Consider the following 55,986-nt stretch of genomic DNA (forward strand, 5'->3'; position numbering starts at 1 on the left):
TGTAGGCCTGCGTGGCGCTGGCTGCTGCGGTGTTGGCATTGTTGGCGGCGTCGGCAAACTTGCCAGCCGCCACGCTCACATCCAAGGTGCCGGCGTTGTTGGCCGTGGGCGTGACGACCAAGGTGGCTTGAGTGGTGCTGACCGTCGTGAAGGTGCCTTTGGTGCCACCGGTGACCACCACATCGTCGGCGGTGAAGCTGGTGCCCACGCTTTCGCTGAAGGTGAAGGTGAAGGTCACAGGGCCAGTAGCCGTAGCATCGCTCACATTGTCGGTAATGGCCACGGTAGGCGCCGTGGAGTCGGCCGGGGGCGTGGGCGTGGGTGGCGCTTCAGCGTCGCCGCCGCCGCAAGCGGACAGCAACAGGGCAGCCGCCAAAGCGGTGGCGGTCGGGGCAAAGCGGTGCAGGGTCTTGTTCATGCTTGTCTCTCTCTCACTGGGTCGTGGTGGTCCCATCGGCCAAGCCCGCGGCTTGGTGGTGGGGGTGGTGGAGCCCGCAATGGGGCAGGTTCGGACAGATCAAACTTTCGGTGCAACGAATTGAAATATTGAAAGCGCTTTCAGCTTCATCGTCAAGAGCCTCCGTAGGTGTCCTCGTTCTCGCGGGTTCAGTGCCTCGGGTGTCCCTGGGGCCTCAGGGCTGGGACGCCGATTGCGCCAAGCTGCCCGGTGCCACGCTCAGGGTCTTGCCGTCACTGAACTTCACGTTGAGCGGGGCCTTGCCCGGATTGAAAGCCATATAGGTTTTGCGGCCATCGGCTTGCTTGAAGACGGCATACAGCGGTGTGTCAGCCTTGACGCTCAGGTCGGGTGCGCCCCACTGGCGCAGGCCCAGCAGCATGTGCAGCGCATGGCTGCGGCTGTCGCCCAGCTCGACCGCGCCCCAGCGGTTCCACTGGGCCAAGCCAGCGGCGGGGTCGGCCAAGCCCATGTACTTGGCAAAGATGTCTTGCCAGATGTCCGGCGGGTCGGCCCGCTTGCCGCGTGAGGCATGCAGGTCCATTTCGCCTTTGAGCGCGCCGAGGTTCTTCTTGACATAGCTGGGGCTGCTGGCCAGGTAGGCCGACGCGGTGGTGATGGGCAGCAAGTTGATGCCCTTGATCTGGCGGGGCTCATCCGTCCACCAGGTGTTGTGGGCCAGGCGGCCGCCAAACACCATGCTGACTTCGACGTTTTTGTAGTCCTTGGGCAAGGTCAGGCCGTGGATGTCGAACCAATAGTGGTTGATGGCCTGCACTTCGGTGCTGTAGAGAAAGGCACCCAGGTCACGCAAGGCGGTGTTGCCAGTGACCTCACCCCAGAGGATCAGGCCGATCCAGGCGTTGATGGCCTCAGAGGAAGACTCTTGGTTGTTGCCATGCGGCCCCAGGCCCACGCCCGAGGCCCACGAGTGGCCCTCGTACACATCGAAATTGCGCACAAAAGGAAAGCGCGAGCCGCCGCGCTCCATCGTGGCAATGTCGGCCACCAGCATCTCGACCATGCCGCCCCAGCGCTCTTTGGCCGCCCAGGCTGGGTCGCGCAGGGCCACCTCGGCGGCGGCACGGATCCAGTAGCCATAGTGGAAGTGGTGGTCGTTCATTTGTTCGACCGCAAAGTACTCGTCCGGATAAGCCACCACGGTGCCCAGGCGGGTGTCATAGTGGAAGTAGGTCTTGCTGTCATTCCCGGACAGCCACTCTTCAAAGCGGCCTTGCACCAGCTTGAGCAGCTTGTCGCGGCCCTCGGTGTCCCCTTGTTGTTCAACGACGTCCATCAATTTCACGACGCGCTGCAGGCCCTTGCCCTGCCAGTACGCGCCCTTGCCGATTTCCAGCATCATGCGGCGGGCATTGCGCTGGTCGGTCTTCATCACGTCCGCCAATTCAGCGGCCTTGTCGCCCGCATCCACCTTGGGCCAAAAGGGCACAAAGCCGTGATAGGGCTTGCGGGTGCTGAACTGGCCACCCGGCAACAGCTTGAGCGGGCCACGGATGGTGGTGTAGGCAGGGCCCAGCTTGCCCGCCAAGCTGGCGTTGTTGAACCAGTGGTGGGGATAGAGCGCGAGCAGTGGGCCGTGGTCCGGCCCTTCCATGACTTCGGCACGGCTGCGGTAGTCGGCCTGTACCTCGCTGGCCGCTGGGTCGTAGCGCCACTGCACCTCGGTATGGGTCAGAAAGGCATAGGCATGGCGGGCCACCAAGCTCAGGCTGGCGGCCGTGTCATCGGGCAGCGCGGCGGCGGCCAGATAGCCCTTGCCGGCCGGCAAGCGAGCCACCCACTGGCCGGGGCCAGAGGACTCCCAGCGCACGCCCGTCGGGCCAAAGGCCGCATAGCGCTTGACGCCCACCGTGATGTGCAGTTGGCGGGCATCGTCGGCCGCCACTTGGGCGGTGGCGCCTGTGGGCAAAGCCAGGCCTAAGTCACCGCGGCTCAGGCGCATCTGCACATAGGGGCTGCCGTGCGCCAAGGTGGCGGTGAATTGATCGGGGCCCTGCCCCATCGCAATGTCAATGGCCCAGTCGCTGGCACGCGCCAGCTTGGGGCGGTCAGCCTTGAAGCCAAGCGCACTGAAGCGCAGGGGCTCGGTGTGCGGATAGTGGATCTCGGTGTCTTTGCGCTCGGTGGGCACCACCACTTGGCTGGGGTAGGCCATTTCCAGGCCGTCGGTGGTGGCTTTGACCGTCAAGGGCTGGGCATAGAGCACCTCAGGCTCTTTGGCGAACACCAGGGCCGAATACCACTGGTTGGTCGGTGCAGCCTGTTTGGCCATGGCGTCAGTGCGCCACAGCGCGGCCGGAGGCGGCGCATCACTGCCACGCGGCTTGGCTTGATAAGCGCCTGCCCCCACCTTCACGGCCTGAGCCTGGGCCGCAGGCGTGGCCCACAGGAGCAAGGCAGCCCCGATGGCGACACTGCAGGCCATGAGCGGGCTGAATGAGCAAGCACGGCGCATGGGCTCAGCAGCCGAGCGGGAGGAGGCGAGGTGAATGTGCATGAGCGCATCATATTGAAAGCGCTTTCAAAACGCATACGATGGTTTTCCCTAGCCCGCGCGAACGCAAGCGTTTTCATCGGTAAAGCTGTGGCGATTTTGCTGCGCAGCGGCTGAACTCCCGGGAAAACCCGAGGCCGTTTGGATTGACCCTGAGCGGCGTTTCTTCATAATGATGTGAAAGCGCTTTCAACATTTCGTGTTTTCCTTGAAAGCATCCGCCCCTGCGGGCCCTCCACACCAGGCTCACACCATGTCCTCCACCGTGCCCTACCCTTTGCGCCGCCAACCCGCCCCGCAGCGGCGCGCCTCTGGCTTCACACCTCAGCTCAGCCACCTGACGATGGCCGTCTTGCTGCTGAGCAGCCCCTTGGCGCAAGCCGTGGACTGGGGCCCGTTCACGCTGACGGGCTTTGCCAAGGTGGAGTTCCAACGCGGCTCCAACAACTGCGAAGACTGCCAACGCTTCCCCGAAGAAAACCGCCAGCGTTTGTGGGCAGACGAAGTGGTGCCCGGCGCCCACTACGGCACCCGGGAAACCCATGTCACGCTGATGCAGCCTTACCTCGCCAGCAAGTTCGACCTGGGCCAGGGCTTCAAGCTGCAAACCCTGCTGAGCCAGCGCTGGCGCGATGGCAAGTCCGACATCAAGGGCTTTTGGTACGAGAAAAACATTGCGCTCAGCCATGAAGACTGGGGCAGCGTGCGCTTTGGCGCCATGCCGACCCGCGCGTGGAGCATGGCCGACTACCCCTACGGCACCCAAATCGGTGTCAGCGATTCCTGGGCCTCCAGCGGCGCGGGCTATGGCTTGCTGATGCGGGCCTTGCGCGTCAGCAGCCGCCCCTTGGATGTGGCCGGCGGCGACTTGGTGCTGGAAGCCACTTATGACGAAGGCAACGGCGGCTTCAAGATCAACAAGCCGCGTTTTGTGGAGTTGTATGCGCAGTACGTGAAGGGAGATTTGGTGCTGGACGCCATGGTGCAAGACACCCGCAACGGCACGCCCTCGGCCTGGGGCCATGGCCCCTTCACCGGCCTGACGCCCTTCTCCGCCGATGACGCCAAGCTGGGCGGCTCTGGCCAAAGCATTGCCATGCTGATGGCGCGCTATCAAGTGGACAGCAAATGGGAAGTGCTGGGCGGTGTGCGCCGCAACCGCTGGAGCGGCGCCTACGCGGTGATCACCCAGCCTGGCCCACCCGCGCAGTGGAACGAGATGTTCAACGTGCACTGGAACGGCACGCTCAACGGCGTGGCCAACCCCGGTTATGCCGCGACCTCCACCGACTTCAGTGGCGGCGTGCGCTACCGCCTGGGCGACTGGACGGCCTCCACCGGCATGGTCTATCTGGGCAAGGCCAGCACGAACAACCCCAGCGAGCGCGGCCAAAGCAATAGCGCGCTCATCAACACCGTGGGTCTGAACTACGACTTCCGCAATGGCCTGCAGGTCTACGGCATGGCGGGCATGGTGAAGTACGGCCGCCTGGGTTTGGCGCCGCTGTCCATGCCCAGCAACTCGGCCTTCACCGGCGTGGACCCTCGAGTGACCACCTCGGGCAACTGGTTCGGCGCTGGCGCCGTCTACACCTTCTGAGACACACCATCATGAGCACCCCTTCCCTCTTCTTTACGGGCCTGGCCGGGCGCACCCGTGCGCTGGCTGCCGGCTTGCTGGCGATGCTGATGGCCGCCTTGTTGGTGGCCTGCGGTGGCGGCGGCCAAGTGCCGGCGCAAACCGTGCAGGCGCGCACGTTGAGCCCTGAGTTCTTCAGCCGCAAAGCCGTCAATTACTCGCCCTACCGCACCAGCAACCGCGACACCGAAGTGGTCACCTCGGCCAACATCCAGCAAGACCTGGAGTTGCTGGCTCAAGGTGGCTTCACGCTGATCCGCTTGTTTGACAGCTCAGACGCCGTCGCCCGGGCCACCTTGCAAGTCATCAAAGACCGCAAGCTGGACATGAAGGTGATGCTGGGCGTGTATGTGGCCAGTGGCGACGACGCTTTCTCCAAGGCCGAGATGGCCCGGGGCGTGGCCTTGGCCAACGCGTACCCAGACATCGTGCTGGCGGTCAGCGTGGGCAATGAAACCATGGTGAGCTGGTCCTTCAACAAGATCGCCCCCGAGACCATGGCCGGCTACATCAGCACCGTGCGCAACCAGATCACCCAGCCGGTCACCACCGACGACAACTGGGCCTTCTGGGCCTCGGCGCCCAAGATCATCACCGACGTGGTGGACTTTGCGGCCGTGCACACCTACCCGCTGCTGGACACCATCTTCTCGCCCGACCTGTGGGACTGGCAGCAGACCAGCGTGCCAGCCGCCAGCCGTGCTGCTGCGATGATGGACGCCGCCATTGCCTCGGCCAAGAAGGAATACAGCGCAGTGCGCACCTATCTGGATGGCCGCGCCCTGACCAATATGCCCATCGTGATTGGCGAGACGGGCTGGAAGGCCATTCCGGCCGGCGGCGAGACCTCGCGCGCCCACCCCGTCAACCAAAAGATGTACTTCGACCGCCTGACCGCCTGGAAGGCCGAAGCTGGCGCGCCCAAGAACATCTTCTACTTCGAGGCCTTTGACGAGCCCTGGAAGCAAGGCGACGACAAGTGGGGCCTGTTCAATGTGAACCGCCAAGCCCGCTATGTGGTGCAAGGCCTCTACCCGCAAAACCTGTGGGAGCCGGGCAGCTACACCGCCGCCGACGCGCTTTACTACATCCCGCCGGTGAACAACGGCCCCGTCACCGCCAACCGCTACACCCTGTATGCCGAGGTGGCCGCTGCGGGTGAAGCCAAGCCTTCTGAGAACGGTGTCTTCAATGCGTGGGAGAACGGCAGCACCGCCGCCTACCCGGAGGTGTCCTCGACCGCCGCCCCCGGCGACGGCAGCAAGAGCATCGAGATCACACCCACGCCGCTGGTGTGGGGCTGGGGCTTGGCCTTGGGCCTGCCCACCACGGCTGAAGACCTGAGCAACTTTGGCAGCACAGGCCGCCTGAACTTCAGCATCAAGACCACCTATCCCGGCAAGCTGGAAGTGGGCTTCCTGACGGGCACCACGGCCGGTGGCAGCGCCTATGACGTCTACCTGCCCTTGAGCAGCGGCGAGTACGGCTATGTCAACGATGGCCAATGGCATGAGGTGTCGATTCCCATCAGCGCCATCACCCCGTTTGGCGCCATGGCCTTCGGCATGACCGACCCCGCCAAGTCCAAGCTGGACCTGACCAAGGTGACCAACCCCTTTGTGATCGCCGACCGCTACGGCGTCACCGGCAAGGCCCAAGGCAGCGCCATCAACACCAAGATCTATATCGACAAGATCTATTGGTCCAAGTGAGCGCAAGCCCACTCCACCATCCAGGGGCTTCGGCCCCTTTTTCTTTGACGCTCATGATCCACCCTACCCTCACCGCTCAACACAGCACGGCCTTCCTCAGCCCCCAGGCGGCGCTGAGCTGGCAAAGCGCGGTGCCCCATGGCCTGCCCACCGTTTGGGTCGACAGCAGCCGCCGCTTCCAAACCGTGTTGGGCTTTGGCGCCGCCTTCACCGAGGCTGCCGCCGTGACCTGGCAAGCCCTGCCCGCGCAGCAGCAGCGGGAGTTCATGCAGGCCTGCTTCAGCCGCGACGACGGCCACGGCTACACCTTGTGCCGCGTGCACATGAACAGTTGTGACTTTGCGCTGGGCAACTACGCGCATGTGGAACGCGAGGACGACTTCGCGCTGGAGAGCTTCAGCATGGCCCGCGACGAGCAAGCCCTGTTGCCCATGATCAAAGCCGCACAGGAAGTGGCCCGCGCCAGCGGGCAGGAGATCAGGCTGCTGGCCTCGCCCTGGAGCCCACCGGCCTGGATGAAGACCACCGGCGTGATGAACCACGGCGGCGAGCTGCGTGAAGACTGCCGTGCCGCCTGGGCCCAGTGCTATGTGCGCTTCATCCAAGCCTATGCCGCGCATGGCGTGCCGATTTGGGGCGTGACGGTGCAAAACGAGCCCGAAGCGCTGCAGCGCTGGGACTCCTGCCTCTACAGCGCCGAACAAGAGCGCGACTTTGTGCGGGACCACCTCGGCCCGGCGCTGCAAGCGGCGGGCCTTGGGCATGTGCGCATCATTGTGTGGGACCACAACCGAGACCGCATGGTGGAGCGCGTCAGCGTGGTGTTGAGTGATGCCGCCGCGGCCCGTTATGTGTGGGGCTGCGGCTTTCATTGGTACGGCGAAGACCATTTCAACCACGTTCAGTTGGTGCATGACGCCTGGCCGGACAAGCACCTGCTGTTCACCGAGGGCTGCCAAGAAGGCGGGCCCCACCATGGCTCCTGGGCGCTGGGCGAGCGCTATGCCAAGTCCATGATCGAAGACATGAACCGCTGGACCGAGGGCTGGATCGACTGGAACCTGCTGCTCAATGAAGAAGGCGGGCCCAACCATGTGGGCAACCTCTGCAGTGCACCGCTGATGGCCGACCGCGCCACGGGCCAACTCATCCGCCAGAACTCCTATGCCTACATCGGCCACTTCAGCCGCTTTGTGCGGCCCGGGGCTCAGCGCGTTCTGTGCGCAGCTTCGCGCGAGCGCCTGGAGGTCATCGCCTTTCGCCACCCCGACGGCAGCGTGGCCTTGATCGCCCTGAACCGCAGCGAGGACGCCCTGCCCTTTGCCATTGGCAGCGCGCAGGGCTGGGCCAGCACCGAGCTGCCCGCGCGCTCTATCGCCACTTACTGCTGGTGAGCCGCACGCCCCAGACGTGAAAAAGCCGACCACAGGGGTCGGCTCTTCATCGACAGGCCAGAGGTCGCAAGACCTCAGACGCTGGGATCAGTAACGGGGGCGATAGCCACCGCCGCCGCCGCCAGTGCCGCGGTCTTCCTTGGGGCGGGCCACGTTGACGACCAGGGCGCGGCCGTCCACGGTGTGGCCATGCAGGCCGTTGATGGCGGCTTGCGCCTCAGCGGGCGAGCCCATTTCCACAAAGCCGAAGCCCTTGGAGCGGCCGTCGTCGCGGTCGGTCATCACGCGTGCGGAAGTGACGGTGCCGTACTCAGAAAAATTCTGGTGCAGGCTGGCGTCATTGACGGAGTAGGGCAAGTTGCCCACATAAAGTTTGCTGCTCATGGTGGAGCCTTTCAAAGCGCAGCGCAGCCGCCAGAGTTGATCGGCTGCGCTGAAGAAAACGGATTAGGAGTCATCAACCCGCAGAGATGGAGACTCAAAGCAGCGTGAACGGTGCTGAGCCTCACAGACATCCCGAGGTGAGAGTTCGGAGACGGCTACCGGGGCGGTAGCGCGCGCGGCACAGGGCCACGGCTTGTTGCGGCCCAGTTTATTGCCAAACGGAATATTTAGCTATTCTTTTATTACGAACAGTATGAAAGACACCACCACCGAGGGGGCCGCTCAGCTCGGCAGGCCAAACAAGCCCTGCATCACCAGCTTGGGGCGACGATCCACGGTGAACAAGCCCCAGTGCTTCTCGGGCTCCATTGGGTCGGGAGAGCCCTTCCACGGCTCGTCAAAGGCTTCAAACACAAAGGTCAGGATGCCGGCCTCTTGGGACCAACTCATCAAGGCGCGGTAATAGACCTCTTGCAAGGACTCTGACACCAGCTCCAGCGGCATGCCGCGGCCATTGCTGTGGGTGGCCCAACCGGCCTCGGTGATGATCACCGGCTTGTCGGGGTAGCACCGCGCCACGCTCTCTACGTTGTCGCGGGTGTAGCTGATGGCTTCCTCAATGCGCTTGTATTCCCAGACCGGGTAGGTGTGGACGGAGATGAAGTCCAGCACTTCCACCAGCGGGGCCAGCTTGGTGATCCAGGGCACATAGTTTTCGCAGAAGGTCACGGGCTGCCGCAGCGCTTGCTTGACGTGCTGCACATAGGCCACCATTTGCGGCACCGCCACGATATGGTCGGACCACTCCACCGTGCACTCGTTGCCCACGGCCACTGCAAACACCAAAGCCTCGTAGCGCTGGGCCAAGCGGATCAGGCGCTCCAGCTCGGCGGCGTTCTCGGCGCGGTTCAGGGCCAGTTGTTCCTCGGTGTAGGTGCCGCCCCACGGGCAGCCAAAGTTGTTCAACTCGGCAGCCAGATAAGCGCCGAGCAAGACCTTGAAGGGCAGGCCTTCGGTCTCGATGACTTCCAGCACCCGCTCGGCATGCAGGCTGCAGTCATAGAGGCGCAGCAGCGTCCAGTTTTTCTGCAAGATCAGCAGGTCTTCGAGGATCTCTTCTCGGCTCGGGAAGATCTGCTCGCCAGGGCTTTGGCCCTCACGGTAGCCCGAGTAGCAAATCGCATTGCCCTGCGGCAAGTTCAAAGGGGTGCGCTCAGTCAAACTTCGCCCTCCCGTCTTTGTCCCAGAGGCCCCAGTAGGCCCCAACATCGCCTTCGGCACCGACCTTCCAGGCCTCGTCGTAGGCGGAGAAGTAAAACACCTGGATGCCCGCCTCGGCCGCCCAGTGCATGGTGTCGACAAAGTAGGCCATCGCCCCTTCGGTCGAGGGCTGCGCGCCCCAAAAAGCCGTGCCTTGGTCCGGCCAGCCGGTCTCGCTGATGATCACTGGCTTGGCACCGGCAGCCGCCTGGGTGCGCTGGAACATGCTTTGCATGTAAGCCAGTGCGCCTTCGCGGGGCACGCCTTCCCAGAAGGGATAGCAGTTGGCCAGCACCACGTCGCAGGCGGCCGTGATGCGGGGGTGCAATTCAAACAAATAGTAGGCGTCGACATAGCCCACGGGCACGCCCGGCACCGCCTGCTTGACACGCTCAATGGCCGCCAGCAGCACGTCCTCCGGCAGGTCTTCGCGCAGCAACACCTCATTGCCCACCGCCAAGATGTCGGCATGGCCCGCACGGGCCACCTCAATGACGGCCTGGATCTCACGCTCGTTGATCTCGGCATCGGTGCCCAGCCAAGCACCGACCAAGGTCTTCAGGCCCAGCTCGTGGGCGATGCGTGGCGTGTGCTGGTGCCCTTCGGTGCACGAGAAAGAGCGCACCCAGCGGCAGCGCCCCACCAGAGGCTGCAGGCGCGCACGGATCTGCGCCTCGCTCACCTCAGTGCCCGGCGCTTGGCCCTCCAGGTAAGGGCTGAAGCACAGGCCATGCACACCGCTGTTCAACAGCTCCGCAAACTGGGCGGACAGGGCCGAGCGCGCCGCTGGCAACCACACTTCGGGCGTGGCCTCGGCGTGTGTGGCCACAAGCTGGGCGCCGCTGTGCCGCTCGGACAGGCGCAGGCCCGCCTCCAGCCGATCTGCTCGGCTGTGATTCATGGGTCTAGACATCAAAGGTTCCGGATTAGGGTTTGGTTTGCCAAGGCATGCGGCCTCGGCCGCGCGGCAGGGTCTCGCCCCAGCCGCCGATCTTTTCGTAGACGCGGACATAGTCCACCACCAGCTCGGCCGGGAAGACCGTGTCCGGGCTGGGCACACCGGGGAAGATGCCGCCCACCGCCACGTTCATCACGAGGTAGAACGGTTGGTCAAAAGGGGCCGGCCACGGGTTCAGCTCGCTGGCGCGCTTGGGCTCGCGCCCGCCTTCAGCATCGGTCTTGCTGCAGCTCCACCAGTGGTCATAGGTGGACACGCACACATCGTCCACATAAAAGCGAATCTCCCCCGGCTGCCACTCGACGGCATAGGTGTGCCATTCGGCCACGGTGCTGCCGCCGGGCAAGGTGTAGGCCTTGGTGATGAGTGAACGCTTGGGGAAGCTGGAGCCAAAGTGCAGGCTGTTGAGCACCTCGTGCGGCTTGTCACCCACGATCTCCATCAGGTCGATCTCGCCCGACGCCGCCCAGCCGCCGTAACGGTCGTCTTGAGGCAGCATCCACAGCGCGGGCCACAGGCCCTTGCCCCAGGGCACTTTGGCTTTGAACTCCACCCTGCCGTAGAGCGTGTTGAACAGGGGCGACCCATCGCGCCGCCGTGTCTTGAGGCGGCCGGAGGTGTAGCCGCAGCCATGCAGGGGCTCTTTGCGGGCGCTGATGGTCACGCAACTGTGGGCCACACGCACATTGCGCGGGCTGTCGGTGTAGTACTGCAGCTCCTCGTTGCCCCAGCCGGGCACCCATTGGTGCACCCGGTAGTCAAAAAAGCCATTGCCCAGGTCGTAGTCCCACTTGCTGAGGTCGAGCTGGTCGCCCTCAAACTCATCGGCCCAAACCAGTCGCCAGCCCTTGCGCCGCTTGCCGCTCACGTCAGGCCACCCGGCGCGCGTTGGCGTCAAAGCGCAAGGCCCAGCGCGCATCCGGGCGCAGGCCCACCACATGGCCGGTGTCGATCTGGCTGTGCCCTGCGGCCACCTTGGCGCTGAGCAGCTGATCCGCGCCCTCGACCCGCAGGTGCAAGATGGAAACATCCCCGAGGTGCTCCGCCAGCTCGACCTTGGCGGGAATGCCTTCGCCCGCGCCCAGCACGTGCAGGTGCTCCGGGCGCAAGCCAACCCGCTGAACAGTGGGGGCCGCATCATGGGCCAGTGCGCCCCACAGCGCTTGGTGCGCGGCGGCGCCCGATGCGCTCGGCCTGTCCACCATGTTCACACGCGGCGCCCCGAGGAAGCCGGCCACAAACTCGTTGGCGGGCTGGTTATAAAGCTCCAGTGGCGCGCCCAACTGCTCGATGTGCCCCTTGTTGAACACGGCAATGCGGTCGCCCATGGTCATGGCTTCGACCTGGTCATGGGTCACGTAAATCATGGTCGTGCCCAGCTCTTTGTGCAGGCGGCTCAACTCAATGCGCATGTTCACGCGCAGGGCGGCATCCAGGTTGGACAGCGGCTCGTCAAACAAAAAGACTTTGGGCTTGCGCACAATGGCCCGGCCAATCGCCACGCGTTGGCGCTGGCCCCCTGAAAGCTCTTTGGGCAAGCGCTTGAGCAGGTCGGTGATGCGCAGCACCTCGGCCGCACGGCCCACCTGCTGAGCACGCTCGGCCTTGCCGACGCCCGCCATCTTCAGCGCAAAGCCCATGTTCTCTTCCACGGTCATGTGCGGGTAGAGGGCATAGCTCTGGAACACCATGGCCGCGCCACGGTCGGCCGGGCGCAAGTCGTTGGCGCGCTGGCCGTCGATCAGCAAGTCCCCGCCGGTGATGTCTTCCAAGCCGGCAATCATGCGCAAAGTGGTGGACTTGCCGCAGCCCGACGGCCCCACAAAGACCATGAACTCACCGTCGCGCACTTCCAGGTCTATGCCCTTGATGACGGCCACATCGCCATAGCTCTTGCGAATGCCTTTGAGTTGAACCTGTCCCACATCAGTCTCCTGTGCTCACAGCCACCAGGCTGGATGCTTTTTGTCGCTGCAAGAAATTGCGATACCAGAGCGCACTGTCTTTCAGTGTTCTTTGCTGAGAGGCATAGTCCACATAGACGATGCCAAAGCGCTTTTCATAGCCCGAGGCCCACTCGAAGTTGTCGAGCAAGCTCCACACCATATAGCCGCCCATCTTGACGCCTTGACGCATGGCCTCGGCCACTGCGCCAATATGCTCTTTGATGTACTTGACGCGCGGCAGGTCATGCACTCGGCCGTTGTCCAGCTGGTCTTTGAACGCCCCACCGTTTTCGGTGACGAACATGGGGGGCAACTCATAGTCTTGATGCAAGCGCACCAAGAGCTGGGTCAGGCCCTCGGGATAGATCTCCCAGCCCATGTCGCTGAGCTCCAAGCCACTTTGCTTGACATCCCAAGGCCCGGCTGCACTGATCACCGAGCGGGTGTAGTAGTTGACGCCCAAGAAGTCGAGCGGGGTTTGGATGGCGGCCAGGTCACCCGCTTGGATCTGCGGCGCGTCGTCACCCAAAAACGCCATCACGTCGCTGGGGTAGCTGCCCTTGAACAGCGGGTCCATGTACCAACGCACCAAGCGGCCGTCTTCCAGCACCGTGCGGGCCTGGTCTTCAGCGGAGTCGGTGGCCGCTTGGGTGGGCGAGAGGTTCAGCACAATGCCCAGGTCGGCCTTGCAGCCCTCAGCCCGGAGGGCCTGCACGGCCAAGCCGTGGCTGAGCAAGAGGTGGTGAGAGACCTGTGCCGCCACTGCCCGGCTCTTGAGGCCCGGCGCGAAATTGCCAATCTCATGGCCCAGCATGGCCATCACCCAGGGCTCGTTATGCGTGGCAATCGAAACCACGCGGTCGCCCAAGCGCTGGTGCAAGCCCACCGCATACTCGACGAAGCGGTGCACGGTGTCGCGGTTGGCCCAGCCGCCTTGGTCTTGCAATTCCTGCGGCAGGTCCCAGTGGTTCAGGGTGATGTAGGGGGCCACACCGCGCTGCAGCAGGCCATCGACCAAGCGCTCATAGAAGTCCAGCCCTTTGGGGTTCCATTCGCCACGGCCACCGGGGCGCACGCGAGGCCAGCTCACACTGAAGCGATAGGCGCTGACCCCTAAATTGGCCACGATGTCCAGGTCACTCTCCCAGCGCTGATAGTGCTCGCAAGCGATGTCACCGTTGGAGGCGTCAGCAATCGCTCCAGGCACCTGGCAAAAGGTGTCCCAGATGGACAAGCCCTTGCCGTCGGTGCGTGCAGCGCCCTCAATTTGAAAGGCGCTGGTGGCCACACCCCACACAAACTCCTGGGGGAAGTGGTGGGCTTGATCGAGGTAAAGGGCAGTGTTCATGGGCGGACGAGGGCCGTGAAAGCGTCGAGTGGGGCAGATGATGGGCAGCGGTTCACTTGACCGCGCCCGACGTCAAACCAGAAATCAATTGGCGCGAAGACAGGGCAAACAAAATCAGCAACGGAATGGTGGCAATGGCCGAGCCGGTCATCAGCGCACCCCACTCGGTGTCCACCGGGCTTTGCAGGCTGCGCAGCGCCAGCGGCAAGGTGAACATCTCCGGCGATCGCATCACGATCAGGGGGCCAATGAAGTTGTTCCAGGAGGCAATGAAGGTGATCAGCCCCAGCGTGCCCATGGCAGGCTTGAGCAAGGGCAGGACGATGCGCGCGTAAATGCCCAGCTCGCTGCAGCCGTCCATGCGCGCGGCTTCCACCAAGTCTTTGGGAATGGAGCTGGCCACAAACTGCCGCATCAAAAAGATGCCGAAGGCACTGGCCGCGCCGGGCAGGTAGAGCGCACGGGGTTGGTCGATCCAGCCCAGCACATCCATGATCATGAAGGTGGGGATCATGTTCATGAAGGACGGCAGCAGCATGGTGGCCATCACCAAGCCAAACAAAGCCTCCTTGAAGCGGAACTCAAACATGGCAAAGGCATAGCCGGCCATGGAGCAGAACAGCAGCGTCAAGGCGGTGTTGGCCAAGGCCACATACAGGCTCCAGCCCAGATTGCGCCAGAACGGGATGCGCTCGGTCAGGATCTTCAGGTTGAGCAAGAAGTCGTCACCAAAGAACACCGGCGGCGGCAGGCTGAAGATCTCTTCGCGCGAGTGGGTGGCGAAGACAAACATGAAATAGAACGGCGCCAGCATGATGAGCGCGCCCACGCCCACCAGGGCATAGGCCATCAAAGGCGCGGTGCGCAGCGGAGCAGAAGTCGTGTGCATGACAGGGGCCCTCACTCGGCAGAGCCACGAGGGCGGAAGGCGCGGTTGGTAGCCCAGGTGAGCGCCACCACCACGATGAAGAGCAACCAGCTCATGGCGCTGGCCGCACCGAAGTCGTTGAAGTCAAAGGCCATGCGGTAGAGGTAGATGGCGGTGGTCATGCCGGCTTGGTCGGAGCCGCCCCGGCCTTGGGTGAGGATGAAGGGCTCTTCAAACAACTGCAGGCCGCCAATGACGCTGAGCGTGACGCCAAAGAAGATCATGGGCCGCAGGCTGGGCAAGGTGATGCACCAGAACTGCTGCCACTTGCTGGCGCCGTCCATGGTGGCGGCTTCGTAAAGATCGGCCGGAATGGTCTGCAAGGCGGCCAAGTACAGCACGACGTTGAAGCCCACATAGCGCCAGAACACGATCATCGAGACCGCCGGCTTGATGTTCTGGGCCCGCCCCATCCAGTCAATCGGTGCGTCGGGCATGAGCCAGCCCAAGCCTGGCACCTGGCCCAAGGACAGCAGGGCCTGGTTGATCAGGCCGTAGTCGGTGGAGAACAGCGAGCTGAACAAGATGGCAATGGCCACGGTGGAGGTGATGTAGGGCAAAAAGTAGGCCCCGACCACCGCATTGCGGCTGCGATTGAAGGCGTTATGGATGAACACCGCCAAAGGAATGGCCACCAAGTGCTGAGGCACGCCCGAGGCCACGGCCAGCCAACCGGTGTTGCGCAGCGACTTCCAGAACCACTCGTCTTGCAGCGCAAAGATGAAGTTGTCAAAGCCCACAAACTCCATGGCCGCCAAGCCACTGGTCGGCTCCCAGGTCTGGAAGGCCAAGGCCAAGGAAAACAAGAGCGGGAACAGGCCAAAAACGCCGAACAGGATCAGGAACGGGCTGATCAACACATAGGGCGTCCAGCGCGGCGAGAGGCGAAGTGCAGCAGGAAATTTCATGGCGTCAGCGGTGCTCTCAGCGGTTGGCGCGGCGTTGCAGCAGGCGCTCGGCGTCGGCCAAGGCCGTGGCAATGTCTTTGCCTTGGTCCAGCACCTTGTCGAGTTCGGTATTGATCACTTCGTCGGCAAAAGCATCTTGCTTGTGCACGCTGACGGCTGTGATGCGCTGGGTGGCGTCGCGCCACTGCAGGCGCGCCTTCTGGCCACCCAAAAATGGCAGCGGCTCCTCAAAGAAGGGGTCATTCAAGGCTTCGGTCAGGGCCGGAAAGGCGTCATGCGCCTTGAAGGCGGCCAACTGTTGATCGCGCTGGAGCGTCAGGTGTTGAATCAAGTCCCAGGCCAAAGCCTTGTTGGCAGCCGGTGCGCCCCGGGCGATGGCAAAGAAGGTGCCCCCATAGGCCGCGAATGCGCCTTGCGGCAGAGGGGCGGCGCGCCACAAGCCCTTGGTGGCCGGGGCCAGCCAGTTGTTGAGGTGGCCGGCCAGCCAGGCGCCGGAGATCTGGGTTGCCAAGCTGCCGCGCTTGAAGCCCTCGGACCACTCGTTGGACCAAGTCCCCACGCGGGCATCCAGCTTGTTTTGGCGCACCTTGCGGGCCAGCTCAAACGCCCGCACAAAGCGCGGCGAATTGACCAGCACTTTGTTGTTGGCATCGAAGTAGAGGCCATCGCCCTGCGCAATGCCCACCCGGATCAAGATGTCCTTGAGGTCCCGCGCATGGGCCATCAAATAGGCCCCTGTGCGCGCCTTGATCTGCACGCCGGATTGCACATAACCCTCCCATGTCGCCGTCAAGTCCGCTTCGGTCAAACCGGCTTTGCTGAGGATGTCTTGGCGATACAGCATGGTGCCCGGGCCAATGTCCGAGGGCACCGCCACGATACGGCCCTTGCGAGACGTGGCTTGGGCCAGGGCATAGGGCACCCAGCGCTGCTGGAAGCGCTGGATGTCATAGGGCTGTTCACGCAGGTCTTCCAGACCGCCCCCCTGGGCAAAGCGCCCCACATAGCCGACCTCCAGGGCCATCACATCGGGCAGATAGAAGGCGGTGGACAGCGCCGTGGTCATGGCGGTGTGGTGGTCGGCAAAGGCCCGGCTGACCACTTTGACATCCACCGTGGGGTGGCGTCGCTGCCAAGCGGGCAGCGCCTTGCGCACGATTTCATCGACGGCGGGGTATGCGGCCACCACCAAGGTCGTGCGCGCCGGAGGTGCAGCCTGTGCCCAGGCCCCGGTGGCGCCGAACAAAACGCCCAAACCCACAGCGCCGCACAGCCCAGCGGCCAGCCGCCGTCGGCCAGCCTTTCTGGCAGGGACTTGCCCTGACTTGCCCACATTCATACCTGTCTCCGTTGCTGTGCGTTGTCGTTTTTGAAAGCGCTTTCAAAACTATAGTCGCAGGCACTCTGAGATGTCAATCAGGGTTGTGGAGGCTGCGCCAATTTCCAGGCCGACGGGATGCGCGGCCGGGTGCAAACACCACGCTACGCCTAACTGGGGCCTCAGCCAGGGCGGCGCCGGCTGGACTCGCGCACGATCAGGCGCGGCGCGGGCAAGACCAGCGTGGGCACCTGCCCTGCCAGCAATTGCAGCACGGCCTGAGAGGCCATGCGGCCCAGCTCATAGGCCGGCTGATGCACCGTGCTGAGCGGCGGGATGGTGTACATGGAGCTGGCCAAGTCATCAAAGCCGACCAGCGAGACATCGTCGGGCACACGCAGCGAGCGGCGGTGCAGGGCCAGAGCCGCGCCCAGCGCCATCTGGTCGTTGGCGCAAAAAATAGCGGTGAACTGCTGGCGCGAGGCGAGCAACTGCTCGACGGCCAACACACCGCTGACCTCGTGGTACTCACCGGGCACCACCAATGCGGGGTCAAACGCAATGCCCGCCGCCTGCAAGCCCGCCTTGTAGCCCTTGAAGCGGTCTTGCGCATCCGGGTGCTCGGGGTGGCCGGAGATGAAGGCAATGCGGCGATGGCCCAAATCAGTCAGGTGCTGCGTGGCCAGGCGGCCGCCTTCGAAGTTGTCAAAGTGCATGCAGAACAAATTGGGCGCCTTGAGCTGCCGCCCCACCACCACCAGCGGCAATTGCTTGGCCGTGGCTTTGAGCGCGCTGTCGGCAATGCGGCCGGTCAAGACGATGATGCCGTCCACCCGGCGTGAGCGCAGCACCTCGATGCACCGCGCTTCGGCCTTGGCGTCCCAGTGGCCGCTGACGAACAGTGGGCTGTAGCCCACGCTGTCGAGCTCATCCTCAATACCCCGCAGGGCCGCTCCATAAAAGGGGCTGTCCATGGCCTGGGTCACGACGCCAATGCTCAGGGTGCGCCCACCGGCCAGGCCGCGCGCCATGGGGTTGGGCACAAAGCCCAGGGCGGCTATGGCTTCGTCCACCGCCTGCTTCTTGGCCGCACTGACCACGGCCGTGCCGTTCAGGATGCGCGAGACGGTGCTGAGCGACACCCCTGCCGCCTCGGCCACCATCTCAATAGTGACGGGGCCAGCCTTGCTTTTGGTCTTGGGGGGGGCGCTGCTCATGACATCGGTTTCCGGGGATCAGCGGCAAGTGTAAAGCGCGCAGAGAGCGCTTTCATCCTGGGGCCTGCCCTCGGGTACAGTGTCCGCCTCTTCCAAACAGCCCATTGCATGAGCGCCGCTTTTCTCTGCCCACCAGCCACGGCCATCCTCCCGCCGAAGCCACGTCACCCGGCCGGGTGGCGGCCCTGGCCTGTCCCAGCCCTGGGTGTGGGCCTGCTGCTGGCCGCCTTCACGGCCAGCACGGCCTGGGCGGCGGGCCAAAACATCGTGGACGATGCGTGGGCCAGCGCCCAGGGCTATCGCTTCTCAGGCCGCTTAACGGAAGACAAGCACCAGCCCGCAGCCCCTGATGCCGGCCGCTTAAGCACGCTGTATCGCAGCGCCCGCGTGCTGGCGGCTGACCCTGCCGAGGGTGAAGTGAGCTGGAAGGTGGGCGAGCTGAGCTGGGCCACCCGCAGTGACAGCAAGGGCTATTGGCTGCTGCAAAGCAACCAAGCGCTGGGCTTGAAGCCCGGCTGGCATGAGATCAGCAGCCCAAGCGCCAGCAGCCCAGCCGGCCTCTTGGTGCATGAGCCGCGCAACCGTGTGGGCATCATCTCGGACATTGACGACACCATTTTGGTCAGCCAAGTCCCCAGCACCACCAAGCTGCTGAAGAACAGCCTGACCGTGCCGCCCGAAGCCCGCCAAGCCGTGCCCGGTATGGCCGCTTTGTATGGCCGCCTGACCCACCAGAACCCCAGCCCGGCAGCGACACCGCTGTTCTATGTCTCCGGCTCACCCAAGCAGCTCACCGACAGCGTGCGGCGCTTCTTGGCCAAGCAACAGTTCCCACGCGGCGTGCTGATGCTCAAGGAGGTCAGCAGCGACAGCCCCGACCCGCTGACCGACCAGCAGGCCTACAAAGTGGCCCGCATCCAGCAAATCATGAAGAGCCTGCCCGAGGTCAAGTTCATCTTGGTGGGCGACGACGGCGAGCGCGACCCCGAGGTCTATGCCGAGATCCAGAAGCAATTCCCCCAGCAAGTGGCCAGCATCTGGATCCGCCGTGTCAGCCCCGACCCCAAGCGCGAGCGCCTGGGCGGGCAGCAGGATGTGGCGGAGTTGTTGAAGCAGTAAGGCGGCTTACTTCAGCAGGTCCTTGACCTTGTCCAAGGCCGCCACTGCGCACTGCTCGTCCAAGTGGCCGCCGGGCGCACCGCCCACGCCCACCGCGCCGATCACTTCGTTACCCACGCGCACCGGCACGCCGCCACCCAGCAGCAAGAAGCCGGGGATGTGGACCAGGTTGGCGGCGGCGGGGTTCTTTTGCGCGCCGTCCATCATGGCCAGGGTGTTGTTCTTGGCCGAGGCCGAGGTGAAGGCTTTGTCGTGGCTGGCGCCCAAGGTGTGGGGGCCGGCGTTATCGGCCCGGTGCACCGCGCGCACGCCGCCTGCGCGGTCAACCACCGTGGCGGTGACGGCATAGCCATTGGCGGCGCAGGCGGCCACGGCGTGGCTGGCGATTTGGCTGGCCAGATCCAGCGACATATTGCGCTCGGTGCGCACGCTTTGGGCTTGGGTGGCTGAAGCAGCCAACAGGGCCAGAGTGAGGGTGGCAAGGGCTTTGTTCATGGTCTTCTCCGAAGTGAATGAGGGGGGTGAATCACACCGGTCTTCACTGTAGAAACCATGCAGCGCGGCCGCCATCCGGGCGGTGACGCGTGGGCCTCCGTAAACATACGGATCAACCCACCGCGCTGTGCCCACGCAGCGCGCTCATGCCGCCCCAGCCCCCTCTTCTACCAGCACCGCATAGTGGCGGATCAACTGCGCCAGCGAAGAGGCCTCCAGCTTGGCGCAGAGGTTGGCGCGGTGGGTCTCGACGGTGCGCGGTGAGAGGCCCAGCGCGCGGCCCATTTCTTTGTTGGTCAGGCCCGCCACGATCAGGCCCAGCACCTCGCGCTCGCGCTCGGAGAGCTGGGCGTATCGGGCGCGGGCCAGGCGGTCGCCTTGCAGGCGCTCGCGCGAGCGCACATGCTGGCGCACGGCGTTGTGCAAGGCTTCGAGCAGGGCCTCGTCGTTCACCGGCTTTTCCAGGAACTCGGCCGCGCCGGCTTTGAAGGCGCGGCGGCACATCTCCACCGTGCCGTGGCCGGTGAGCATGATGATGGGCTGATCCACACCTTGGGCAATGAGCTGGTCGAGCACGGTCAGGCCGCTCAGGCCGGGCATGCGCACGTCCAGCACGATGGCACCGATGGCCTCGCGCTCAAACTGGCTCAAGAAAGCCAAGGGCTCGGCCCAGGTTTGCACGCGCAGCCCTACGGTGGAGATGAGCAAGGCCAAGCTGTCGCGCACGGCGTGGTCATCGTCGATGAGGTGGATCAGCGGGGACAGGGGCGCGGTCATGCGGGGGCGAGCGGCAGGTGGATGGTGAACACGGCGCCTCGCGGCGCGTGATGGCTGGCCTCGATGCGGCCGTCCAGCCGGGTCAGCAGGGTTTCGCACAAGCTCAAGCCCAGGCCCATGCCCTCGGGCTTGGTGCTGAAGAAGGGCTCGAAGAGGCGGCGGCGGGTGTCTTCGCTGAAGCCGGGGCCGCTGTCGGCGATGCGCAGCACGGCCCAGGGGCCTTCGGCGTGCAACTGGATGTCTAAGCGGCGCTCAGGCACGGGCACCTGGGCCAAGGCCTGCACCGCATTCATCAGCAGGTTGTGGATGACCTGCTCCAGCGCCACGGGCTCGGCCAGCGCCTGCAGCGCCGGCAGGTCTGGCTGCACCTGAACCTCTGCGCGCGCCAACTCGGGCGCCAGCAGATGCAGGGTGCGCTGCACGGCCTGGGCCACATCCAGCGCCATGCGGTCGCTGGCCTCGGGCCGGGCCACGGTGCGGCGCAGGCGGGCCACCACATCGGCAGCCCGGTGGGCTTGGTCCACGGCCTGGCTCATGGCTTGGCGCGCAGCGCTGGCGTCTTCTTCTGCCTCGCCCTCGTCCAGCAAGCGCCGGGCCGCCTGGGTGTTGGCCACGATGGCGGTGAGCGGCTGATTCAGCTCATGGGCCAGGCCTGCGGCCAGCTCACCCAGCGCGTTGAGACGGGACACCTGACCCAGGCGCAGCAGCTCCTCGGCCCGGGACTTTTGCTCGCGCTGGCGGCGCCAGGTGCGCCACAGCGCCAGCAGGCCGCCCCAGGCCAATGCGGCCGCTAGCATGGCCGCCCAAGGCAGTTCAGCCCAGCCCACCTGGCGCTGCAGTTGCAGGCCAAAGGCTTGGCTCTCTGACGCCAAGGGCTTGCGCACTTCAAAGGCCCAAGCCCCCTGCCCGCCCTGGCCCGGCTGCAGCAGCCAAGCCTGGCCGCCTTGCCAGACGGTGACTTGCACTGGGCTGGTGTCACGGGGCAGCGGCCATTCGGCCCAGGGCACCGCCGCCGAGAGCTCAATCAACAAAGCCACCGTGCCTTGGGGCCCGGCCCGCAGCAGGCCATAGCGCCCTGGTGAGGCCGGCAAGGGCAGCACCTGAGCCTGGGCCGTTTGGCGAGAGCGTGCCTCGGCGGAAGCCCATTGAGCCGCAGGCCACAGGCCTTCGGACGGCTGGCGCAGCACCTGCAAGAACTGCGGGTAGAGCTGGCGCAAGGTGGCGTCGGCGGCCGCCGCGTCTGCCGGGGCCGAGTAAAGCGTTAAGGTGACCAACACCGCATCGTGCTGGGCCAAGCGCTGGCTGAGCAAGCGGTGGGCGATGCGCGCGTCGAGGTCAAAGGCCTCCCGCAACGTGCCCAGGCGCCATTGCGCCAAAACAGTGGCGGCCAGCAGCGCGCCAAGCGCCCACGCCAGCAGCCACCATCTCTCCGGTTTGCGCGCCCAAGGTTTCATGCGCGCATGGTAGCGGCAGGCTTACTCGATGTTCGCACCACTGAGCTTGACTAGGCGGTCCCAATTCACCATCCCAGGCTTCACGACCTCAAGTCCTCGGGGCAAGCTCCGAAAAGGTCGGAACAAGCCCTCACCGTGGCGACAGGCCGTCAATCTTTCAAATGTTCATCCGGGAAACACCGCCGCATTCGCTTCGCATCCCTACCCGACAACGCGGCTTCACGTTGATTGAGTTGATTTGCGTGATCGTGATTCTGGGTGCCCTGTCTGCCACGGCATTGCCCAAGTTCAGCGACTTCCAGCGCGACGCTCGCATCGCTGTGGTCACACGAACGGCCGCCGAAATCACGGGAGCAGCCAGAATGGCTTACTACAAGTGCTTGCTAGTTTCCGGCTGCTATGTCGCCTTACATGGCACGAAGTTTGACGCGCCCTCTGGGCTCAATGGCGCAGCCTGGAACGGCTGGCCGACAGGCCAGTCTCGCAGCGGCTATGCCCAAGGTATCAAAGACTGGATTACGATCTCAGGCTACACCGTTCACGAACTGAACACAGCAGTCACCGAGTTCAGGCTCATCAATTCACTGACTCCAACGGCTTGCCTCGCTCGGTACACAGAGACCTCTACCCTCGGAGTACCCCCGCAAGTTGTCACCGTGACGACAGGTTGCTGAGCCACGATCGGGCCGCCTTCTGCCAAGCGATGGCAGCTGCTACGGCCTGCGGCCTGCCGCCTGCGGCTCAGCGTGGGTCTTACTCGATGGTCGCACCACTGAGCTTGACCAGGCGGTCCCACTTCACCGCTTCTGCCTTGACGAACTGAGCAAAGTTGGCGGGAGTGTCGCCCACGTAGTCAGAGCCCGTGTCGGCCAGCACCTTTTGGAACTCTGGGGCCTTCATGACCTTGATGGCGGCGGCGTTGAGCTGCTCCACCACCGCCGGTGGGGTGCCGGCCTTCACAAAGCAGCCGTACCAGGCATAGGACTCCACGCCCTGCACGCCGGCCTCGGCCATGGTGGGCACGTTGGGCATCAAGGGGGAGCGCTTAGAAGCCGTGACGGCCAAGGGCTTGACGCGGCCCGACTTGATGTGGGGCATGATGGCCGCGAGGCTGTCGAACATCATGGGCACATGGCCGGCCAGCAGGTCGGCAATCGCCGGGGCCGAGCCCTTGTACGGCACGTGGCTGAGCTTGAGCTTGGCCGCGTCCATGAACAGCTCGGCCGTCAGATGCTGAGGCGTGCCATTGCCCGAGTTGGCAATCACCATGCCATCGGGTTTGCTGCGGATCTGGGCCATCAGGGCGGCCACATCGTTAACGCCCAGGCCTGGGTGGGTCACCAGCACCAAGGGCATGCGCAACACATTGGTGACGGGAATCAGATCCTTGGCCGGATCGAAGGCCATCTTCTTGTAGAGGCTGGGATTGATGACGATGGGCGCGCTGGAGGTGACCAGCAGTGTGTGGCCGTCAGCCGCTGCCTGCACCACACCGGCCGTGCCCAGATTGCCCCCGGCACCGGCCTTGTTTTCAACGATCACGGTTTGCCCCAGCACCTCTTGCAGCCCCTTGGCCAAGGGCCGAGCCGCAATGTCTGAGGGGCCGCCCGGAGGCCAGGGCACGACCATGGTGAGCGGCTTGGCAGGCCAGCCTTGAGCGCGAACGCTGGCGGCCGGGAGCAGGGCCATGGCGGCCCCCAATGCGAGAAGCTGACGGCGCTGCGTGGCGCCCGATTGTTGTTTGGACACAGAGGTCTCCTTCAACACGACCAAGAAGGAGCAGAGTCATCCCAACCGCAGGCACGGATGATGGTTCCGTTTTGCCACGACACTGCCTGATTCGCCGCCGATAAGCGGATCGACGGACTTTAGGAATTTGTCAGCTTGGCGTCATCCGTAATCCCCACACGATGTGGGGTACTCGGCCCACGCTCCCGCGCAGGCCGAGGGCGGCTGCTCAAGCGCTCTTGAGTGCTGCCGTGTCAAAGGGCAGGCTGCGCAAGCGCTTGCCCGTGGCCGCAAAGAGGGCATTGGCCACGGCCGGGGCAATGGGCGGCGTGCCCGGCTCGCCGATGCCGCCCGGTGCCTCGGTGCTGGGCACGATATGCACATCCACCTTGGGCATTTCATTGAAACGCATCAAGGGGTAGTTGTGGAAGTTGCCCTGCTCGACCTGACCGTCTTTGTAGGTGATCTGGCCATAGAGCGCGGCCGTGAGGCCAAACACCACGCTGCCTTCGATCTGGCGGTGAATGATCTCCGGGTTGACCACCTGCCCGCAGTCGACCGCCGCCACCACGCGGTGCACGGTGGGCGTGCCGTCTTTGGCGACCGAGACCTCGGCCACCTCGGCCACGACGGTGCCAAAGCTGGACACCACCGCAATGCCACGATGGCGGCCTGCGGGCAGCGGCTTGCCCCAGCCCGCCTTTTGTGCAGCCAGCTCCAGCACCTTGAGGTGGCGCGGGCTCTTGCCCAGCAAACCACGGCGGAACTCGAACGGGTCTTTGCCCGCCGCATGGGCCAGCTCGTCGATATAGCCTTCCATGAAGAAGCTGTTCTGCGAGTGCCCCACTGAACGCCAGAACCAGACCTGCGGCCCCGGCTCGGCGCGCGCATAGCTGATGCGCTGATGCGGGATGTCGTAGGGGTGGTCCGCAATGCCTTCCACCGCAAAGCTGTCTACACCACTCTCAGGAATCTTCATGAAGCCCGAGGCCGCCATGATGGACGGCGAGGCCACGCTGGCGGTAAACAACACCGGCTTGCCTGCCGCATCCACGCCACCGTTGAAACGAGTGACGGCAGCAGGGCGGAAGTAACCGGCCGCCATGTCGTCCTCACGGGTGTAGATCAGCTTGACGGGCTGGCCCGAGATCTTAGAGAGCAGGGTCGCGTCGATCACAAAGTCGGGTGCAAAGCGGCGGCCGAAGCCCCCGCCCAGCATCATGGTGTTGACCTTGACCTTGCCGGGCTGCACCGACGCCACTTGCGACAGGATGCCCTGCAGCGGGCCTTGGCTTTGGGTGCCGGCCCAGATCTCGACCTCGTCTGCCTTGACCCAGGCCGTGCAGTTCATGGGCTCCATGCAGGCATGGGCCAAGTAAGGCGCCTCATACACCGCCTCGACGCGCTTAGCGGGCTGCTGGGCCGCAGCATCGCCCTCGGTTTTGGCCACCGCGCCCGGCGTGGCCGCTGCCTCGCGCAACTGGGTGCTGATCTTGGCGCTGGAGAGGCCGGCCTTGTCGCCCCAATCCCAGCTCACTTTCAGGGCATCGCGGCCCTTTTTGGCGGCCCAGTAGCCCGTGGCCAGCACCGCCACACCAGAGGGCAAGCTGATGACTTGCTTGACGCCCTTCACGGCCTTGGCTCCAGCGTCGTCCACCGTGCCGGGCTTCACGCCGGGCAGGGGCGAGCGCAGCATCACGGCCACCAGCATGCCGGGTAAGTTCACATCGATGCCGAACTTGGCGCTGCCATCCGTCTTGCCCGGCGTGTCCAGGCGCAGCAGGGGCTGGCCGATCAGCTTGAAGTCTTTGGCGGCCTTGAGCGGCGGGTTGGCGGGCGCGGTTTGCTTGGCAGCCAAGGCCACCAAGTCGCCGTAGCGGGCCGTGCGGCCATCGGTCGCATGGATCACCCGGCCAACCTGGGTGCGGCACTTGTCCGGTGTGGTCTTCCATTGCTCAGCCGCGGCGGCCACCAGCATGGCGCGCGCCGCAGCGCCGGCCTTGCGCACGACTTCCCAATGGCCGCGCACCGTGGTGGAGCCGCCGGTGGCCTGCATCTGAAACGCCGGGTTGGCATAGGCCTTGTCGACGGGGGCTTGCTGCACCCGCACGCGGCGCCAGTCGGCATCCAATTCCTCGGCAATCATCATCGGGATGGCCGTCAGCACGCCCTGGCCCATCTCAGCCGAGCCGCACAGGATGGTGATCTCGCCATCGGGCGTGATGCGCAGCCAGGCGTTGGGGACGAAGTCACTGGCGGCAGTGGCCGCCGCACGGCTGGTGCTGGGCAACGCAAAACTCAAGGTCAGCGCGGTAGCGCCAGAGCCCGCCAAAAAGCCACGGCGCGTGGTGGACAAGGTGTCCTCGGTGGGAGTGGTCTTGCTCATGGTGCTCAGGCTCCTGCCGTCAAGATCACCGACGCGCCTTTGACAGCGTCGCGGATGCGGTTGTAGGTGCCGCAGCGGCACAGATTGCCACTCATGGCCTGGGTGATGTCGGCATCCGTGGGCTTGGCCTTCTTGGCCAACAGCGCGCAAGCACTCATGATCTGGCCCGACTGGCAGTAGCCACACTGCGGCACATCTTGCGCCACCCAAGCGGCCTGCACGGCCTTGCCCACCTTGCTGGCGCCTACCCCTTCAATGGTGGTGACCCGCTTGCCCGCTGCTGCCGACAGCGGGGTCTGGCAAGCGCGCACGGGCTGGCCGTCCAGATGCACCGTACATGCCCCGCACAGGGCCATGCCGCAGCCAAATTTGGTGCCTGTCAGCTGCAAATCCTCTCGCAAGGCCCACAGCAGCGGCATCTCGGGGTCGGCATCCAGGGTCACGGCTTTGCCGTTGACGGTGAGTTTCATCGGGTTCTCCACAAGGGTGACAGAGATGCCGCCTATGTTGCCTCAAACCGAGAAGCCCGTGGATTGAGCGGCCGATGCCCTACCCGCAGGGTGACGCGACCACTGACACCTGCACTTCGCGCTGAAGAAGACAAACCCCGTTAACTTCCAGCGCAACTCCGTTGCAAGCAGACGACGCCCATGCGGTGGATTCACCGCCAGGCACCCGCCTGTCACCGCACGGCCATGACGTGGGGTTACAAAGACGTTTGCCACACCACAGGCTCATGAGGCCAGGGTTGTGTGTCTAGCTGTAACGCAAGTCTTAAGCGTCAGACTTTGTCAGCACCAGCTCGTTTAGACTTTCGCTTGTTGGCTCACCTCTGTAGTTAACTCAGAGTGCCAATAAACCAAAAAGACGACGCCGCAACAAACCTCTTGACACCAAGATGGCGTTGACGGCTGAGAGCAATAAATCGTTGGCCGAGCGCTCATCAGGCTCGGGAGGAAAAAATGAAGAGGCGGACGTTGTTGGAAGGCGCGGGCGCGTTGGCGTTGCCCGCGTCATCGGGTTTGCTATGGCCCAGCGTGGTGCGGGCTGCACCCAAGGTCAGGGTCGGGCTGGCCCTGCCCTTCACCGGGGTGCAAGCCGAGGTGGCTGCGGACCTGCGCTTGGGCTACGAGTTGGCTTTTGCACATGCCGAACAAAGCGGATTAGAGATAGATCCCGTCTGGGAAGACGACAAGGCCAGCGCGGACGAGACCGTTCGCCTGATCGACAAGTTCAGCAAAGATCGCAGCATCATCGCCGCCTCGGGCATTGTGGGCACCCCCCATGCCAAGGCCGCACTGCCGGTGGCCATCAAAGGTGGCCTGCCGGTGGTGGGCTTGCGCTCTGGGGCCGCCGAGTTACGCGACGGCTCACCCTTGGTGTTTCATCTGCGAGCCTCTTTTTCGGATGAGCTGACGCTGATGCTCTCCACGATCAAGGGCGCCGGTCTGGACCGCTTGGCCGTGGTCTATTCGGACGACGCCTTTGGCAAGTCGTCCATGGAGCACGTCAAAGTGGCGGCGGCCAAATTGGGCCTGACCATCGCATCGGCGGTGGCGGCCGAGCGCACGGGCAAAGACGTGATCCAGGCGGTCGACAAGGCGGTGGACATTCAGCACAAAGCAGGTGCACTGCTGATGCTGATGATCGTGGCGCCCATGGTCAAAGGCGTGACGCACGCGCGCACCACCAAGTTCTTCATGAACCCCGTGTTCTGCATGTCTTTTTGCGCGACGCGGCAATTGGCGGACTCCACCGAGAAGAGCCTCGCGGGCCTGGGCCTGGTGTCGGCCTTTCCGCTGCCACGCTCCAGCACCACTGAATTGGCCGGCCGCTTCAGGCGCCTGGCCGAGGCGGCGAAGCGACCTGAGGCGCTGCGCTCGCTCACGGCGTTTGAAGGCTTTATGTACGGCTCGGTACTCAGTGCAGCCCTGAGCAAAGTGCCGGACGGCCAGCGCAGCAGCTTGCAAACTGCACTCAAGAGACCGATCGACCTGGCGGGCGTTCGCGTCGCCTTTGATACGCAAAACGTGGGCTATCACTACTTGCAGGTTGTCCGCAAGAGCGGCTCCGGGGAGATCAAGGCATGAACGTCACACAGGTGATTTATGTGGCGGCCGGCCTTCTACTTCCCCTGTATTACGTTCCCCAAGTTCTGAAATGCTGGCGTGACGACACCCAGCTCGCCGCCTACTCTTTGGGCAAGTCGGGCACGCAATTGCTGCTGCGCACCCTGATGCTGCCCTTTGTCTACGGCGTGGGTGATGCGACCATGAGCTTCATCGTCAGCCTCGATTTTGCCGGCCGGGCGGCTGAGTATGTGGCCGCCGTATTGGCCTTGCGCCGCCAAGCCAGCACCTGGCGTCACATTGCAAAGCGCTCACTGCCCCTCAGAGGCTGGCGTGCTGAGCCCGGCACGCCCACCTGGCAGCGCGAACCCGCGTTTGGCCAGTATGCGATGGAGCCTGGACAGCACGAGGGCTCAGAGCGGCCCGATGGCCGCACGATCAGCAGCCCCGGACGCTGATCCATCAGCCCTGAGAGGCGTCTGACAGAGACCTCAAGGACGACCGGGGCGATCCCCGGCTCCCATCATGATGGCCCCGGCATCGCGGTCAGAATACCGCCATGCATGCTTTCATTGCCTACCCACTGCTGTGCGCTGCCACTCTCACCGCCGGCTTGATCTGGCCGACGCTGAGTGTGCTGTTGTGGCTGGCCGTCCCAGCCTTGGTGCTGGCGGTGATCAGCTCGGTGCACCATGCCGAGGTCATTGCTCACCGAGTGGGAGAGCCCTACGGCACGCTGGTCTTGGCGCTGTCGGTCACCGTGATCGAAGTGGCGCTGGTCCTCTCCATGATGCTGGCGGGGGGCGCTAACGCGGCTACGGTGCCACGCGACACCATCTACGCTGCGGTGATGATCATCTGCAACGGCGTGGTGGGGGTGTGCCTGTTGGCGGGCGGCCTGCGGCACAAAGAGCAGAACTTTCGCATCGAGGGCACCGGCTCGGGCATGGCCGCGCTGGTGGTGATGTCGACTTTGGTCTTGGTGATGCCCAGCCTGACCACCAGTGCGCCGGGAGCCAACTACACGGCCTCACAACTGCTGTTCGTGGCGGCAGGCTCGCTAATCTTGTGGCTGGTGTTTGTCTTCATCCAGACCGTGCGCCACCGCGACTATTTTTTGCCCGCCCAAGATGCGGCGGATGAGGACGTGCATGCGACACCGCCGACAGCCCACCAAGCAGTGGGCAGCTTTGCGCTCCTGATCGTGGCCCTGGTCTCCGTGGTGGGCTTGGCCAAATTGCTATCCCCGACCTTGGAGGCGCTGGTGCGCCAATGGCAGGCCCCGACTGCCGTGGTGGGCACCTTGATTGCCATCATCGTCTTAGCCCCGGAAACCTGGGCTGCCATCCGGGCTGCCCGGGCCAACCGCCTTCAGACCAGCATGAACCTGGCCATTGGGTCGGCTCTCGCCTCCATCGGCCTGACCATCCCTCTGGTGGTGCTGGCATCCATTTGGCTCGATCTGCCACTGACCCTGGGCTTGGTGCCCAAGGACATGGCACTCTTGGTACTGACCTTTATCGTCGGCGCCATCACCTTGGGTTCAGGCCGCACCAACCTGATGCAAGGGGCGATCCACCTGGTGGTGTTCGCGGCGTTTTTGTTTTTGACGTTTGTGCCTTGAGGCCGCACAACCAATGAAAGCAACGGTCGTCGCCCAAGGACTTACGCTCGCAAGTAGCGTGCAAAGTTATCCAGGATGGACTGCCACCCCTCGCGCTGTTGCTCCTCGGAATGAGTCGTTTCAGGGTCAAAGCTGACGGTCACGGTGACGCCCTCTGGGCCCTGGTCGAACACAACGGTGGCGCTTCGGTCGCCAAATGCATAGTCAATGCGCCGATGCGTCTCCACTCGCGTGTATTCGCCCTCAAAGTCGAAGCCAAAGGAACCATCCTTGGCCTCCATTCGAGAGCAAAACTTGCCGCCGGGCCGCAGGTCAACCGTGGCCTTTGTGGTGTGCCAATCCGGTGAGGCAGTGTTCCAACACATGATGTCTTCTGGGGTGGTGTAGGCACGCCAGACTTCCGGCAGTGGCGCGGCGACAGTGGTGGAAACAGTGATCCTCATAGACGCTTCTCCAAGCAAGGGCAACATGAAGTGCCGGCAGTCTGCACGGCGGTCGCAAAGACTATAGCGGGCGTCTTCCTCCGTATGGGCTGCGGAGGCCGTGAGAAACTCGCGCAATGAAGCGCCCTCACCTCCGCTCTGCTCCTTCCGCCTCACGCCCATGACCCATCGCGGCCCCACCACCGTTACAGACCGGCATTTGTTCAATGCGGTGATTGACGCGCGCTCGCCCCTGGAGTTTGCTGAAGACCACCTGCCCGGTGCCATGAACTTGCCGGTGCTGGACGACGAAGAGCGCCGCATCGTGGGCACGCTCTACAAGCAGCACGGTGCGTTTGAGGCGCGCCGCTTGGGCGGCGGCATGGTGGCAGCCAACCTGGGCCGCCATTTGCGGCAGAGCCTGGCAGGCATGCCGAGTAGCTGGAAGCCGCTGGTGTACTGCTGGCGCGGCGGCATGCGCAGCGGCTCCATGGTGACCTGGCTGCGCATGGTGGGCTGGGATGCCCAACAACTGCAAGGCGGCTACAAGCGCTGGCGCCAGCATGTGATCGAAACCATTGCGCGCATCGCCCCGCAGTTACCGCTGCAGGTGCTGTGCGGCCCCACCGGCAGCGCCAAAACTCGGGTGCTGCATGCACTCTCGGCTCAAGGCGCGCAGGTCATCGACCTGGAAGGCTTGGCGCGGCACAAAGGCTCGCTGCTGGGCCACTGGCCCGGCCAGGCCCAGCCCAGCCAGAAGGCGTTTGAGACGCATTTGGCCACGGTGCTGGAAGGACTGGACTTAAACCGCCCGGTGTTCATAGAGGCGGAGAGTCGCAAGATTGGGCAGATCGCGCTGCCCACGCCCTTGGTCGAGCGCCTGCGCGCCGCGCCTTGCCTGGAGATCTGCGCCAGTGTGGAGACTCGCCTGGCCTATCTGCTGCGCGACTACGCCTACCTGGGGGATGACCCCGCTGCGCTGGCCCGCCGCTTGTCTGTCCTGCGCGAGGCCCACGGCGGGCAGGTGGTGGCCCAATGGCAAGCCTGGGCCCATGAACAAGCCCTGGCACCCTTGTTTGAAGCGCTGGCCACCCAACACTATGACCCGCTGTACGCCCGCTCGCAGAGTGGCAACTTCAAGCGATGGGCGGAGCGGCGGCCGATCGCTGCAGCACGTCTGGATGATGGCGGGATCGAAGACGTGGCCCATGCGGTCTTAGGGACTGTCGCGCAGCCCCCCTTGATTCGCCCCACTTAAGCGCCACAATCCAGCGTACAGCCCAACCGGGCTGCAGGCAGCCCCACCACCAGGAGGAATCATGGGCAAGGAACAACGCAGCAGCAAAGAAGCCAAGAAGCCCAAAAAGGAAAGCGGCCCGGCCAAGCCCATTGGCTCAGACCGCCCCGTCGCGCCTGTCACCGTGGTGCCGGTGCGTGGCAAGCTGAAGAACAAGTGATGCGCAAGCTCCTCTCCCTGGCTGCGCTGGCAGCTTGCAGTCTGGTCGGGCTCAACACGGCCTACGCAGAAAGCATTGGCGAGGTGGACACGGTCTTCAAGTTCATCGGCCCCGACCACAAAATCGTGGTCGAGGCCTATGACGACCCCAAGGTCTCTGGCGTGGCCTGCTATGTCTCGCGCGCCAAGACCGGCGGCATCAAGGGCGCATTGGGCTTGGCCGAAGATAAGTCAGAAGCCTCCATCGCCTGCCGCCAAGTCGGCCCCATCTCTTTTGCCAAGCCCCTGCCGCAGCAAGAAGAGGTGTTCAACGAGCGCATCTCGCTGGTCTTCAAAAAGCTGCGCATCGTGCGCATGGTGGACACCCAGCGCAATGCCTTGGTCTACCTCACCTACTCCGACCGCGTGATTGAAGGCTCGCCGCAAAACAGCGTCACCGCCGTGGCGGTGGAGCGCAGCACGCCCATTCCTGTCAAGTAAGCCCGGCGCACCGAGCGCCGAATGTCTATGTTGCATCACTCCACTCCCCTGGCCCTGGCTTTGACGCTGGCCTGGGCTCAAGCCGCCCTGGCTGCGACACCCGCCGTGCAAGGCCCTGAAAGCGTGAAGGACTGGGTCACCCAGGGCCAGCAGTTCATCGCCCAAGGCAAGGCGCTCAAGCCCATCGCGACACCGGCCAAGAACGTCATCTTGTTTGTGGGTGATGGCATGGGCATCTCCACGCTCACGGCCGCGCGCATTCTGGAAGGCCAGTTGCAGGGCAAGCCCGGCGAAGAGAACCGCCTGTCCTTCGAGACTTTTCCCTACCTGGGTCTGTCCAAGACCTACTCCTGGGACCAGCAAACCTCAGACTCTGCCCCCACCATGGCCGCCATGGTCACGGGCGTGAAAACTCGCGAGGGCATGCTCTCCGTCACCCATGAAACCGCCCGCGGCGAATGCAATGCCGCGCGGCTGGCGCAAACCACCGTACCCACCTTGCTGGAGCTGGCGGCCGCCAAGGGCAAGGCCACCGGCATCGTCAGCACGGCGCGCATCACCCACGCCACGCCGGCGGCCAACTACGCCCACACGCCCATGCGGGATTGGGAGTCCGACGCCAACTTGCCGGCGGGCTGCGAGGTCAAGGACATCGCCCGCCAGTTGATTGAAGTCTCGCCCACCGTGCGCCAAAGCCTGCGCGTGGTGCTGGGTGGTGGGCGCACCAACTTCTTGCCCAAAACCAATGCCAGCGGCCCGGTGCAAGACCCGGAATATCCCAAGCTGCAAGGCCGCCGCCTGGACGGCCGAGACCTGACGCAAGAGTGGCTGGCCAGCCGGGGAAAGCAAGCACGATTTGTCTGGAATAAAGCGCAATTTGAGTCCATCACTGCAGCCGGCAAGACGCAAGACGACCCCTTCGTGCTGGGTCTGTTTGAGCCCTCGCACTTGCAATATGAAGCCGACCGCGCCCAAGACCCTGCAGGCGAGCCATCGCTCACGGAAATGACGCGCAAGGCCATCGAGTTGCTGGCGCGCCAACCCAAGGGCTACTTCTTGCAGATCGAGGCCGGCCGCATCGACCATGCCCACCATGCCGGCAATGCAGCGCGCGCCCTGCGCGACACCATCGAGCTCTCCAACGCCGTGCGGGCTGCCATGGCACTGACCAAAGAGAGCGAGACGCTGATCATCGTCACCGCCGACCATAGCCACACCTTCACCGTGGCAGGCTATCCGCACCGAGGCAATGACATCTTGGGCTTGGTGCGCGATGTCCCCGAGGTCGACGGCCAAGCCCCGGCCCTGTCCAAAGACGCCAACGGCCTGCCCTACACCACCCTGGGCTATGCCAACGGCCCCGGCGCCCGCAAAGGCGGCCGCCCCGACCTGACCGGGGTGAACACGGCTGACCTGAACTTCTTGCAAGAGGCCACCGTGCCCCTGAGCTCTGAAACCCACGGTGGCGAAGAAGTGGCCGTCTACGCCCGAGGCCCGCGCGCCCACTTTGTGCGCGGCTCCATGGAGCAGCACTGGATCTTCCACGTCATGCGCCATGCCTTTGGCTTCTGACCGAGGCTTTCGGGCGGAGGTGTGGGCAGTGGCCGCAGCCGCTGCCCGGCGAGACGCCTCATCGCCAAGGCCGGCTTTGCGGCGCCGCACTCTCCTGGGCGGGCTGCTCGCCGTCGGCCTCTTGCCCGCAGCGGGCGCTTTGGCTGCCGCCCCGGCTTTGCCGACGGCTGCCCCTGCGTCCAGCCCCCCCCATTGGATGCAAGGCGCTCCGCAGCCCCTGGCAGCCCACTTCCAAGTGCGCCAAGTCCCCAGCGGGCCGGTGCAAGACTGGTACTTCTATCGCCAGGCCGACAGCGTCCACCTCATCAAGCCGCAGCACGAAGAAGTCTGGCGCTTGAGCCCCCAAGGCCAAGTCAGCTTTGAGCGCTTTTTCTTGGCCGACCGCCGCAGTGTGCACTACAGCCCCGGCGAGCTGCTGACCCTGGGCCTGCGGCCGCATTGGCCCGCCCTGCAGCGCTTTGCCGACCTAGCTGCTTGGGCATCATCGCCCGACAGCACCGCCGGCCAGTGGCGGCTGACCCTGGGCGGCGGCACCTCAGGCGGCCCTGCCCAAGAAGCACTCTGGAGCGAGGCCCTGCAACTGCCGCTCAGGATCACCCGCCGAAGCAGCCATGGAGCCTCAGGCCCATCAGGCGCGCTGGAATGGCGGCTCATCAGCCATCACCCCGCCCCGCTGGCCACATGGCCCCTGCCGAATGGCGCTGGGCGCAGCCTCGAACAAGTCGATGCCGCCGACCTGGGTGACCTGCTCGACAAAGACTTTGCCGCCAAGGCCGAGCGCCTGGATGTGATGAACGGCTGGCGGGCGGCGCATGAGCATTGAGCTGAGCTTCATGCACACAAAGGCCTCTCAAGAGACTTCACGCTCCAGTGGCCTCTGAAGCCACCACCCTCCAGATCTTTCGCCTTGCTGGAAAAGCGCATGTCCCTCATCGTTCACCACCTGAACCACTCCCGCTCGCAACGCCTGCTGTGGCTGCTCGAAGAGCTGGAGCTGCCCTACGAGATCCGCTTCTACCAGCGCAACAAAGCCACCATGCTGGCCCCGCCCGAGCTCAAGGCGGTGCATCCGCTGGGCAAGTCGCCCGTGCTGGAGGACGGCCCGCTCAAGCTGGTGGAAACCGGCGCCATCTGTGAATACTTGGTGGAGAAAACCGGGCGCCTCGGCCCCACTGACCCTGATGAAGGCCTGCGCCACTACCGCCAGTTTCTGCACTACGCCGAAGGCTCCGTCATGCCCACGCTGTTGCTGATGCTGGCCATGAGCAAAGTGCCGCTGATCGGCGGGATCGCGGTGAAGAAGGTACAGCCCATGGTGGACGTCCACCTGGACTACGTGGAGCAAGTGCTGGCCTCGCGCCCCTGGTTCGCAGGCCATGCCCTGACCGCCGCCGACATCATGATGAGCTTCCCGCTCGAAGCTGCGGTTTCACGCGCAGGCCTCGGCACCTCGCGCCCGGCCACCATGGCCTGGCTCCAAAAGATCCACGCCCGCCCGGCCTACCAAGCCGCACTCCAAAAGGGTGGCGATTACGCCTACGCTTGAGTCGCCCCTCAACCCCACAGCCCGCCCACTCGCTTCTGGTACTCCTCAGCTCAACACCGCAAAGTCCGTGTTGCGCTTGGCCAAATAGCTCTCCACATCCACCGTGTCGATCAGTTCAGGCTTCATGAACTGGGCGGCGTAGAGGCGGTAGACGCCGGAGCGCAGGAAGAGCTCGAAGACGTCGGGGTCGATGTGGCCGTCGCGCTTCATGAAGGAGAGGATGCGGATGGCCTCGGACAGCTTTTTGCCCTCTTTGTAGGGGCGGTCCACGGCGGTCAGGGCTTCGAAGACATCGGCCAGCGCCATCATGCGGGCCACGGGGCTCATCTCGGGGCCTTTGAGGCCGCGTGGGTAGCCGGTGCCGTCCATTTTTTCGTGGTGGCTGCCGGCGATCTCAGGCACCTGTTGCAAGTGCTTGGGGAACGGCAGTTGCGAGAGCATCACGATGGTCTGCGCGATGTGGTCGTTGATCTTGAAGCGCTCTTCGGGCGTGAGCGTGCCGCGCGGCACGCTGAGGTTGGCCAGCTCGCCTCGGTTGTATTGCCACTCCGGTGCGGCCATGGTGAAGCCCCAGCGGTTGCCGGGGGCGGTGACCGGCGGTGTGTCATGCGGGATCAGGTGCTCGGGCTTGTCAGCCAGCAGGGGCTCGGCCACGGGCAAGGTGGGCGCGGGCTGGGCCGCCGCCTTGCGCTGGCGCTCTTCGCGGGAGATGCCGATGCGGTCGTCCAGCGTGCGCATCCAGGTGCGGCTGCCGATCTCACGCAGGCGGGCCGCGCGCTCGGGCGAGACAAACTCTTCGCCTTCGTTGCACATGGCCACGTAACGGAATTCATGATCCAACTCGGCCAGCTCATGCATCAAGCGGGCGTGGGCCACGCTGCTGACCTCGCCCGCCACCACCGACTTCCACATGCGGATTTCGGCGTCGCGCTTAAGCACCTCAAAGCGCATGCGAATCTCATGGATGCGGTCGTACAGGGTTTCAAGCTTGGTGGCCTTGTCCACCACAAACTCGGGCGTGGTCATCTTGCCGCAGTCGTGCAGCCAGGCGCCCACATGCACGGCCTCCCAGTCTTGGGGCTTGAGTTGGAAGTCGGCAAAGGCACCGTCTTGGTCTTCACAGGCCGCGCGGGCCAGCATTTTGGTCAGTTCAGGCACACGAGCGCAGTGGCCGCCGGTGTAGGGGCTCTTGGCGTCGATGGCTGAGGCGATCATGCGGATGAAGGACTCGAACAACTCCTTTTGCGCACGGATCAGCTCGCGCGTCTCCAGCGACACCGCCGCCGTGCCCGACAGCGCGCTGACAAAGCTCAGCATGGCCTGGTCGCTGCGGCGCACGTCCATCAGCAGCAAGGCGCCCACCAATTGATGTTGGCGGTTGAAGAGCGGTACCGCCACGGCGTCGTGGTCGGCGTCGCCGCGCCGCTGGGGCAGCACGGCGCCCAGCACACGCCGCAGCTCGTCGGCGCTCACCTGCCCAGCCAGGGCGCCCGCCCCGGGCCGAGCCACGGCCTCTCGCAGCACCTGCGGCCAGGCCTCGGGCGGCAAGGCTTGGGGGTCAGCCACGGTTTGGGTCTCGGCCAAGTGGGCCGCCACCACCAGCTCCAGCGTGCGGCCTTGGCCATCGGCCAGGAAGAGCAAGCCGCCGGCAGCCTCGCCGGCGTCAATCATCTCGTTGAGCAGACGGGGCATCAGCCGGTCAAAGTTTTCTTCCGAGGCCACGGCCGTGCTGATGTCCAGAAAGCGGCGGATGGTGCGTTTCATGCTTTGCATGGCGCGCGCCAAATCGTCGACCTCTTTGACCACCGAATGCACATCCACGGGCGTGCTGACATCAAACTGCTCCACCGCTCGGGCGTGGCGCGCCAGCTGCTGCACGGGCCGCGAGATCTGCCGCGCCATCCACCAGCCTGCAGGCAGGGCTAGCAACAAGGTCGCGATGATGGCCAGCAGCAGCTCGTCGCGCAGGGCTCGGGCGCCGGCCAACAGCTCGTCTTCGGGCACCGCAAAGGCCAGGACCACCGTCTGCTGCGCTTGCTCTTGCAGCGGCATCACCACGACTTGCCAGCGACCGGTGTCGGTATGCACGGCTTGCGGCTGGCTATCGCGGGGCAGGGGCGCAGCGGCCAAGCTGGAGAGTGCCGGCAGCGCCAAATCAGCCAAGGTTGCCAGGCGCGGCTTGCCCTGGGCGTCCGTGGGCACAGGCAGGGGCGTTGCGCTGGCACTGGCCAGCACCCGGCGCTGGCTGTCCATCAGCACCATCTGCGTATGGGGCGTGAGCTTTTGGCGGCGCAGCACGTCGGACAAGGTGTCCAGCTCAATGTCAATGCCCACCACCACGCCCTCTACCGCGGTGCGCTGGGCCAGGGTCAGGCCCTGTTTGCGGTTGGTGAAAAACACATAGGGCTCGGTGCGCACCACGCCGCTGTGCGTCATGGCCCGGGTGTACCAGTCGCGCTCGCGCGCGTCGTAGCGGGTGTAGTCGGGCCGGATCTCGCGCTGCAGCTCTTGCTGCTGGGCGTTCAAGAACACAAAGGTGCCCACGTCGCGCTCGGCGTCGCGCTCAATGCTTTGCACCGCAAAGCGGGTGCCCGCCGGAGCCTTGAGAACCGCGGCCTCGTCGGCCGAGCGCACATTGCGCACCAGCAAAAAATCGCCGTTGGCATAGGCCACATACAGCGAGGTGGCGGCCGGGGCCGAGGCCAAGGTCTGCAAGGCCAAGGGCAGATGCGACAGACGGTCTTCTAGCGATCCCGCACGCAGCACGGCCTGCTGAGACAACAGCGCCACGGCAGACTCCGCAGGGGTGAGCAATTGCTGCCATTCGCTGCGAGCCTCGCGCACCACGCGCAGGCTGACATCTTGAGCCGCGGTCTCAATGATGCTGGCGCTGCGGCTGGTCGCCAGCCAAGCCAGCGTGCCGCCCACCAAAGCCAGCAAGGCCACAAACAAGGTGGTCAGATGAAGGTGCAGAGAGAAACGGCGGCGGGGCGCGGAGTGCATAGTGACGTACTGCTCAAAAACTAGCGGCCTGCCCCCGCTTAGCACCGCCATGCGCTGCGCCAGGAACCGACACCTCTAGGGGTCATCGGCCAGACCAGCAGATACCTTAGCGCAAGCCGCTGCGAACCTCAGCGCTCCGTGCCTTCTGGCCGCTGAAATCCCCCGTCTGCCCAGGCCGTGGCGCTGGCGCGGTCGAGCTTGAAGCTCAGCGGCGCGGCGCAGTCGGCCAGCAGGTCGCCGCCCTCGTCATGTGCGCTCAAACGGGCCCGGGGCTGCTCCTCGTCGGGCTCGATGTCCAGGCTCACGGTGACCCGGCCTTGGGCACAGCTGACGGTGATCTGCTTGTGCAGTTGGGCCTGCAGTTGCTGCTCGTGCCGCCGGATCACCTCAGACGCCGTCTTGACCAAGGTGTTGAAGGCGTTCACGTCCAAGGGCTTGGGGTCTTTTTTGTTGCGGCCCATGGTCCAGGGGCCGACGAGGGCCGGCTCGGCCTCGCCCTCCAAGGTCATGGCCACGGCCCAGCCGTCATCGTCTTCGTTCTTGATCACCTTGGCGGTCCAGCCTTTGTCGCGCCACAGGCGGGGCTCAAAAATGGTGGCGGCGGAGTCCGAGGTGAGGTCGTCGTGGTCTTCATGAATGCTCATGGCAGGCAGTGTAGAGGCCCCGGTGGGCCGCTGCACAATGGCAGCCACTGCCATGCCCAAAGCCGCTGTGTCTTCGCCCGCTGCCCTGCCCGCCTTGCCCTCCACCCCGCTGGAGGATGTGAGCCCCATCCCCACCGCACCCGGGGTGTACTTCTTTCACGGGGAAGGCCGGCTGCCGCTCTACATCGGCAAGAGCATCAACCTGAGGGCGCGGGTGCAGCAACACCTGCGTGCGCCAGAAGAAGCCCACATGATGGCCCAGACCCGCCGCGTGAGCTGGCAGCGCACCGCCGGTGAGGTGGGCGCGCTGCTGCTGGAGTCGCACCTCATCAAGACCCAGCAGCCCCTGTTCAATGTGCGCCTGCGCCGCAGCAAGCAGCTCTGCGCCTGGCACCTGCCCACCGCCCTGCAGCCGCCCGAGTTGGTCAACTCCCGGCAGTTCAACTTTGCCGCCACCGAGGGGCTTTATGGCCTGTTCGCCTCGGCCCACGCCGCCAAACAAGCCTTGCGCAGCCGGGCTGAAGAGTTGGGCCTGTGTCAGGTCATGCTGGGGCTGGAGCAAAACCTGGGACGCGGCTGCTTTGCCCGCCAACTGGGCCGCTGCCATGGGGCCTGCATCGGCCAAGAAAGCCCTGAGGCCCACCACCAACGCCTGCGCGCCGCGCTGGCCGAATGGGAAGTGCGGCACTGGCCTTTTGACGGGGCGGTGGGCTTGGTGGAGCGCGACGGCGATTGGGTGCAAACCCATGTGCTGGACCAATGGTGCTACTTGGGCACCCTGGAAGGCCCCCCGCAGCGCCGCGCCCCCAAAGCCCTGCCCTCACCCGCCTTTGACATGGACAGCTACCGCATCTTGATGCGGCCGCTGTTGATGGGGGAGCAGGAGTTGGTGCGGTGGCCAAGTCGCGCCTAGGCTGATGGGGCGCCTTCTCGGGCCTGCGTTGGTCTATCCGACCTGCCAGGCCACTCGCAAGCATTCAGTTCAGCGCTCAACCCTCGTGGCGCTTGAGGACGTAGACAAGCTCGACACAAACCTCGCCCCGAAATTCCACCGTCCGCTCTTCAATCTTGCGCATGCCCACGCGCTCCAGCAGTGCGATGGACGCATGATTGCGGGCGTCAGTGATCCCGTTGACGCGTTCCACCGCTGTGGAAAGAAAGATAAGCTGCAGCGCTTCACGAACCGCCGCCGTCCCCAACCCTCGCCCCTGAGCATGGCGAGCCAACGTGAAGCCGATCTCAGCCTCGCGCGCATCAGGCGCCAGATACAAGCCGATATCGCCGAGCAACGCTGAAGTCTGCGGCTCAGCGATGGCGATCTGCGCCCACTGACCCGGCCTGAACAACGGCGCCTTGTTCATCTCATCGAGGAACGTCCAGGCGTCTGCGTCCGACATCGCCGACCAGCCTTGATAGCGGCCGAGTTCGGCATCGGTGCGATAGGCCTGAAAAGCAGCGAGGTCGGCGACGGACAGGCGGCGCAGGAGGATGGCTGTGCCGTGGCGGGGCAAGAGGTCAGGGACGGTCGTCATGGAAGATCCAAGTAAGTAGCTGGGTTGCTGCCGGATGATGAAAACCAGCCTGCTTGCTCTCACTGTACTGGCCCGACACAGCGAATCGTCGCAGCCGCTCGCCCGCATCGTCTCTACACGGCGAACCACCCCAAATCGCCAAGCAGTCCGCCGACGCCCGCCTTGCGCAGCCACAGGCCGTGGCCCGGGGCGATTTCTTCGGTGCTGAGGCGCGCAGGGCGAGGGCGTGGCGCGTGGTCACGCGCGCTTCGAGAACATGCTCGCCGTCACTGTTTGACCATAGTGAGCCGAAGGCGAGCGGAGGGAGTTTGACGGCGCACGCGCTTGACCGAGCACCGAAGGGAGTCGGCTCTAGCCGACCGCCGATGCATGAGCCCCGGGCCACGGCCTGCGGCAGCGCACGCCCCACCTCAGCAGGCCGCCCTCAGCAAGCACCCGCCGCCAAAGCCACCCAACTCAACGCGCCCGCTCTCCCCCCTTGCGCCTTCCTGAGTTGGGCGGAATGTAGACATCCGTCTCATTGCCCCAGCCCTTGCCCTTGCGGCGCGAACTGGGCGGTGAACGGCGACGGTCTCGCCAATCGCAGCATGAGCAATCAAGACAGCTGAAGACATCTCCAAACCCACACCCTGAGCGGCCGCCACTGCCACCGCAGGACGCATCGCCGGGCATGTCGCAAGGCGCATCACAGCCGATGTCACACAAACCCTGCTGGGCCGACCAAGGGCCGCGATAAACCCGGCGTTGGGGCTGCAGAGGCCCATAGCGCCTAAAGGCCACGCCGCACATGAAGAGGCGTTGATTCAGCACCGAAAGTCCGCCCGGAACGCCCCAGCGCCGCACGGCCCGCCAACCCAAATGTGAGCAACTGGCGCGGCCAATGTGGCAACGGTAAGCGCAGGAAAAGCCCTTGTGGGGCGACACAAAGCGCTGATAGGCCGTGATGCCACCTAACACGGCCCAGCGCAACAGCCTGGACATCGTTGACGACGCATGAGTTTGCATGAGCCCAAGCAGAGTTTCGACACAACATCTTACGAGCGAAGCCGCTTGGTTCTCGCTCACAAACCCCCTACAGTACGGCAGCAGCCGGACCTTGCAGTACTCGGGTCTCATCACAAGCAGGTGAGGAAGGAGTCTCCACATGGCACCGCAAACATTGCAGGTGTTGGCCTTGGCCAGCGTGTTCATCGCCTTTGCGGTCGCAGAGATGCGGCTCGGGCGCTTTAACGACCCTCGTGGCAGCCGCGATGATGCCAAGTTGGACATCGCTGGTGGCGCTGCGCTGCTGCTGGGCTCCTTGACGGTGCTGAACTTAGCGCAGGCCTTGGCCGGACTGGCCTGGCCCGACGCACGGCAGACGTTGGCGGACTGGCCGGTCTGGCTGATGCTGCTGTGCTTTTTCTTGGCCGATGACTTGGTGCAATACCTCTGGCACCGTCTCTGCCACACCTCGGTGCTGTGGCCGCTGCACCGGCCGCACCACACGGCCCCTTATGTCAACGTTCGGGTCGCCTTTCGCAACAATGCGTTCTACTACCTGACGCTGCCAGGCCTGTGGCTCTCTGGCCTGCTGGTGTATTTGGGCATGGGTTGGGTCTATGTGGGTTACACCACGCTGAAGCTGACCGTCATCATGTCAGCCCACTCTGCCGTCCGCTGGGACGAGTTTCTCTTCCGCCGCCGCGCTTTGCGGCCGGTGGCCTGGGTGCTGGAGCGCTTGATCTCCACCCCGGCCACCCATGCCGCGCACCATGCTCTGAGCGAAGCCGATGGCATCGGCCGCCACACCGGCAACTACGGCAACCTGCTGTTCATCTGGGATGTGCTGCTGGGCACGGCTTACTTCACCCGGCGCTATCCGAAAGCCTACGGCCTGCCCGAGACTCATGCCCACACCCAGGCTCCTTGGTTGGAGCAGTGGTTGTATCCAGCGGTGCAGCGGCCATTGCTGCTGCACAAGACCCCCAACTCAGTGCATTTGTCAGAAACACCTCCCGCCGTCGCCCCCATACCCATCGCCAGCACTTTCCGGCCGAATGACATGGATGAAAAAGTGGCGCCCGAGGGCGCCACTTTTTGAACAAGAAGATTGCTTACTGCTGCTGAATGAGCGAACACTCCAGCACGCCCTTCTTGCCCTGAGCCTCCGGCACAGACTGCAGCTTGGAGCCACCGGACATCATGCCCATCTTGACCTCTTGCCACACGAAGTAGAGCTTTCCAGCTTCGGTTTGCAGGGTCAACTTGGAAGTGTCGCCCTGAGAAGTCAGCGTGTGCGAGCCTGCCGGCAAGTCGAACTTGAAAAAGGAATTGGGGCCGGTCGCCCCCGCCAGCTTGCCATTCACGGTCACGGGCATAGACAGCGCGGCACCCAGCGTTTCATTGCGATAGACGTAAACCTGCGAGATGCCCGGCTTGGGGGTGAATTGCTTGGCTTGGGCATCTGCATCGGCAGAGGCCTTGTTGACGCTGGCGCAGCCCGTTGCCAAAACGGCTGCAGCAATGACGAAAGACGCAGAAACAAAACGACGACTGAACATGTGGCCTCCTCGATGCCATGGTTATCGGAGTGCAATACCGCTCGCACTCCTTTGCGCCAAACCGAATGCGGGCCCGACAGCGGAGCTGCAAATCGTCTCTGGCACATCAAGATGCTAAGGCCTACACAGCGCTTTGACGATCCCACAGCCAAGGAGATTGGCGCGGACTTTCACTGATTCGACCAGCCCATGAAGGGTAACCACCTACCCGATACATCGACTCACGGCACACTCCGCCGCGCCCTCATGGCCCACAAGAACGGCAGGCCAAACACCGCAGCCTCCTTGGCATAAGCCTGCATGGGCCGCAGCACTTGGATGTCGAAGGCCTCTCCCCAGATGGACCGCAGTTGTGCCTCGGTGTAGCCCAGGCCGCCGCCCAGGGATTGGCGAGCATAGACGTCCTCGTCGCTCAGGCCGCTGCCGCCTTCGGGCTTGAAGCATGTCATGGCCAGTGTGCCGCCCGGCTTGAGCCAAGACGCGACGCGCTCCACATAGCCTGCTCTTCGGTGCGGCGGCAAGTGATGAAATAGGCCTGAGTCGCAGATCAAATCCACCGGCTGCGCGGGCCCTGGCCACTCGAACACCGACGCTTGAGAAAGGTGTACCGAGACCCCCGCCTTGGCCACGTTCTGCTGCGCCCAGTCAATGGCCGTGGCGGAGAAGTCCAAGGCCTCAACCGTAAAGCCTGCCCGTGCCAAGAACACCGAGTTGCGGCAATTGCCACAACCCAGGTCCAAGGCTCGACCTGGCATTGATGGACTGCCCGTGACCCACTCCACCAAGCTCTCATCGGGCGCATCGACAAAGAAGGGAACAGGCTTGGCACGTTGGGCGTAGAAGCCGTCCCACCAGGTGTCTTGCCGGTCGGCGAACAAGGCATCAAGGGCTTGAAGATCAGTCATCACTCAATGGTAATGCCACTGATCCAGCGCACTCCCGGTGTGATGTCGTCCCGCAGGGCAGGCTTGAAGGGCGGCACATCCAGGCGCTGCGGCGGTGCGCTGATGTGGTTCAGATCGATGGCCTGAGGCTTGCCCACCAGGCCGCACTCTCCGCGCTCTAGCTTGAAGTACAAGCCATTCCAAAGTTTGGCGCCAAACTCTTTGGGAAGCTTGTAGAGAAACATCAGCTGGTGTTCCAGCCAAGCGAAATCGTTACCCTGGATGGTGCCGGGCTGGGCATAGGGATAGGGCACATGGCAGGCCAGCTCGGTCGGACCTTCCAGGCACTTGAACTCCTTCATGGACAGGAAGTGGTCCCTGAAGCCCTGGTGGGCCATCTCCACCACAAAGCGGGTGCGGCCATCCGCTTGGGGCTGGAAGTTGACCGTGCCCACCACCAAGCGCTGTTGGTCGTTGGTGTGGGCGGTGATGGTCTTGCTGCCGGTCAGCTCCCAGGCTTGAGCGCTGGCGGCCAAGCCCGCACTCACCAGGGCCGCCGCCCATGTCTTGATGAGTGGCGTTGACCTAGGTTGAATGCGGGCGTTTGTCATTGCAATTAACGCTTGTAGTAAGCCAAACCGAAGGGGTTCACACCCGCCGTCAAGACCTTGGTCTGCGCCAACGCGCCATCGGGCGAGACGCTGTAGACCGTGACCTTGTCGGCCACCGGGCCAGAGTGGGTGACGAAAAGCTTATTGTCTCGCTTGTTGATCACCACGTTGTGTGGTGTAACTACCGTGGTGTTCAGTGCTGTACCCACCAGAGATTGGTCGCCAGTATCCACGCTGTAAAGTTGATTTCCCGGCAGGTTGGTAACGTATGCAAAACGCCCATCTCGGCTGCCATAGATGCCGTGCGTGCCCGTGAGTGCAATGGTGTTGGCGGCAGCACTGAGGTTGCGGTTGAGCACATAAATGCCACCCGTCTGGCAAGGCACGTAGAGCTGCTGCGCTTGCTCCATGAAGAACAGATGAGGGTCTTCTCCCACCACGGCTTCGCCCGTCTTGCTGAGGCTGGCTGTGTCGTAGGCATAGACCTTGTCCGGTGCACCGTCGATCAACAACGAGACAAAGGCTGTCTTGCCATCCTTGGTGAGGTAGACATCATGGGGTTTGGCATCCACCTTGATCGTGCGTACCGAGCCATCGGCCAGATTGATGACCGAGATGGTGTTGTCTACATCGTTGTTCACCCACAGCTGCTTGCCCTTGCCGTCAGCCCACATGTGGAACACGCCATTGCCCACGGCGATAGAGCGCTGAACCTTGAAGGTGCCGGGGTGCAGCACATGCACTTTGTTCTGCTTGCGGTCACCCACATACAGACGGTCCGTCTTGGGCACATACACCACGTACATGGGCTCAGACCCCGCGATGCTGACAGTGCGCTTGACCCGGTCGTTCTTGGCGTTGATGACGCTCAGGCTGCCACCGCCACGGTTGGCCACCACCACAGTCTCACTGCCAAACACACCGGCTTGACTGTGCGCCGCAGCGGCCAGCAAGGTGGCGAGGATCAGAGTCTTTTTCATCGGTACTTCCTTCAAAAATGTCGATCAAGTCGACGGGATGGGCGTGAACACGCCAACTCAAGGACGGCTGAATTGCGGCGGGCGCTTTTCGATAAAGGCCTGCATGCCTTCTTTCTGGTCGTGCGTCGCGAACAGCGCATGGAAGGCGCGGCGCTCCAGGCGCACGCCCTCGGCCAAGCTCATCTCTTCAGCGCAGTGCACGGCTTCGCGCGCGGCCAGCACGCTGGTGCGGCCGTAGCTGGCAATCGTGTGCGCCGCTTCCAGCGCCTTGGGCAGCAACTCAGCCAAGGGGAAGACCCGCGCGGCCAAGCCCGCACGTTCGGCTTCCACTGCATCCATCATGCGGCCGGTCAGGATCATGTCCATGGCCTTGCTGCGGCCGATCAAGCGGGTCAGGCGCTGTGAGCCGCCCATGCCGGGGATCACGCCGATCTTGATTTCCGGCTGGCCAAACTTGGCGTTATCCGCTGCGTAGATGATGTCGCACATCATTGCCAGCTCGCAGCCGCCGCCCAGCGCATAGCCGGCCACAGCCGCAATGCGCGGCAAGCGCAAGCGGGCAAACTGCTCCCAGCCGGCGAAGTAGTCGGCATCGTTCATCTGCTGATAGGTCTGGGGCTGCATCTCTTTGATGTCAGCGCCGGCCGCAAAGGCCCGGTCCGAGCCGGTGATGACCACGCAGCCCACGCTGGGGTCGGCATCCAAAGGCTGGAGGATGCTCATCAGCGCGCCCAGTGATTCAGAGTTCAGGGCGTTCAAGGCTTGGGGGCGGTTGAGGCGCACCAGCACCACGCGTTCATGGCGTTCAACAATCGGGTGAGACATGAGAAAGGTTCTTTCAAAGAGTGTGAGAGGCAGTGACGGCCGGCAAGGTGCGCTCAGGCTTCAGGAGTCCCAGATCGCGCCATAGCCCGGAATGCCGCGCAGCTCCACGCCCTGGATCACCGCCTGGGTCAGCTTTTGGTTGGCAATGCAGATCACTGCTTCGGCGCCCGTGCGGCGCACGGCTTCCAGCACCAAGGCCACCAGGTCGGGCTTGCCGTGGGTGTCTGTGTCCCAAATCAGCGCCTCGGGGTTGGCTTGCAAGATCTCGTCGACCAAGGCGTCGCCATAGGTCTTGCGCGGGTTGCGCGTGGCCCAGACCAAGTGCATGGGCAGCTTGTCTGCCAAGAGGTGGGGCAGCACGGGCCCGATGCCGCTGCCGGTGGCCACATAGACCACCTTCTTGAACAGCACTTCGATGTTGGCCACCCCACAGGTGGTGATGCCCTTGACCCACAGATGAGTGGGCGGCTTGTCGATCAAGGCACCCGTCCAATCACCAGCGCGGGAGATGATCTGCCGAAAGCCCTTTTCACCCGGTGCGGGGATGTTGGCAAAGGCATGCCATTCAATCAGCGGGTTCAAGCTGACGGTGTTGGATGAGCCCGGAAAGGCGTCGTCGCCATAGTTGTAGCGCACCACCACGGCGTGGTTAGAGGGCTTGGTGATCTCCACCTTGACGCGCTTCAAGCGCAGCCACGGCAGCAGGATGCTGAAGGTGAGCAGTGCCAACACCCACACCTCACCCTGGCGAGCCAAGCTGGCTCCGAGCGCTTGGCCTGCCGGCAGGCCATCGGCCACGGTGCTGACGGCATGGGCCCAGAACAGCGCCAGCGCCGTCCAGCCGCCAAAGCGGTGCATCATCTCAAAGCGGTTGTGCTGCTTGGCGCGGTAGCTCGGCAAGGCCATGGCGATGATGCCGCCCAGGAGCAGCAGCAAGGCCACACCCAAGCCCATGGTGAGCGCCGACACGCCCTGACCGCCTGCGCTGACGTGCCAAGCCTGGGTGGCCAGCAGCACTGCAAACCAGACGGAGCCCAAAGTGGTGCCACCGCTGTGCAGGCCGCCAAAGTGATAGACCTTGGCCAACTGCCAGCGCACGCTGAGCGGCCAAGAGGTGGGTGCCCGCGTGGCCAGCCAGAACAAGGCATTCACCACATACTGCTGGCGCACCAGAATCGCCATGGCGAAATTGGCCAGCATGACCTGGGCGATGCTGCCCATGGCGGCGTGCTGAGCATCGGCCCACCAACCCCCTTGAAAACCGCTGTAAGCGACCCAGGCGTTGACCAACACCACCAACGCAAACAAGCGGTGGTACTGGATCATCTTGGGGTGGGACCACAGGCGGCGCCACGCGCTGGGCGCGCCATCTTGAGGGGGGGCAGGTCTGAAGTCTGGCACCGGCGTGGCCATGCCGGTGGGGGTTGACGTGTTCGTCATGCGGTCTCTCCGAGGGAAGCGTTGTGCGCATCGAGCAGCGGCTGGGCTTGCGCCAGCAGCAAGCGCTTGTCCACCTTGCCGCGCTCGGTCATGGGTAGTTCATCGATGGCAATCACCAGGGCCGGCACGCAGTAGTAGGGCAGGCTGCGGCGCACCTGGTCTTGGGCGTCGGCCACGTCCACCGTGGCCGGGGTGACAAAAGCCACCAGGTCGCGGCTGTTGGCCTTCAAGGTCACGGCACGCCGGCAGCCGGGGCTGCGTTCCAGCACGGTGGAGACGGCATCCAGCTCCACCCGGAAGCCGCGCACCTTGACTTGGTCGTCCACACGGCCGAAGTGCTCCAATTGGCCCTGCTCAGTCCAGCGGCAGAGGTCGCGGGTGCGGAACATCATCCGACCGCCTCCCAGGAAGGGGTCGGGGCGATAGCGCTCTGCCGTCAAGCCAGGGTTGCCGATGTAGCCGGCACTCACACAGTCGCCGCCGGCCCACATCTCGCCCACCTCGCCAATGGCGCAGGGCTGCATGTCTTCGTTCAACACATAGACCGTGTTGTTGGGCGTGGGGGTGCCGATGCTCAGCACCTCGTCACCCGGCTTGAACTGCGCCAAGGTATTGACGATGGTCACCTCGGTGGGGCCGCAGCCGTTGTGAAAGGCGCAGCGGGCGGCCCAGGCCTCGGCCAGAGGCCGCGGGCAAGGCTCACCGGCCAGGGCGACGGCTTGGATGTGGGGGCAGGCCGCCGGGTCCAGCTTGGCCAAGATGGAGGGCGTGGCGATCAGCACGTTCACGGTGGCCGCCGTCTCGGCAAAGTCTTTGCCGCGGATCACCAGCGTCGCGCCATGCGAAAGGCAACCCAGAATCTCCCAGGCCGCCATGTCAAAGCCGATGTTCAGCACCTGGCCCACGCGCTGGCCGGGCGCCATGCCCAAGTTGCCGGGTGCGGTGTGGATGATGTTGCAGACATTGCGGTGCGTCACCATCACGCCGTTGGGCTTCCCGGTGGTGCCCGAGGTGTAGAGCACAAAGCACAAATCTGAGCCGGCCACATAAGGCTTGCGCAGGCGCGAGGGATGGGCCGGGGGCGGCGTGGTGCTGCACAGGCTTTGCACATCGATCGCCACGTCGTCCCGCGCCAGGGGCAAGCCAGGGATGAAGGACGCCGTGCTGAGCACCACCTGAATCCCGGCGCTGTCCATCACTTGGCGCAACATGGGCGCGGGCACGACACCTGCGTCTTGCGGCACATAGGCGGCCCCCACCTTCAAGATCGCCAAGATGCTGACCACCATGGGAAAGCCGCGCTGCAGGAACACGCCCACGCGGTCACCCCGGACCACGCCTTGCGCCTCCAAGCGGCGGGCCAAGTACTCGGCATAAGCATTGAGTTGGCCGTAGGTCCAGGCCTGGCCTTGGTGTTCGACCGCCCAGGCGTCGGGTTGCTGCTGCGCTTGCGCCTCGATGGCGTGATGCACGCACTCAAAGGGCAAGCGTTGCTGAGGCCCCCAGCCAAAGCTCACGAAGCGGGAGTCAGTACGCGCAATCGCCTCTTGCAGCGGGCTGGGCGGGGGAGTCAGCGGCTGGGGCGCACGCATCAGCGGCTGATTGGCCGGCGGCGCTGTCCAACGCTCCAAGCCCGGCTGTAAACCAAGCGCAGCGGGATTCAAAGTCAGGGAAGACGCCAGTGGATAGCTGGGGTTCAGTGCAGGTTGAGCCATGGGATCTCCATAGAGGCAGGACACATGGCTGGGCACTTTAGGAAGCAAAGATCACAAATACGTCACGGTCTGCTCAGCAATTGATGGCGATTCGGGCACCGAAAGTTGTCAGGAATCGGCACTCACAGCGACTACCCCTTTGTGAGCAATTGCTGAAGATTTCGTGATGATTCGACGCCCTCCTTCCCGCCCAATCGGTGCTTCCGCCGCTGTGAGCCGCCCCATGAGCACCCTGACCCTCCCCGCCAGCAGCGAGACTGCACTGGCCAACCGCCGCATCTTGGTGGTTGAAGATGAGCCTGACATCGCCGCCCTCCTCAAGCTGCATCTGGGCGAGTTGGCCGAGGTGACCACCGCCGACAACGGCCTGAGTGGCTTGGAAGCCGCCCAGCAAGGCGATTGGGACGCCATCGTGCTGGACCTGCGCCTGCCCGGCATGGGCGGGCTGGATGTCTGCCGCGAGTTGCGGCAAAGCGGCGACACCGTGCCCATCCTGATGCTGACGGCCCGCGCCACCGAGCTGGACCGGGTGTTGGGCCTGGAGCTGGGCGCAGATGACTACCTGACCAAACCCTTCGGCGTCTTGGAGCTGCAAGCCCGTATCCGAGCCTTGTGGCGGCGCAGCGCCAGCACGGCCAGCCAAGCACAAGCCGCCTCTGCCCCCGGCCTGCCGGCTGAAGAGACGGAGGTGGTGCTCAGCCGCCTGCGCTTGAACCGCATGCAGCGCCGCGCTTGGCTCAATGAGGCCGAGTTGACCTTGACGCCGCGCGAGTTCGATTTGCTGTGGTTCTTTGCCAAGCAACCCGGTCGAGCCTTCAGCCGTGCCGAGTTGCTCTCCGCCGTGTGGGGCTATGGCCATGACGGCTATGACCACACCGTCAACACCCACATCAACCGCCTGCGTAACAAGCTGGGCGAAGACTCCTGGATCAACACGGTCTGGGGCGTAGGCTATCGCTTTGAGGTGGTGGCATGAGCCAAAGGGTGCCTTGGTGGCGGCGCCTGCACATGCGGCTGTCGGCCAGCATGCTGCTGGTGCTGCTGGCCCTGGGCGGCAGCCTGGCCTTCTGGCTGGACATGAACCTGCGCCGCCAACAAGACGCCCTCTGGCAGTGGCAAGGCCTGGCTTTGGCGCAATACATCAACAGCCAGCAGCCCCAGCCACTCATCGATGAGCAGGGCAAAGTGCGCTCGGAGCTGGTGCGCAGCTTGGCCATGTATGCGCGCCTGATCAACCCCGCGCTCGAGGTCTATGTGCTGAACCCGCAGGGCGTGATCCTGGACCATACCCAAGACGGACAAAATGACCCACGGCCGCAGGTTCAGCAGGTGGACCTCGGCCCGGTGCAGGCACTGGCGCGCACCCCACTGCCCGAGCTGCCCGTCTATGGCACCGACCCGATTGCGCCGGACAGCCCTAACCTGATCTCCGCCGCCAGGCTGGAGGTAGACGGGCAGACGCGCGGCTATGTGTATGTGGTGCTGCGCGGCACCCGCGCCAACCTCCTCACGATGGACGCCGTGGCCGACCCCCTACGTGCGGCGGCCTGGCGCTTTGTGCCCGCGGTATTGCTGGCCGCCGCCGTGCTGATGCTGTTGGCGCAGTTGCGCATCACCCGGCCGCTGAGCCGCTTAACGGCCTTGCTCAGTGAGTTTCGAGCCGATGGCCACGAAGCCGGCCTGCCCGAGCACACGCCCCGAGACGAGATCGAAGAGGCCACGCTGGCCGCCCAAGCCTTGCGCGCACGCGTGCAGCGCCAGCTCAATCAGATCGAGGACAACGAGCGCCAGCGCCGCGAGCTGATTGCCAGCATCTCCCACGACCTGCACACGCCTTTGGCCAGCATCCAAGGCTATGCCGAAACCTTGATGCTGCAGCAGGCCACCTTGACCCCGGAACAGCGCAGCCAACACCTGCACACCCTGATGCAGAACTGCCACCGCCTGGAGCGGCGGGTGAATGACTTGTTTGAACTCTCCAAGCTGGAGTCGGGCTACACCCAGGCCCAGCCGGAGCCCTTTGCGGTGGCTGAATTGGCCAGTGATGTGGTGCAGAGCTTGCAACTGCTGGCGCAAACCCGCGGCGTCACGCTGGAGATGGCGCCACCGCCCGCCGATGAGCGGGGCCGCGAGCTGCAGGTGCATGCCGACATCGGCATGATCGAGCGAGTGCTGCAAAACCTGATCGACAACGCCATCGGCCACACGCCTCCTGGCGGGCGCGTCGCCCTGCGGATTGCCGCCGAGCCTGAGCGGGTGACCGTGGAGGTGGCCGACAGCGGCGAAGGCATTGCTGCCGAGGACCTGCCCTTCATCTTTAACTTGTTTTGGACGCGGGGCATGCCCACCGCGGTGCCGCAGAAGGGCCAGGGCCGCGAACGCCGCAGCCGCGCCCGGACGGGCCTGGGCTTGGCGATTGTTCAGCGCATCTTGGCGCTGCATGACAGCCAGCCGCAGGTGCGCTCCAGCCGTGGGGCCGGCACCATCATCAGCTTTGCGCTGAAAAAGGCCTAGGGGCGTTCAGCCGCAGATCAGACCGCCAGCAGCTGCGCCAGGCTGACGCGGCCCATGCCCGGGTCCTCGCCGAGGATGGCGGCGACACCATAGCCCGGCTCGGCGGTGTCACAGCGCTGCGGGCTGGACAGAGGCTGGCCGCGGCCATCGGTGAGCACGGCCACGATAGGTGTCTTCACACTGCCGCCCCGCTGCACCACCACGCCGGTCTCACCGCCCATCAGGCGCACAAACACGCCCGGAGGGTAGAGGCCAAACTCTTTGACGATGGCGTTGATCATGCTGCTCTTGGGGTCTTGCATGAAGACCATGCGTGCGGCCTCGTCCGGCGCCATGGCTTGGCGGTTGGCGCGACGGCTGAGCTTGGTGGTGTAGATGTCCGCCTGGCGAACCAGGTTCGCCAAATCGCTGGTGTCGCGCAGGCCACGCGGGTAGCCACTGCCGTCTTGCACCTCGTGGTGCCACAGCACGGCCTTGATCCAATCGGTGTCGGTCACGCCGGCCAGCAGCAACATGCGCGCGCTGAACTCCGGGTGGGCCAAGACCGCCTGACGTTGCTCCGGCGTGATCGGCGTGGTTTGACTGGCCAGTTGGCCCTGCAGCTCGAACATGGAGACATTCATGGTCAGCGACACCTTCATGGCGCGCTCTTGTTCGGCGTCACTCCAGCCTAAGCGGCGAGCCACCAGGGCGGCGGTGATGCCGGTGTGCAGGGCATGGTCCATGCCGTACTGCATCAGTGGATTGGCCTCTTGGCGCATCACTTGGAAGATGGCCAGGTCGGGGTCGCGCTCCACCAAGGCGAGAACAGGCTGGCTGGCTTGCTCCAGGGCGGCGGGGAAATGTTCGTCGGCGCAATGACCCAGCGCTTTGTGCAGGTCGTCCATGCAAAAGCGCCACAAGCCCGGCAAGGCCTCACGCGGCGCGTTGCGGATGCGCTCTGCCGGGGTCAACAGCTCTTGGAGATCGACCAGCGCACCGCGCTGGAAGAGCAGCTCCAACTGATGCGCCGTTTGCACCACCTGGCCCTTGGCCAGCATCAGCGCGTGGGAGGCATCCAGCACATTGAACGGCAGGGCCTGGCCCAGGGCGATGCGATGCTTGACGGTGACCAGTGGGGTATACGGCATGGTGAGTCCAACGATGGTTATGAGTCTCGACTTCGCCCTGTATCTCCAGGGTTCCATGAGAGTGTCTCCATCAGTGGCACCGTACAAAGCCCCAAAAAAGCGGGCTTTGTACCGTTAAATACCCCCCATATGTCAGAGGCGCACGCGCACCCCCACCTGGAATGCGCGCGGTGCGCCAGGGGCCACAAACAGGGCTTCGCTGCCAGCCCCGGTGTAGCGGCCTTGCGCATCAAACTGGGTTTCCGCCAGGGCGCCAAAGCTTTCGCTTTGGCGGTTGAAGACGTTGCGCACATTGGCAAACAGCTCCACGCCCTTGAGGTTGGCGGGCTTCCAACTGGTGCGCAGGTTCAGCAGGCCATAGCCCGGCAACTTGAGCCGCACGCTGTCGTCATCACCGTCTTCCAGCAGGCCATCTTCATTGCCGGCCACGCCACGGCTGGACAGCAGTTGGGCATCCAGGCCCACGGTCCAGCCTGGGCTCAGTTCGCCATCCAAGGCCAGCTTCAATTGGTGCTTGGGCAAACCAGCCAGACGTGTACCCGGGGTGATGGTGACGTTACGCTCGCCCTGGCGGATCACGCCTTCGGCCTGGTAAGTGGCCTCCAGATAGCTGTAGCCCACACCGACGGTCCACGCGCCCCAGCGGTTTTGAACCTCGGCGTCCAGCCCTTGGTGGCGAGTGCGGTCGAAGTTGCGGAAGTAGCCCAACTGCCCCGTGACACTGACGCTGGAGAAGAGGATGTCATCGCGGTTGTCGGTGCGATACAGGGTGAGGCTGCCTCGGGTCTGGCCGGGCTTGGCCTGCAGACCACCAAAGCGCAGGCCCAGCTCCAGCGAGGTGGACACCACGGGCTTGAGGTAGGGGTCGGCCTGCAGGCCGGCGGGCAGACGGCAGGGCTCTTCTGGGTCGGCGCAACCCAACTCAATCACGGTAGGCACGCGGCTGTTGCGGGCCACATTGGCGAACAGGGTCGGCCCGGCGTCTAAGCGATGTGCCACGCCCAAAGCGGGGTTCCAAGTGCGGTAGGTGAAGGTCTCGGTGGGCTTGACTTCCAACTCCCCGCTGTCGTCATCCACCGTGTCGAGCTGGTTGCTGACACGGGTTTGGTTGAAGCGCAGCGTGCCCGTCACATGGGTGTTCGCCGCGAGCTTGAAGGTGTCGGTCGCATACAGCGCAAAGGTGCGCGTGCTGCCCACGACTTTGGCGCTCAGCTCGGCGGGCTCGTCTTCTGGCACCACGCCGCGGGTGTCGTCAAACTCGCCCTCTTGCTCGGTTTGCTCATAGCGCACCCGGGCGGACTCCAAAGTGCCGCCCAACTGCCATTGGTGCGCACCGCTGCGGCCTGAGAGCGCCAGCGAGAGGCCGCCCCCGCGCTGGGTGGTCAGCGTGCGGTTCAGCGAGGCATTGACATCCGATCCCTCCACCACCTCTTCGGCCTCGTCTCCGTTCACCGTTTCACGGCGGGAGTCACGCCACCACACCAAGGTCTCCAGATTCATGCCGCCGTCCAAGCTGCGGCTCCATGAGCCGGTCACCTGGCTCAGGCGGTTGCGGGTCAAATCAGGATGGGTGTAAACCGCACTGCGGCGCAGAGCGCCCAAGTCGGGGGTGCCCTGTCCGTCCTCATCCAAGGTCACCCAAGGCACCAAGCCGTTGCCGATCAAGGTGCTTTGGCCGTGCAAAAGGCCCAGGCTGAAGCGGCCCAGCTCGCCTTGGTGGCCCAGCTTGGCATTGAAGTGGGTCAAGTCGCCCTTGGAGTGGTCCCGCCAGCCGGTTTCATCAAACCCACCCACGGCCACATAGTGGTCCCAGCCGCCCTCATGCACCGCGCCATGGGACGCATCCATGCGCTTGCGGCCAAAGCTGCCCAGCGACAAATCCGCCCGCAAGCCCGGCGCGGTGCGGCCGCTGGCCGTGGTCATGGCCATCGCGCCCCCCAAGCTGTTCAAGCCAAAGGCCGGGTTGGCGCCGGGCACCAAACTCAGGGCATCTACCGAGAACTCGGGGATCAAGTCCCAATTCACCACATCGCCAAAGGGCTCGTTGACACGCACACCATCCAGGTACACGGACAAACCCTGAGGCGCACCCAGCAGGCCCGAGGCCCGGTAGCCCCGGAAGCTCAAATCACCTTGGAATGGGCTGCCCTGAATGTCATTGACCAACACGCCAGGGACGCGCCGGGCCAGGTGGTCGCTGAGGTTGTCGGCTTGCCCCTCTTCCAGCGCTTTGCGCTTGATCACATGGGTGGTGTAGGGCAAGGCCTCACGCGATACGCCCTGGCCGGGCAAGGGCGAGGTGCCAATCACTTCCACAGTTTCGGTGGGGGCGCTGGGCGCGGGCACTGTTTGCGCCATGGCCCAGCCTTGACACAGCAAGAGGCTGGCCAGGGCCACGGGCTTGAGGGCGGGCTTGAAGGCCAGCAGAGTGCGGGCGGCTCGGGTGTGAGGGGTGCTTGTCGTCATGGCTTGTCTCGTGCCTTAGAGAGGGAACAACAGAAAACACCCGCCATCAAGCAATCACCGTTCCAGATCGTTCGGGAATTCTTCCTGACTTGCAGCAGCGCAGCAGCGCGCGCACGAGGCCTGATACGCTTGGCGCATGTCTGGGCTGCCCTCTCCTACTGTCTTGCGTGTCGTGCTGGTGGATGACCACGCGGTGGTGCGCACCGGCTGCCGCCGCTTGATGGAGTTGGAGCCCGACCTGCGCGTGGTGGGCGAGTTTGGTGACGCCGACTCGGCCCTGGACTGGCTGCAGGCCCAAGCCCCGCAAGCGGGCGCAGCGGCTGAAGTCATGGTGCTGGATTTGTCCATGCCCGGCCGCAGCGGCCTGGACTTGCTGCGGCGCGTGGCCTTGCGCTGGCCCTCGCTGCGGGTGCTGATGTTCACCATGCACGACAGCAGCGCGATGATCCAACAAACCCTGGCCGCGGGTGCCCACGGCTTTGTGGCCAAAAGCCGCTCGCCCGATGAGCTGATCGCGGCCATCCGCCAGGTGATGCGTGGCCGGGTCGTGGTCTCAGACGCTGAGCCCGCCCTTCCCCAAGACGCGC

51 protein-coding genes (2 of these 51 running past the window's edge) are annotated in these 55,986 nt (G+C 64.4%); 19 read left to right on the forward strand and 32 right to left on the reverse strand.

What is annotated here, in order from left to right:
* On the reverse strand, window positions 1–418 hold the start of the coding sequence (locus KAK11_RS11740; RefSeq protein WP_210809311.1) for an Ig-like domain-containing protein. Its footprint begins 1,061 nt before the window's first position; the window shows 418 of its 1,479 coding nt (coding positions 1–418); it begins with the start codon at window positions 416–418; its stop codon lies off the left edge, out of view.
* Between the two features lie 214 nt (window positions 419–632).
* A complete protein-coding gene (locus KAK11_RS11745; RefSeq protein ID WP_210809312.1) occupies window positions 633–2,975 on the reverse strand; it encodes a glycosyl hydrolase in 2,343 nt (780 codons plus the stop codon).
* Window positions 2,976–3,225: 250 nt separating this feature from the next.
* Here KAK11_RS11745 and KAK11_RS11750 point away from each other — a divergent pair, with 250 nt between their 5' ends.
* Genes KAK11_RS11750 through KAK11_RS11760 form a run of 3 tightly spaced genes read left to right on the forward strand, consistent with a single transcriptional unit; the run spans window position 3,226 to window position 7,717 of the window.
* On the forward strand, window positions 3,226–4,572 hold the full coding sequence (locus KAK11_RS11750) for a porin family protein (RefSeq protein ID WP_210809313.1): 1,347 nt from the start codon (window positions 3,226–3,228) through the stop codon (window positions 4,570–4,572).
* A gap of 11 nt (window positions 4,573–4,583) precedes the next feature.
* Complete coding sequence (locus tag KAK11_RS11755) at window positions 4,584–6,323, forward strand: glycosyl hydrolase family 17 protein (protein ID WP_210809314.1); 1,740 nt, start codon at window positions 4,584–4,586, stop codon at window positions 6,321–6,323.
* A 53-nt stretch (window positions 6,324–6,376) separates the two neighbouring features.
* Window positions 6,377–7,717, forward strand: a complete 1,341-nt coding sequence (locus KAK11_RS11760) for a glycoside hydrolase family 30 protein (RefSeq protein ID WP_210809315.1) — start codon at window positions 6,377–6,379, stop codon at window positions 7,715–7,717.
* An 87-nt stretch (window positions 7,718–7,804) separates the two neighbouring features.
* On the opposite strand, the gene rbp is transcribed toward KAK11_RS11760, so the two are convergent.
* From rbp to KAK11_RS11810, 10 genes are all read right to left on the reverse strand, one after another.
* Window positions 7,805–8,101, reverse strand: a complete 297-nt coding sequence (rbp, locus tag KAK11_RS11765) for an RNA-binding regulator (RefSeq protein WP_210809316.1) — start codon at window positions 8,099–8,101, stop codon at window positions 7,805–7,807.
* Window positions 8,102–8,383: 282 nt separating this feature from the next.
* A complete protein-coding gene (locus tag KAK11_RS11770) occupies window positions 8,384–9,322 on the reverse strand; it encodes a glycosyl hydrolase family 17 protein (protein WP_246498841.1) in 939 nt (312 codons plus the stop codon).
* Window positions 9,315–10,262 (reverse strand): glycoside hydrolase family 17 protein, encoded by a 948-nt coding sequence (locus tag KAK11_RS11775; protein ID WP_246498843.1) that lies wholly within the window; start codon window positions 10,260–10,262, stop codon window positions 9,315–9,317. Before KAK11_RS11775 ends, KAK11_RS11770 begins: the two co-directional genes overlap by 8 nt.
* A 25-nt stretch (window positions 10,263–10,287) precedes the next feature.
* A complete protein-coding gene (locus tag KAK11_RS11780; RefSeq protein WP_210809319.1) occupies window positions 10,288–11,187 on the reverse strand; it encodes a glycoside hydrolase family 16 protein in 900 nt (299 codons plus the stop codon).
* Window position 11,188: 1 nt separating this feature from the next.
* Window positions 11,189–12,244, reverse strand: a complete 1,056-nt coding sequence (locus tag KAK11_RS11785; protein WP_210809320.1) for an ABC transporter ATP-binding protein — start codon at window positions 12,242–12,244, stop codon at window positions 11,189–11,191.
* Window position 12,245: 1 nt separating this feature from the next.
* Complete coding sequence (locus tag KAK11_RS11790) at window positions 12,246–13,613, reverse strand: GH1 family beta-glucosidase (RefSeq protein ID WP_210809321.1); 1,368 nt, start codon at window positions 13,611–13,613, stop codon at window positions 12,246–12,248.
* A 52-nt stretch (window positions 13,614–13,665) separates the two neighbouring features.
* The gene (locus KAK11_RS11795; RefSeq protein WP_210809322.1) at window positions 13,666–14,502 is read right to left on the reverse strand and encodes a carbohydrate ABC transporter permease; all 837 of its coding nucleotides are present in this window, start codon (window positions 14,500–14,502) and stop codon (window positions 13,666–13,668) included.
* 11 nt (window positions 14,503–14,513) lie between these two features.
* Window positions 14,514–15,449 carry a carbohydrate ABC transporter permease gene (locus tag KAK11_RS11800; RefSeq protein ID WP_210809323.1) on the reverse strand — a complete coding sequence of 312 codons (936 nt, stop codon included), beginning with the start codon at window positions 15,447–15,449 and terminating at the stop codon, window positions 14,514–14,516.
* Window positions 15,450–15,465: 16 nt separating this feature from the next.
* The gene (locus KAK11_RS11805) at window positions 15,466–16,788 is read right to left on the reverse strand and encodes an ABC transporter substrate-binding protein (RefSeq protein WP_210809324.1); all 1,323 of its coding nucleotides are present in this window, start codon (window positions 16,786–16,788) and stop codon (window positions 15,466–15,468) included.
* A gap of 161 nt (window positions 16,789–16,949) precedes the next feature.
* Window positions 16,950–17,984 carry a LacI family DNA-binding transcriptional regulator gene (locus tag KAK11_RS11810; RefSeq protein ID WP_210809325.1) on the reverse strand — a complete coding sequence of 345 codons (1,035 nt, stop codon included), beginning with the start codon at window positions 17,982–17,984 and terminating at the stop codon, window positions 16,950–16,952.
* A gap of 108 nt (window positions 17,985–18,092) precedes the next feature.
* Between KAK11_RS11810 and KAK11_RS11815 the strand changes: the two genes are divergently transcribed.
* Window positions 18,093–19,103 carry a phosphatase domain-containing protein gene (locus KAK11_RS11815; RefSeq protein WP_210809326.1) on the forward strand — a complete coding sequence of 337 codons (1,011 nt, stop codon included), beginning with the start codon at window positions 18,093–18,095 and terminating at the stop codon, window positions 19,101–19,103.
* Between the two features lie 6 nt (window positions 19,104–19,109).
* Here KAK11_RS11815 and KAK11_RS11820 read toward each other — a convergent pair whose 3' ends face one another.
* The 3 genes from KAK11_RS11820 to KAK11_RS11830 form a co-directional block, all read right to left on the reverse strand.
* A complete protein-coding gene (locus KAK11_RS11820; RefSeq protein ID WP_210809327.1) occupies window positions 19,110–19,598 on the reverse strand; it encodes a GlcG/HbpS family heme-binding protein in 489 nt (162 codons plus the stop codon).
* A 144-nt stretch (window positions 19,599–19,742) separates the two neighbouring features.
* Complete coding sequence (locus KAK11_RS11825) at window positions 19,743–20,375, reverse strand: response regulator transcription factor (protein ID WP_210809328.1); 633 nt, start codon at window positions 20,373–20,375, stop codon at window positions 19,743–19,745.
* Complete coding sequence (locus KAK11_RS11830) at window positions 20,372–21,829, reverse strand: sensor histidine kinase (RefSeq protein ID WP_210809329.1); 1,458 nt, start codon at window positions 21,827–21,829, stop codon at window positions 20,372–20,374. The genes KAK11_RS11825 and KAK11_RS11830 overlap by 4 nt, the downstream gene beginning before the upstream one ends.
* A 161-nt stretch (window positions 21,830–21,990) precedes the next feature.
* On the opposite strand from KAK11_RS11830, the gene KAK11_RS22205 reads away from it, so the two are divergent.
* Entirely contained in the window at window positions 21,991–22,503 is a 513-nt protein-coding gene (locus tag KAK11_RS22205) for a prepilin-type N-terminal cleavage/methylation domain-containing protein (protein WP_210809330.1), read from the forward strand.
* A gap of 79 nt (window positions 22,504–22,582) precedes the next feature.
* On the opposite strand, the gene KAK11_RS11840 is transcribed toward KAK11_RS22205, so the two are convergent.
* From KAK11_RS11840 to KAK11_RS11850, 3 genes are all read right to left on the reverse strand, one after another.
* Window positions 22,583–23,578, reverse strand: coding sequence for a Bug family tripartite tricarboxylate transporter substrate binding protein (locus KAK11_RS11840; protein WP_310737795.1), 996 nt, complete (start codon window positions 23,576–23,578; stop codon window positions 22,583–22,585).
* A gap of 208 nt (window positions 23,579–23,786) precedes the next feature.
* The gene (locus KAK11_RS11845; protein WP_210809331.1) at window positions 23,787–25,943 is read right to left on the reverse strand and encodes a xanthine dehydrogenase family protein molybdopterin-binding subunit; all 2,157 of its coding nucleotides are present in this window, start codon (window positions 25,941–25,943) and stop codon (window positions 23,787–23,789) included.
* Between the two features lie 5 nt (window positions 25,944–25,948).
* Window positions 25,949–26,413 (reverse strand): (2Fe-2S)-binding protein, encoded by a 465-nt coding sequence (locus KAK11_RS11850; protein WP_210809332.1) that lies wholly within the window; start codon window positions 26,411–26,413, stop codon window positions 25,949–25,951.
* A gap of 492 nt (window positions 26,414–26,905) precedes the next feature.
* On the opposite strand from KAK11_RS11850, the gene KAK11_RS11855 reads away from it, so the two are divergent.
* The 3 genes from KAK11_RS11855 to KAK11_RS11865 all read left to right on the forward strand — a co-directional run bounded on the left by KAK11_RS11855 (window position 26,906) and on the right by KAK11_RS11865 (window position 29,636).
* A complete protein-coding gene (locus tag KAK11_RS11855; RefSeq protein ID WP_210809333.1) occupies window positions 26,906–28,033 on the forward strand; it encodes an ABC transporter substrate-binding protein in 1,128 nt (375 codons plus the stop codon).
* The gene (locus KAK11_RS11860) at window positions 28,030–28,470 is read left to right on the forward strand and encodes a hypothetical protein (protein WP_210809334.1); all 441 of its coding nucleotides are present in this window, start codon (window positions 28,030–28,032) and stop codon (window positions 28,468–28,470) included. The genes KAK11_RS11855 and KAK11_RS11860 overlap by 4 nt, the downstream gene beginning before the upstream one ends.
* Window positions 28,471–28,571: 101 nt before the next feature.
* Window positions 28,572–29,636 (forward strand): calcium:cation antiporter, encoded by a 1,065-nt coding sequence (locus KAK11_RS11865; protein ID WP_210809335.1) that lies wholly within the window; start codon window positions 28,572–28,574, stop codon window positions 29,634–29,636.
* Window positions 29,637–29,677: 41 nt separating this feature from the next.
* Here the strand turns inward: KAK11_RS11865 and KAK11_RS11870 are convergent, their stop codons facing one another.
* Complete coding sequence (locus KAK11_RS11870; RefSeq protein ID WP_210809336.1) at window positions 29,678–30,079, reverse strand: SRPBCC family protein; 402 nt, start codon at window positions 30,077–30,079, stop codon at window positions 29,678–29,680.
* Between the two features lie 160 nt (window positions 30,080–30,239).
* Between KAK11_RS11870 and mnmH the strand changes: the two genes are divergently transcribed.
* From mnmH to KAK11_RS11900, 6 genes are all read left to right on the forward strand, one after another.
* Window positions 30,240–31,316 (forward strand): tRNA 2-selenouridine(34) synthase MnmH, encoded by a 1,077-nt coding sequence (gene mnmH / locus KAK11_RS11875; protein ID WP_210809337.1) that lies wholly within the window; start codon window positions 30,240–30,242, stop codon window positions 31,314–31,316.
* A gap of 61 nt (window positions 31,317–31,377) precedes the next feature.
* Window positions 31,378–31,515 carry a hypothetical protein gene (locus KAK11_RS11880; RefSeq protein WP_210809338.1) on the forward strand — a complete coding sequence of 46 codons (138 nt, stop codon included), beginning with the start codon at window positions 31,378–31,380 and terminating at the stop codon, window positions 31,513–31,515.
* The gene (locus KAK11_RS11885) at window positions 31,515–31,994 is read left to right on the forward strand and encodes a CreA family protein (RefSeq protein ID WP_210809339.1); all 480 of its coding nucleotides are present in this window, start codon (window positions 31,515–31,517) and stop codon (window positions 31,992–31,994) included. The genes KAK11_RS11880 and KAK11_RS11885 overlap by 1 nt, the downstream gene beginning before the upstream one ends.
* A 21-nt stretch (window positions 31,995–32,015) precedes the next feature.
* A complete protein-coding gene (locus tag KAK11_RS11890; RefSeq protein WP_210809340.1) occupies window positions 32,016–33,566 on the forward strand; it encodes an alkaline phosphatase in 1,551 nt (516 codons plus the stop codon).
* Window positions 33,550–34,389, forward strand: a complete 840-nt coding sequence (locus KAK11_RS11895; protein ID WP_210809341.1) for a hypothetical protein — start codon at window positions 33,550–33,552, stop codon at window positions 34,387–34,389. The genes KAK11_RS11890 and KAK11_RS11895 overlap by 17 nt, the downstream gene beginning before the upstream one ends.
* A 99-nt stretch (window positions 34,390–34,488) precedes the next feature.
* A complete protein-coding gene (locus KAK11_RS11900; RefSeq protein WP_210809342.1) occupies window positions 34,489–35,112 on the forward strand; it encodes a glutathione S-transferase family protein in 624 nt (207 codons plus the stop codon).
* Between the two features lie 45 nt (window positions 35,113–35,157).
* Here KAK11_RS11900 and KAK11_RS11905 read toward each other — a convergent pair whose 3' ends face one another.
* The gene (locus KAK11_RS11905; RefSeq protein ID WP_210809343.1) at window positions 35,158–38,115 is read right to left on the reverse strand and encodes an HD domain-containing phosphohydrolase; all 2,958 of its coding nucleotides are present in this window, start codon (window positions 38,113–38,115) and stop codon (window positions 35,158–35,160) included.
* Window positions 38,116–38,243: 128 nt separating this feature from the next.
* On the reverse strand, window positions 38,244–38,759 hold the full coding sequence (locus KAK11_RS11910; RefSeq protein ID WP_210809344.1) for a hypothetical protein: 516 nt from the start codon (window positions 38,757–38,759) through the stop codon (window positions 38,244–38,246).
* Between the two features lie 52 nt (window positions 38,760–38,811).
* Here KAK11_RS11910 and KAK11_RS11915 point away from each other — a divergent pair, with 52 nt between their 5' ends.
* Window positions 38,812–39,672: an endonuclease gene (locus tag KAK11_RS11915; protein ID WP_210809345.1), complete on the forward strand. Its 861-nt coding sequence runs from the start codon at window positions 38,812–38,814 to the stop codon at window positions 39,670–39,672.
* A 76-nt stretch (window positions 39,673–39,748) separates the two neighbouring features.
* On the opposite strand, the gene KAK11_RS11920 is transcribed toward KAK11_RS11915, so the two are convergent.
* Window positions 39,749–40,291 carry a GNAT family N-acetyltransferase gene (locus KAK11_RS11920; protein ID WP_210809346.1) on the reverse strand — a complete coding sequence of 181 codons (543 nt, stop codon included), beginning with the start codon at window positions 40,289–40,291 and terminating at the stop codon, window positions 39,749–39,751.
* A gap of 456 nt (window positions 40,292–40,747) precedes the next feature.
* Window positions 40,748–41,482, reverse strand: coding sequence for a membrane protein insertion efficiency factor YidD (yidD, locus tag KAK11_RS22290; protein ID WP_375140681.1), 735 nt, complete (start codon window positions 41,480–41,482; stop codon window positions 40,748–40,750).
* Between yidD and KAK11_RS11930 the strand changes: the two genes are divergently transcribed.
* On the forward strand, window positions 41,436–42,374 hold the full coding sequence (locus KAK11_RS11930) for a sterol desaturase family protein (RefSeq protein WP_210809348.1): 939 nt from the start codon (window positions 41,436–41,438) through the stop codon (window positions 42,372–42,374). The genes yidD and KAK11_RS11930 overlap by 47 nt on opposite strands.
* Before the next feature lie 13 nt (window positions 42,375–42,387).
* Here the strand turns inward: KAK11_RS11930 and KAK11_RS11935 are convergent, their stop codons facing one another.
* The 7 genes from KAK11_RS11935 to KAK11_RS11965 form a co-directional block, all read right to left on the reverse strand.
* Complete coding sequence (locus tag KAK11_RS11935; protein ID WP_210809349.1) at window positions 42,388–42,834, reverse strand: DUF2846 domain-containing protein; 447 nt, start codon at window positions 42,832–42,834, stop codon at window positions 42,388–42,390.
* 221 nt (window positions 42,835–43,055) lie between these two features.
* Window positions 43,056–43,739: a class I SAM-dependent methyltransferase gene (locus tag KAK11_RS11940; RefSeq protein WP_210809350.1), complete on the reverse strand. Its 684-nt coding sequence runs from the start codon at window positions 43,737–43,739 to the stop codon at window positions 43,056–43,058.
* Window positions 43,739–44,329: a hypothetical protein gene (locus KAK11_RS11945; RefSeq protein ID WP_210809351.1), complete on the reverse strand. Its 591-nt coding sequence runs from the start codon at window positions 44,327–44,329 to the stop codon at window positions 43,739–43,741. The genes KAK11_RS11940 and KAK11_RS11945 overlap by 1 nt, the downstream gene beginning before the upstream one ends.
* Before the next feature lie 5 nt (window positions 44,330–44,334).
* Window positions 44,335–45,309 carry a YncE family protein gene (locus KAK11_RS11950; protein ID WP_210809352.1) on the reverse strand — a complete coding sequence of 325 codons (975 nt, stop codon included), beginning with the start codon at window positions 45,307–45,309 and terminating at the stop codon, window positions 44,335–44,337.
* Window positions 45,310–45,366: 57 nt separating this feature from the next.
* A complete protein-coding gene (locus KAK11_RS11955) occupies window positions 45,367–46,134 on the reverse strand; it encodes an enoyl-CoA hydratase-related protein (RefSeq protein WP_210809353.1) in 768 nt (255 codons plus the stop codon).
* A gap of 60 nt (window positions 46,135–46,194) precedes the next feature.
* Window positions 46,195–47,574 carry an FNR domain-containing protein gene (locus KAK11_RS11960; RefSeq protein ID WP_210809354.1) on the reverse strand — a complete coding sequence of 460 codons (1,380 nt, stop codon included), beginning with the start codon at window positions 47,572–47,574 and terminating at the stop codon, window positions 46,195–46,197.
* Window positions 47,571–49,289, reverse strand: coding sequence for an amino acid adenylation domain-containing protein (locus KAK11_RS11965; RefSeq protein ID WP_210809355.1), 1,719 nt, complete (start codon window positions 49,287–49,289; stop codon window positions 47,571–47,573). The genes KAK11_RS11960 and KAK11_RS11965 overlap by 4 nt, the downstream gene beginning before the upstream one ends.
* Window positions 49,290–49,512: 223 nt before the next feature.
* Between KAK11_RS11965 and KAK11_RS11970 the strand changes: the two genes are divergently transcribed.
* Window positions 49,513–50,265 (forward strand): response regulator transcription factor, encoded by a 753-nt coding sequence (locus KAK11_RS11970; RefSeq protein ID WP_210809356.1) that lies wholly within the window; start codon window positions 49,513–49,515, stop codon window positions 50,263–50,265.
* Window positions 50,262–51,803, forward strand: coding sequence for a sensor histidine kinase (locus KAK11_RS11975; protein WP_210809357.1), 1,542 nt, complete (start codon window positions 50,262–50,264; stop codon window positions 51,801–51,803). The genes KAK11_RS11970 and KAK11_RS11975 overlap by 4 nt, the downstream gene beginning before the upstream one ends.
* Window positions 51,804–51,820: 17 nt before the next feature.
* Here the strand turns inward: KAK11_RS11975 and KAK11_RS11980 are convergent, their stop codons facing one another.
* Together KAK11_RS11980 and KAK11_RS11985 are read right to left on the reverse strand one after the other, a co-directional pair.
* Complete coding sequence (locus KAK11_RS11980) at window positions 51,821–52,933, reverse strand: HD-GYP domain-containing protein (protein ID WP_210809358.1); 1,113 nt, start codon at window positions 52,931–52,933, stop codon at window positions 51,821–51,823.
* Between the two features lie 132 nt (window positions 52,934–53,065).
* A complete protein-coding gene (locus KAK11_RS11985) occupies window positions 53,066–55,399 on the reverse strand; it encodes a TonB-dependent receptor (RefSeq protein ID WP_210809359.1) in 2,334 nt (777 codons plus the stop codon).
* Between the two features lie 136 nt (window positions 55,400–55,535).
* On the opposite strand from KAK11_RS11985, the gene KAK11_RS11990 reads away from it, so the two are divergent.
* Window positions 55,536–55,986: the 5' portion of a response regulator transcription factor gene (locus KAK11_RS11990; protein ID WP_210809360.1), read on the forward strand. 206 nt of this gene lie beyond the right edge of the window; the window shows 451 of its 657 coding nt (coding positions 1–451); it begins with the start codon at window positions 55,536–55,538; its stop codon lies off the right edge, out of view.

It is taken from the genome of Ideonella paludis (genome assembly GCF_018069865.1).
In the GTDB taxonomy this organism is placed as follows: domain Bacteria; phylum Pseudomonadota; class Gammaproteobacteria; order Burkholderiales; family Burkholderiaceae_C; genus Ideonella; species Ideonella paludis.

What these genes read in the sequence shown, in the direction of transcription:
- KAK11_RS11810 (WP_210809325.1), bottom strand. Translation starts at nt 17,984, where the DNA reads ATGAGCAGCGCCCCCCCCAAGACCAAAAGCAAGGCTGGCCCCGTCACT.
- KAK11_RS11980 (WP_210809358.1), bottom strand. Translation starts at nt 52,933, where the DNA reads ATGCCGTATACCCCACTGGTCACCGTCAAGCATCGCATCGCCCTGGGC.
- KAK11_RS11800 (WP_210809323.1), bottom strand. Translation starts at nt 15,449, where the DNA reads ATGAAATTTCCTGCTGCACTTCGCCTCTCGCCGCGCTGGACGCCCTAT.
- KAK11_RS11760 (WP_210809315.1), top strand. Translation starts at nt 6,377, where the DNA reads ATGATCCACCCTACCCTCACCGCTCAACACAGCACGGCCTTCCTCAGC.
- KAK11_RS11880 (WP_210809338.1), top strand. Translation starts at nt 31,378, where the DNA reads ATGGGCAAGGAACAACGCAGCAGCAAAGAAGCCAAGAAGCCCAAAAAG.
- KAK11_RS11860 (WP_210809334.1), top strand. Translation starts at nt 28,030, where the DNA reads ATGAACGTCACACAGGTGATTTATGTGGCGGCCGGCCTTCTACTTCCC.
- KAK11_RS11890 (WP_210809340.1), top strand. Translation starts at nt 32,016, where the DNA reads ATGTCTATGTTGCATCACTCCACTCCCCTGGCCCTGGCTTTGACGCTG.
- KAK11_RS11930 (WP_210809348.1), top strand. Translation starts at nt 41,436, where the DNA reads ATGGCACCGCAAACATTGCAGGTGTTGGCCTTGGCCAGCGTGTTCATC.
- KAK11_RS11865 (WP_210809335.1), top strand. Translation starts at nt 28,572, where the DNA reads ATGCATGCTTTCATTGCCTACCCACTGCTGTGCGCTGCCACTCTCACC.
- KAK11_RS11750 (WP_210809313.1), top strand. Translation starts at nt 3,226, where the DNA reads ATGTCCTCCACCGTGCCCTACCCTTTGCGCCGCCAACCCGCCCCGCAG.
- KAK11_RS11970 (WP_210809356.1), top strand. Translation starts at nt 49,513, where the DNA reads ATGAGCACCCTGACCCTCCCCGCCAGCAGCGAGACTGCACTGGCCAAC.
- KAK11_RS11905 (WP_210809343.1), bottom strand. Translation starts at nt 38,115, where the DNA reads ATGCACTCCGCGCCCCGCCGCCGTTTCTCTCTGCACCTTCATCTGACC.
- yidD (WP_375140681.1), bottom strand. Translation starts at nt 41,482, where the DNA reads ATGAACACGCTGGCCAAGGCCAACACCTGCAATGTTTGCGGTGCCATG.
- KAK11_RS11920 (WP_210809346.1), bottom strand. Translation starts at nt 40,291, where the DNA reads ATGACGACCGTCCCTGACCTCTTGCCCCGCCACGGCACAGCCATCCTC.
- KAK11_RS11775 (WP_246498843.1), bottom strand. Translation starts at nt 10,262, where the DNA reads ATGAATCACAGCCGAGCAGATCGGCTGGAGGCGGGCCTGCGCCTGTCC.
- KAK11_RS11975 (WP_210809357.1), top strand. Translation starts at nt 50,262, where the DNA reads ATGAGCCAAAGGGTGCCTTGGTGGCGGCGCCTGCACATGCGGCTGTCG.
- KAK11_RS11825 (WP_210809328.1), bottom strand. Translation starts at nt 20,375, where the DNA reads ATGACCGCGCCCCTGTCCCCGCTGATCCACCTCATCGACGATGACCAC.
- KAK11_RS11885 (WP_210809339.1), top strand. Translation starts at nt 31,515, where the DNA reads ATGCGCAAGCTCCTCTCCCTGGCTGCGCTGGCAGCTTGCAGTCTGGTC.
- KAK11_RS11935 (WP_210809349.1), bottom strand. Translation starts at nt 42,834, where the DNA reads ATGTTCAGTCGTCGTTTTGTTTCTGCGTCTTTCGTCATTGCTGCAGCC.
- rbp (WP_210809316.1), bottom strand. Translation starts at nt 8,101, where the DNA reads ATGAGCAGCAAACTTTATGTGGGCAACTTGCCCTACTCCGTCAATGAC.
- KAK11_RS11815 (WP_210809326.1), top strand. Translation starts at nt 18,093, where the DNA reads ATGAGCGCCGCTTTTCTCTGCCCACCAGCCACGGCCATCCTCCCGCCG.
- KAK11_RS11795 (WP_210809322.1), bottom strand. Translation starts at nt 14,502, where the DNA reads ATGCACACGACTTCTGCTCCGCTGCGCACCGCGCCTTTGATGGCCTAT.
- KAK11_RS11965 (WP_210809355.1), bottom strand. Translation starts at nt 49,289, where the DNA reads ATGGCTCAACCTGCACTGAACCCCAGCTATCCACTGGCGTCTTCCCTG.
- KAK11_RS11745 (WP_210809312.1), bottom strand. Translation starts at nt 2,975, where the DNA reads ATGCACATTCACCTCGCCTCCTCCCGCTCGGCTGCTGAGCCCATGCGC.
- KAK11_RS22205 (WP_210809330.1), top strand. Translation starts at nt 21,991, where the DNA reads ATGTTCATCCGGGAAACACCGCCGCATTCGCTTCGCATCCCTACCCGA.
- KAK11_RS11805 (WP_210809324.1), bottom strand. Translation starts at nt 16,788, where the DNA reads ATGAATGTGGGCAAGTCAGGGCAAGTCCCTGCCAGAAAGGCTGGCCGA.
- KAK11_RS11940 (WP_210809350.1), bottom strand. Translation starts at nt 43,739, where the DNA reads ATGACTGATCTTCAAGCCCTTGATGCCTTGTTCGCCGACCGGCAAGAC.
- KAK11_RS11830 (WP_210809329.1), bottom strand. Translation starts at nt 21,829, where the DNA reads ATGAAACCTTGGGCGCGCAAACCGGAGAGATGGTGGCTGCTGGCGTGG.
- mnmH (WP_210809337.1), top strand. Translation starts at nt 30,240, where the DNA reads ATGACCCATCGCGGCCCCACCACCGTTACAGACCGGCATTTGTTCAAT.
- KAK11_RS11900 (WP_210809342.1), top strand. Translation starts at nt 34,489, where the DNA reads ATGTCCCTCATCGTTCACCACCTGAACCACTCCCGCTCGCAACGCCTG.
- KAK11_RS11910 (WP_210809344.1), bottom strand. Translation starts at nt 38,759, where the DNA reads ATGAGCATTCATGAAGACCACGACGACCTCACCTCGGACTCCGCCGCC.
- KAK11_RS11820 (WP_210809327.1), bottom strand. Translation starts at nt 19,598, where the DNA reads ATGAACAAAGCCCTTGCCACCCTCACTCTGGCCCTGTTGGCTGCTTCA.
- KAK11_RS11985 (WP_210809359.1), bottom strand. Translation starts at nt 55,399, where the DNA reads ATGACGACAAGCACCCCTCACACCCGAGCCGCCCGCACTCTGCTGGCC.
- KAK11_RS11915 (WP_210809345.1), top strand. Translation starts at nt 38,812, where the DNA reads ATGCCCAAAGCCGCTGTGTCTTCGCCCGCTGCCCTGCCCGCCTTGCCC.
- KAK11_RS11755 (WP_210809314.1), top strand. Translation starts at nt 4,584, where the DNA reads ATGAGCACCCCTTCCCTCTTCTTTACGGGCCTGGCCGGGCGCACCCGT.
- KAK11_RS11850 (WP_210809332.1), bottom strand. Translation starts at nt 26,413, where the DNA reads ATGAAACTCACCGTCAACGGCAAAGCCGTGACCCTGGATGCCGACCCC.
- KAK11_RS11870 (WP_210809336.1), bottom strand. Translation starts at nt 30,079, where the DNA reads ATGAGGATCACTGTTTCCACCACTGTCGCCGCGCCACTGCCGGAAGTC.
- KAK11_RS11945 (WP_210809351.1), bottom strand. Translation starts at nt 44,329, where the DNA reads ATGACAAACGCCCGCATTCAACCTAGGTCAACGCCACTCATCAAGACA.
- KAK11_RS11855 (WP_210809333.1), top strand. Translation starts at nt 26,906, where the DNA reads ATGAAGAGGCGGACGTTGTTGGAAGGCGCGGGCGCGTTGGCGTTGCCC.
- KAK11_RS11955 (WP_210809353.1), bottom strand. Translation starts at nt 46,134, where the DNA reads ATGTCTCACCCGATTGTTGAACGCCATGAACGCGTGGTGCTGGTGCGC.
- KAK11_RS11790 (WP_210809321.1), bottom strand. Translation starts at nt 13,613, where the DNA reads ATGAACACTGCCCTTTACCTCGATCAAGCCCACCACTTCCCCCAGGAG.
- KAK11_RS11950 (WP_210809352.1), bottom strand. Translation starts at nt 45,309, where the DNA reads ATGAAAAAGACTCTGATCCTCGCCACCTTGCTGGCCGCTGCGGCGCAC.
- KAK11_RS11895 (WP_210809341.1), top strand. Translation starts at nt 33,550, where the DNA reads ATGCCTTTGGCTTCTGACCGAGGCTTTCGGGCGGAGGTGTGGGCAGTG.
- KAK11_RS11845 (WP_210809331.1), bottom strand. Translation starts at nt 25,943, where the DNA reads ATGAGCAAGACCACTCCCACCGAGGACACCTTGTCCACCACGCGCCGT.
- KAK11_RS11960 (WP_210809354.1), bottom strand. Translation starts at nt 47,574, where the DNA reads ATGACGAACACGTCAACCCCCACCGGCATGGCCACGCCGGTGCCAGAC.